44 protein-coding genes and 1 pseudogene (1 of these 45 cut by a window edge) are annotated in these 47,113 nt (G+C 63.2%); 23 read left to right on the forward strand and 22 right to left on the reverse strand.

The features are described 5' to 3' along the window. The 4 genes from HNQ60_RS26260 to HNQ60_RS26275 form a co-directional block, all read left to right on the forward strand. Positions 1-253 carry the 3' portion of a nuclear transport factor 2 family protein gene (locus HNQ60_RS26260; RefSeq protein ID WP_184335771.1) on the forward strand. 152 nt of this gene lie to the left of the window's left edge, so 253 of the gene's 405 nt are visible here — the last part of the coding sequence; the start codon falls outside the window, past its left edge; its stop codon occupies positions 251-253. Between the two features lie 158 nt (positions 254-411). Then, complete coding sequence (locus tag HNQ60_RS26265) at positions 412-714, forward strand: hypothetical protein (protein WP_184335772.1); 303 nt, start codon at positions 412-414, stop codon at positions 712-714. Positions 715-795: 81 nt separating this feature from the next. Further along, positions 796-1,605: an arylamine N-acetyltransferase family protein gene (locus HNQ60_RS26270; RefSeq protein ID WP_184335773.1), complete on the forward strand. Its 810-nt coding sequence runs from the start codon at positions 796-798 to the stop codon at positions 1,603-1,605. A 160-nt stretch (positions 1,606-1,765) separates the two neighbouring features. Then, positions 1,766-2,116: a hypothetical protein gene (locus tag HNQ60_RS26275; RefSeq protein ID WP_184335774.1), complete on the forward strand. Its 351-nt coding sequence runs from the start codon at positions 1,766-1,768 to the stop codon at positions 2,114-2,116. A 120-nt stretch (positions 2,117-2,236) separates the two neighbouring features. On the opposite strand, the gene HNQ60_RS26280 is transcribed toward HNQ60_RS26275, so the two are convergent. From HNQ60_RS26280 to HNQ60_RS26290, 3 genes are all read right to left on the reverse strand, one after another. Beyond that, positions 2,237-3,031 (reverse strand): SDR family oxidoreductase, encoded by a 795-nt coding sequence (locus tag HNQ60_RS26280; protein ID WP_184335775.1) that lies wholly within the window; start codon positions 3,029-3,031, stop codon positions 2,237-2,239. Positions 3,032-3,172: 141 nt separating this feature from the next. Then, complete coding sequence (locus tag HNQ60_RS26285; RefSeq protein ID WP_184335776.1) at positions 3,173-4,453, reverse strand: autotransporter outer membrane beta-barrel domain-containing protein; 1,281 nt, start codon at positions 4,451-4,453, stop codon at positions 3,173-3,175. Positions 4,454-4,601: 148 nt separating this feature from the next. After that, positions 4,602-5,018 (reverse strand): hypothetical protein, encoded by a 417-nt coding sequence (locus HNQ60_RS26290; protein WP_184335777.1) that lies wholly within the window; start codon positions 5,016-5,018, stop codon positions 4,602-4,604. A 152-nt stretch (positions 5,019-5,170) separates the two neighbouring features. On the opposite strand from HNQ60_RS26290, the gene HNQ60_RS26295 reads away from it, so the two are divergent. After that, a complete protein-coding gene (locus HNQ60_RS26295) occupies positions 5,171-5,629 on the forward strand; it encodes a DUF5658 family protein (protein WP_184335778.1) in 459 nt (152 codons plus the stop codon). An 8-nt stretch (positions 5,630-5,637) separates the two neighbouring features. Here the strand turns inward: HNQ60_RS26295 and HNQ60_RS26300 are convergent, their stop codons facing one another. Beyond that, positions 5,638-6,504: an alpha/beta fold hydrolase gene (locus HNQ60_RS26300; RefSeq protein WP_184335779.1), complete on the reverse strand. Its 867-nt coding sequence runs from the start codon at positions 6,502-6,504 to the stop codon at positions 5,638-5,640. A 152-nt stretch (positions 6,505-6,656) separates the two neighbouring features. Then, positions 6,657-7,133 (reverse strand): hypothetical protein, encoded by a 477-nt coding sequence (locus HNQ60_RS26305; protein ID WP_184335780.1) that lies wholly within the window; start codon positions 7,131-7,133, stop codon positions 6,657-6,659. Positions 7,134-7,336: 203 nt separating this feature from the next. On the opposite strand from HNQ60_RS26305, the pseudogene HNQ60_RS27755 reads away from it, so the two are divergent. Further along, positions 7,337-7,444, forward strand: a pseudogene (locus HNQ60_RS27755) ((2Fe-2S)-binding protein); the annotation flags it as partial. A 301-nt stretch (positions 7,445-7,745) separates the two neighbouring features. Next, positions 7,746-9,014 (forward strand): S41 family peptidase, encoded by a 1,269-nt coding sequence (locus HNQ60_RS26315; protein WP_184335782.1) that lies wholly within the window; start codon positions 7,746-7,748, stop codon positions 9,012-9,014. A 53-nt stretch (positions 9,015-9,067) separates the two neighbouring features. Here HNQ60_RS26315 and HNQ60_RS26320 read toward each other — a convergent pair whose 3' ends face one another. Continuing rightward, positions 9,068-10,468 (reverse strand): alpha/beta fold hydrolase, encoded by a 1,401-nt coding sequence (locus HNQ60_RS26320; protein ID WP_184335783.1) that lies wholly within the window; start codon positions 10,466-10,468, stop codon positions 9,068-9,070. Between the two features lie 49 nt (positions 10,469-10,517). On the opposite strand from HNQ60_RS26320, the gene HNQ60_RS26325 reads away from it, so the two are divergent. Both HNQ60_RS26325 and HNQ60_RS26330 read left to right on the forward strand, forming a co-directional pair. Beyond that, complete coding sequence (locus HNQ60_RS26325) at positions 10,518-12,101, forward strand: nuclear transport factor 2 family protein (protein ID WP_184335784.1); 1,584 nt, start codon at positions 10,518-10,520, stop codon at positions 12,099-12,101. A 259-nt stretch (positions 12,102-12,360) separates the two neighbouring features. After that, entirely contained in the window at positions 12,361-12,999 is a 639-nt protein-coding gene (locus HNQ60_RS26330) for a DUF2799 domain-containing protein (protein WP_184335785.1), read from the forward strand. Between the two features lie 23 nt (positions 13,000-13,022). Here HNQ60_RS26330 and HNQ60_RS26335 read toward each other — a convergent pair whose 3' ends face one another. After that, positions 13,023-13,502 carry a chemotaxis protein CheW gene (locus HNQ60_RS26335; RefSeq protein ID WP_184335786.1) on the reverse strand — a complete coding sequence of 160 codons (480 nt, stop codon included), beginning with the start codon at positions 13,500-13,502 and terminating at the stop codon, positions 13,023-13,025. A gap of 1 nt (position 13,503) precedes the next feature. Continuing rightward, on the reverse strand, positions 13,504-15,207 hold the full coding sequence (locus tag HNQ60_RS27990) for a methyl-accepting chemotaxis protein (protein ID WP_221304472.1): 1,704 nt from the start codon (positions 15,205-15,207) through the stop codon (positions 13,504-13,506). Positions 15,208-15,460: 253 nt separating this feature from the next. On the opposite strand from HNQ60_RS27990, the gene HNQ60_RS26345 reads away from it, so the two are divergent. Next, positions 15,461-16,558 carry a sialidase family protein gene (locus tag HNQ60_RS26345; protein WP_184335787.1) on the forward strand — a complete coding sequence of 366 codons (1,098 nt, stop codon included), beginning with the start codon at positions 15,461-15,463 and terminating at the stop codon, positions 16,556-16,558. A gap of 240 nt (positions 16,559-16,798) precedes the next feature. Then, positions 16,799-17,551 carry a hypothetical protein gene (locus HNQ60_RS26350; RefSeq protein WP_184335788.1) on the forward strand — a complete coding sequence of 251 codons (753 nt, stop codon included), beginning with the start codon at positions 16,799-16,801 and terminating at the stop codon, positions 17,549-17,551. Positions 17,552-17,666: 115 nt separating this feature from the next. Here HNQ60_RS26350 and HNQ60_RS26355 read toward each other — a convergent pair whose 3' ends face one another. The 5 genes from HNQ60_RS26355 to HNQ60_RS26375 all read right to left on the reverse strand — a co-directional run bounded on the left by HNQ60_RS26355 (position 17,667) and on the right by HNQ60_RS26375 (position 24,223). Beyond that, positions 17,667-17,918, reverse strand: coding sequence for a hypothetical protein (locus HNQ60_RS26355; RefSeq protein WP_184335789.1), 252 nt, complete (start codon positions 17,916-17,918; stop codon positions 17,667-17,669). A gap of 135 nt (positions 17,919-18,053) precedes the next feature. Then, positions 18,054-19,328 (reverse strand): glycoside hydrolase family 5 protein, encoded by a 1,275-nt coding sequence (locus tag HNQ60_RS26360; RefSeq protein ID WP_184335790.1) that lies wholly within the window; start codon positions 19,326-19,328, stop codon positions 18,054-18,056. A gap of 1 nt (position 19,329) precedes the next feature. Next, complete coding sequence (locus HNQ60_RS26365; protein WP_184335791.1) at positions 19,330-22,026, reverse strand: TonB-dependent receptor; 2,697 nt, start codon at positions 22,024-22,026, stop codon at positions 19,330-19,332. 137 nt (positions 22,027-22,163) lie between these two features. Then, the gene (locus HNQ60_RS26370; protein ID WP_184335828.1) at positions 22,164-23,693 is read right to left on the reverse strand and encodes a GH39 family glycosyl hydrolase; all 1,530 of its coding nucleotides are present in this window, start codon (positions 23,691-23,693) and stop codon (positions 22,164-22,166) included. A gap of 62 nt (positions 23,694-23,755) precedes the next feature. After that, the gene (locus HNQ60_RS26375; protein WP_184335792.1) at positions 23,756-24,223 is read right to left on the reverse strand and encodes a hypothetical protein; all 468 of its coding nucleotides are present in this window, start codon (positions 24,221-24,223) and stop codon (positions 23,756-23,758) included. Positions 24,224-24,472: 249 nt separating this feature from the next. Here HNQ60_RS26375 and HNQ60_RS26380 point away from each other — a divergent pair, with 249 nt between their 5' ends. Continuing rightward, a complete protein-coding gene (locus tag HNQ60_RS26380; protein ID WP_184335793.1) occupies positions 24,473-24,976 on the forward strand; it encodes a cupin domain-containing protein in 504 nt (167 codons plus the stop codon). A gap of 18 nt (positions 24,977-24,994) precedes the next feature. Here HNQ60_RS26380 and HNQ60_RS26385 read toward each other — a convergent pair whose 3' ends face one another. The 3 genes from HNQ60_RS26385 to HNQ60_RS26395 form a co-directional block, all read right to left on the reverse strand. Next, positions 24,995-25,366, reverse strand: a complete 372-nt coding sequence (locus tag HNQ60_RS26385; protein WP_184335794.1) for an STAS domain-containing protein — start codon at positions 25,364-25,366, stop codon at positions 24,995-24,997. A 9-nt stretch (positions 25,367-25,375) separates the two neighbouring features. Beyond that, positions 25,376-27,772 (reverse strand): SpoIIE family protein phosphatase, encoded by a 2,397-nt coding sequence (locus HNQ60_RS28205; protein ID WP_184335795.1) that lies wholly within the window; start codon positions 27,770-27,772, stop codon positions 25,376-25,378. A gap of 146 nt (positions 27,773-27,918) precedes the next feature. Further along, positions 27,919-28,407 (reverse strand): DUF3224 domain-containing protein, encoded by a 489-nt coding sequence (locus HNQ60_RS26395; RefSeq protein ID WP_221304474.1) that lies wholly within the window; start codon positions 28,405-28,407, stop codon positions 27,919-27,921. A gap of 82 nt (positions 28,408-28,489) precedes the next feature. Between HNQ60_RS26395 and HNQ60_RS28210 the strand changes: the two genes are divergently transcribed. From HNQ60_RS28210 to HNQ60_RS26415, 4 genes are all read left to right on the forward strand, one after another. Next, positions 28,490-29,281: a DUF6597 domain-containing transcriptional factor gene (locus HNQ60_RS28210; protein ID WP_221304475.1), complete on the forward strand. Its 792-nt coding sequence runs from the start codon at positions 28,490-28,492 to the stop codon at positions 29,279-29,281. 217 nt (positions 29,282-29,498) lie between these two features. Beyond that, positions 29,499-30,434, forward strand: coding sequence for a DUF3617 domain-containing protein (locus HNQ60_RS26405; protein WP_184335797.1), 936 nt, complete (start codon positions 29,499-29,501; stop codon positions 30,432-30,434). A 32-nt stretch (positions 30,435-30,466) separates the two neighbouring features. Then, positions 30,467-31,273 (forward strand): D-alanyl-D-alanine carboxypeptidase family protein, encoded by an 807-nt coding sequence (locus HNQ60_RS26410; RefSeq protein ID WP_184335798.1) that lies wholly within the window; start codon positions 30,467-30,469, stop codon positions 31,271-31,273. Next, the gene (locus HNQ60_RS26415; protein ID WP_184335799.1) at positions 31,245-32,726 is read left to right on the forward strand and encodes a hypothetical protein; all 1,482 of its coding nucleotides are present in this window, start codon (positions 31,245-31,247) and stop codon (positions 32,724-32,726) included. Before HNQ60_RS26410 ends, HNQ60_RS26415 begins: the two co-directional genes overlap by 29 nt. A 6-nt stretch (positions 32,727-32,732) precedes the next feature. On the opposite strand, the gene HNQ60_RS26420 is transcribed toward HNQ60_RS26415, so the two are convergent. Further along, positions 32,733-33,641: a LysR family transcriptional regulator gene (locus HNQ60_RS26420; protein WP_184335800.1), complete on the reverse strand. Its 909-nt coding sequence runs from the start codon at positions 33,639-33,641 to the stop codon at positions 32,733-32,735. A gap of 140 nt (positions 33,642-33,781) precedes the next feature. On the opposite strand from HNQ60_RS26420, the gene HNQ60_RS26425 reads away from it, so the two are divergent. Beyond that, positions 33,782-34,261 carry an anthrone oxygenase family protein gene (locus tag HNQ60_RS26425; protein ID WP_184335801.1) on the forward strand — a complete coding sequence of 160 codons (480 nt, stop codon included), beginning with the start codon at positions 33,782-33,784 and terminating at the stop codon, positions 34,259-34,261. 3 nt (positions 34,262-34,264) lie between these two features. Here the strand turns inward: HNQ60_RS26425 and HNQ60_RS26430 are convergent, their stop codons facing one another. After that, positions 34,265-34,630, reverse strand: a complete 366-nt coding sequence (locus tag HNQ60_RS26430; protein ID WP_184335802.1) for a hypothetical protein — start codon at positions 34,628-34,630, stop codon at positions 34,265-34,267. A gap of 194 nt (positions 34,631-34,824) precedes the next feature. Beyond that, positions 34,825-36,354, reverse strand: a complete 1,530-nt coding sequence (locus HNQ60_RS26435; protein ID WP_184335803.1) for a PAS domain S-box protein — start codon at positions 36,352-36,354, stop codon at positions 34,825-34,827. A gap of 349 nt (positions 36,355-36,703) precedes the next feature. Here HNQ60_RS26435 and HNQ60_RS26440 point away from each other — a divergent pair, with 349 nt between their 5' ends. Further along, positions 36,704-37,087, forward strand: a complete 384-nt coding sequence (locus HNQ60_RS26440) for a PA2779 family protein (protein ID WP_184335804.1) — start codon at positions 36,704-36,706, stop codon at positions 37,085-37,087. 53 nt (positions 37,088-37,140) lie between these two features. Continuing rightward, positions 37,141-38,112 (forward strand): PA2778 family cysteine peptidase, encoded by a 972-nt coding sequence (locus tag HNQ60_RS26445; RefSeq protein ID WP_184335805.1) that lies wholly within the window; start codon positions 37,141-37,143, stop codon positions 38,110-38,112. 142 nt (positions 38,113-38,254) lie between these two features. Here the strand turns inward: HNQ60_RS26445 and HNQ60_RS26450 are convergent, their stop codons facing one another. Beyond that, positions 38,255-38,692 carry a phage tail protein gene (locus HNQ60_RS26450; RefSeq protein ID WP_184335806.1) on the reverse strand — a complete coding sequence of 146 codons (438 nt, stop codon included), beginning with the start codon at positions 38,690-38,692 and terminating at the stop codon, positions 38,255-38,257. A 150-nt stretch (positions 38,693-38,842) separates the two neighbouring features. Here HNQ60_RS26450 and HNQ60_RS26455 point away from each other — a divergent pair, with 150 nt between their 5' ends. Beyond that, positions 38,843-40,012, forward strand: a complete 1,170-nt coding sequence (locus HNQ60_RS26455) for a serine hydrolase domain-containing protein (protein ID WP_184335807.1) — start codon at positions 38,843-38,845, stop codon at positions 40,010-40,012. Between the two features lie 83 nt (positions 40,013-40,095). Here the strand turns inward: HNQ60_RS26455 and HNQ60_RS26460 are convergent, their stop codons facing one another. Beyond that, positions 40,096-42,060 (reverse strand): methyl-accepting chemotaxis protein, encoded by a 1,965-nt coding sequence (locus tag HNQ60_RS26460; RefSeq protein WP_184335808.1) that lies wholly within the window; start codon positions 42,058-42,060, stop codon positions 40,096-40,098. 266 nt (positions 42,061-42,326) lie between these two features. Here HNQ60_RS26460 and HNQ60_RS26465 point away from each other — a divergent pair, with 266 nt between their 5' ends. Beyond that, positions 42,327-42,779, forward strand: a complete 453-nt coding sequence (locus HNQ60_RS26465; protein ID WP_184335809.1) for an SRPBCC family protein — start codon at positions 42,327-42,329, stop codon at positions 42,777-42,779. A 3-nt stretch (positions 42,780-42,782) separates the two neighbouring features. Here HNQ60_RS26465 and HNQ60_RS26470 read toward each other — a convergent pair whose 3' ends face one another. Then, positions 42,783-43,448 (reverse strand): CBS domain-containing protein, encoded by a 666-nt coding sequence (locus tag HNQ60_RS26470; protein ID WP_184335810.1) that lies wholly within the window; start codon positions 43,446-43,448, stop codon positions 42,783-42,785. A 347-nt stretch (positions 43,449-43,795) separates the two neighbouring features. Between HNQ60_RS26470 and HNQ60_RS26475 the strand changes: the two genes are divergently transcribed. Next, complete coding sequence (locus HNQ60_RS26475) at positions 43,796-44,281, forward strand: prepilin-type N-terminal cleavage/methylation domain-containing protein (RefSeq protein WP_184335811.1); 486 nt, start codon at positions 43,796-43,798, stop codon at positions 44,279-44,281. A gap of 6 nt (positions 44,282-44,287) precedes the next feature. Then, entirely contained in the window at positions 44,288-46,951 is a 2,664-nt protein-coding gene (locus tag HNQ60_RS26480) for a putative bifunctional diguanylate cyclase/phosphodiesterase (RefSeq protein ID WP_184335812.1), read from the forward strand. The last annotated feature ends 162 nt before the right edge of the window (positions 46,952-47,113 follow it).

Below are 47,113 nucleotides of genomic sequence, written 5' to 3' on the forward strand. Positions count from 1 at the left end.
CGAGGGACAGTTCTGCATGAATCGGCAGGAGGGCATTCGTTGCTCGTCATTCGCAGCGGTGCTTCCGTCATGGATCGAGAAACCGGATGCGCAAGCGGCCGGCAGAGTACGGTCGCGGGAAGTCATCGGTTCGATGGCCAGAGTGACCTACCAGCTCGACTTCAACGGCACGTCGTACCTGGATCATCTGCTCCTGTACGAGAGCGCCGGCCGGTGGCGGGTGGTCGCCAAGACGACCTGGGTCGAAAAATAGCCTTCCTGCCGCGACCCCGCCCGACTCTGCGTATGACATTCCCTTAGCGATCCATCCGCCCAACCCTGCCTGTGGTCGATGTGCGAGCGGCTTCGCGTCGGCACTCCAGCCGCGCAAGCACACTCTGTGCTGATTTTCAGGATCACCAGAGCCCTGTCGTGTTTCGTTCGCTTACTTTCTTTCCGCTGCCTTACCTGCTTGCGTCCATGGCGCGCCTGCGGCCGCTGCGGGATTTCGTCGTGCAGCGGGCAAGCACAGTGCTTTCGGCGTCCGGCGCCCTCTGCGGCATGACGGGTACTGCATTGCTTTCGGCGCACCCCGGACAGACAACGGCCGTGTTTGCGCTCTACTCGGGGTCGGCTGCCGCATGGATGACGGTCGGCTACCTGACGCGGCAGCGCTGGCTTCTCGCATCGAATATTGCCTACTTGATGCTCGCATTGAAGGGTCTGATGTTCTGAGTCGGTTACCGTCGAGGTAAACCTGGACCCCGTCGACAGCCGCGTATGGCTCGTGCGCGTCGATGCTTCTATGCTGGGCGAATGAAGCTCTCCGACTATCTCTCGCGCATCGGCTATAGCGGTTCTCCGCAGCCCGATCTGCCGACGCTGCGTGCGCTTCATGTCGCGCATGCCCAGGCTGTTCCGTTCGAGAATCTCGATGTCCAGTTGCGGCGTCCCGTCTCCATGGATCCGTCGGCAATCTACGAAAAGCTCGTGACGCGCCGGCGCGGCGGCTGGTGCTATGAGCAGAACGGTCTGATGGGATGGGCACTGCGTGAAATTGGCTTCGACGTGTCACGCCTCTGCGCGGGCGTGATGCGGGAAGCGGCGGGAGACGGTCAGCTCGGCAATCATCTGTGCCTGCGCGTGAATCTCGATCGGCCCTATCTGGTCGATGTCGGTTTCGGCGGCAGTCTGCTGGAGCCGTTGCCGCTCGCTATCGACGGACGCGTCGATGCTCCCTATCGAATCGAGCTCAGTCGGATCGACGGCGGCTACTGGCGGTTCACGGAGCAAGCGCACAGCGATCCGTTCAGCTTCGATTTCAAGGACGCGTCCGCCGATGAAGCGCTGCTCGCCGCCAAGTGCGAATGGCTGCAGGTCCATGCGGAATCGCCGTTCGTCAGGAATCTCGTCGTACAGCGTCGTCGCGGCGATACGCATGTGACTGTGCGTGGGCGCGTACTGACGACCATGAATGCAGTGGGGACGGACAAAAGGCTGCTGGCGAGCGCCGATGAGCTCGTCGACGCGCTGCGCGAGAACTTCCAGCTGGAAGTCCCCGATGTACGGTCTTTGTGGCCCGCGATCTGCGAACGTCACGAAGCACTGTTCGGAGAGCGTGCCTGAGATCGCCAGTCATGGCGTTCCTGTACTGAAGTTCATCCGTGAGCCGGTTGTGGCCGGCACCCCGTCCTTTCTCATGCCCGGGCGCAACTGCTTCGGGTGCACGAGAGGAGCGGTGTCGATCACCGCGTCGTGCGACGTCCCTTCAATTCAGGAGATGACCATGCACGCAAGGAAATCGATTGTTGCCACTGCGGTCCTGGCCTCGACACTCGCGGCTCTCTGGGCCGGTGGTGCCGCCGCGGGACAATGTACGATCTGCCTGCCCGATCCGCTGACCGGGAAAATCCATTGCTTCGAGAACATGTGCGCTCACATCAAGACGTGGCTGCACTTCCCACCCGATGCGCAGGTCAAGACGCCCATCGACATCACTTCCATCGCGCGTGAACTGCAGACCGTAGTCGCTGATCCCGTGCCGCTGCCGTGGGTTCTGGTCAACCCGACGACCAAGCGCCAGTTCATCGTCGACCTGCAGAAGGGGACAATGACCGAGATCGTGGCGGCCAAGTAGCAGATTGGCTGTGAGCGGTGAGCTGTGAGCGATGAGCCCGAGGGGCGGTGGCCGGCGATCTTGAATACTCTGGCTCGCAGCTCGCAGCTCGCGGCTCGCAGCTCATCCCTCATCGCGCGCTCAGTGCCTCTGGCGGATTGCCTTCTCGGCGATGCGATCGATGACGGAGGGTGCGAGCAGCTTCAACCAGCGGCCGAGCTTGCCACGCGTCGACATGAGCACCAGTCGCTCGCGGCGGTCGATGGCGCGGACGATCCTGGCGGCACAGTCTCTGGCTGTCATGATCTTCGACTGCATCATCGGCGACGTCCCGAGCGGCTTCCCATCGGCGCCGATGGCGCGCTTGTGAATCTCGCTCACGACGAAATCCGGCGCGATCACGCTCACATCGACGCCGGTGCCGGAAAGCTCGATGCGCAGGGAATCGAAGAAGCCGATCATCGCGTGCTTGCTGGCCGCGTAACCGGAGCGTTCGGGAACGCCTGTAAGTCCCGCGAGGCTGGCGACCGCGACCAGCAATCCCTTCGATTGCTTCAGGTGCGGCAGCGCCAGCGCCGTGAGCCTTGCAGGCGCGAGATAGTTCACGTCCATCAGCCGCGACAGGATGGAGAGATCTCCCAGTGCATCGAAGCGACTCCACATCGTGATGCCCGCGTTGTGGATGAAGACATCGATGCCGCCGAAGACCGCGACGGTCTCGTCGACCAGGCGTTCGCAATCCTGTGGATTCGTGACATCCGTCGGAACGACATGCGCTTCTGCCCCAAGAGCGCGGCATTCCTGCGCAAGGGTTTCCAGTCGCGAGCGATCCCGTGCAGCCAGCGAGAGATGAGTCCCCCGCGCAGCGAGTTCGAGCGCAAGGGCGCGACCGATGCCTTCAGACGCACCGGTCAGAATGATTCTGCTTGCTTTCATGCGGGTTCCCCTTGGCCGGCGGCAGCACCGGTGGCGCAAGTTTCCCGCGTTACTGAGGGGCGAGCTAGTGGCGCGGCCATCTTGTCGTGGCTCTTGTTGTGGGTCCGGCTAAAGCCCGGACCCACAACTGGACCAAGCCCTCTAGAACTCCCGGCGCAGTCCCAGCGTTGCGCCGTACCGGTCGATGTAGTCGTGCCCGAGGAGGCCTTCGATGTTCGCGAATGCGCTGAAGCCGTGAGCAAAGACGGCGACGAGACTCAATCGTCCGGCATAGACATCGCGATCCGGTGGCGCATCGAGGAAGGCGAGCTGCGTCGGGTCGGGGCGCAGGTCCTCCGCGAACCGCGCGGTGATGATGCGCTGGTCGTCCTCGAACTCGTGGATCCAGTCCGCGTTGAACTGCACCACCCAGACTGCCGTGCTCCGGTTGAAGGCGCGGGTCGCTTGAAAGCCGACAGCCGTGCGCAGCGAATCCTCGGTCTGCGCATCGAATGCCAGTGTCATGGGAGTATCGCCGGATTCGGTGAAGGCATCCGTTTCCGTGCGGCGCGAAGTCAGTGCCACTCGGGGTCCCCATGTGAACACGCCAGCGGAAAAGTCCGCGCCAGAGCGCAGCTCGAGGTTCCATTCAGTACTGTCAGAGTCGGCATCGACGGCCGCCGGCGGCGGATCGTAGACGATGTTCGGCGGGAACATCGGATTGCCAAACACCTCCTTCCGCACCGTCACGATGCGCTGCACTTCCAGCTTGCGGCGATCGATCGTTGCGTTCGCGTCGATGAATACACTGGGGCGTGGAAACCAGGAGCCGTAAAGCACTGCGCCGTTCGCACGAATACGAAAGTCGCCGGTGTCGTTGTCGAAATCACCGGAGCGCTCGTTCAGTCGCAGCCCGAGACCGATGAGTCCGGTCGTTCCGAATCGATAGTCGGAGCCGAGCAGCAGGCCGGCGAGATTGGAACGTCGGCCCGTTTCGTAGCGCGTCGCGTGCTGATGCTCGCGCTGATAGTCCACGGACAAAAACGCGCTCAGCCGTCCCACCTCGACGATGCTCGTTTCATCCGCCGCCGGTTGTTCCTCTCCGCGCGCACGGTCGCGTCTTCGGCGCAACGTGGCGTCCGAGACTGCGCTGCCTTGTCCCGATGAAGCGCCTGCGCCACCGCCGGATGCAGTAGTGGACCCGCCGCCGCCCGTGGGGGGCAGGCCCGAACAATACGACTCCAGCCGCGGCCCCGCCTGACCGGGAAGCAGCACGCCGTCTCCTTCGCGTTCGAAATTCATCTCGTCGCACTTGGCGTCAAGATAGAAAGCGTACTGTTCATCGAGCGTCTGCGCGGCGACAGGAAGCGTCAGCAGCGTGGAGATGACGATGCAGAACGAAAGCGTCGCGCGGCGACGTCGTTCAAAGGCATTCATTTTCATTCAGTCCCGCGTTATCCATCCCTGGTCGCGATTGCAGACGAAAGCCCGCGGACATGCAACAAACGAGCGCGGATTCTGTGCCTTCCGTCATCCCCGCGCTCGTCGTCTAAATCGAAAGACCTAGGCCTCGAGCTCGATCCAATGCCTCTCAATCCGGCCCGGCGAGCGCAGCCCAGAAGCTGTCGTAGTTCTTCAGTACACCCGGATCCTCCCTGACGATGCCCACGACCTGACGAGGGATGAGCTTGAGGTGATCGATCATGCCTTCCTCATTCATGCCGTTGGCCCGTGCAAACTCACGGAAGATCGCGAAGGAGCGTACTTCGTACGCGTCGACGTCGATGTCGGCCCCGTTCGCGAAGGTGGCGACCGTCTCCTCGTAGTACGCGCGCATGTGCGGCGACTTCTTCCATTCGCTGGCGCCCTGGATGTCGACGGTCGTTGGACTGGACGTGGCCGCCGAAGCGGACTGCTGCGGCTTCGCATGCGGATGACCGGGCCCGTGCGAGCAGCCCGTGATGATCGCGACAATGAACAAAGGGGCGAGGAGCGTACGGGATGCCATCTTGCTCTCCAGGTTTCGATTGCGCGGTGTCCGAAAACTACCCTCGTCATGGACTTCGTGTCGATTGTTCCCTGTGTCGCTCACAAATATTGTTTCCGGCATTCCGTTAAGTCGCGCGCAGCTGAGCTGCGCGTCAAAGCATAGTGCGAGGCATGCAGACGACTCTCGTCGAACGTCGTTCCGGGAACGAGCGCAGACGCCGCACACTGGCGGCTTACTGGCATGGAGCGCGCAATCCGCGCCGCCGGGCGGGCCGCCGTCTTGCCGATACCCTCTATCCGATCATCGACTGGCATTCGCCCCGCGTCTTTGCGCTGGTCCTGTCGATCCTGCTCTTGTGCGTATCCGACGGCGTCCTGACCGTCCTGCTGATCTCGAAGGGTGCGGTCGAGGTGAATCCCGTCATGGCAAAGTTCGTCCCGCACGCGCTGGGATGGTTTGCTGCAGCGAAGCTCACGCTAACGGGCCTGGGCGCAATGGCGCTCGTAGCCTGCAGCCGGATGAGGCTGTTTCGCGGGGCGATTCGCGGCGAGACACTGCTCGCCGCGATTGCCGTCGGCTATATCGCGCTGGTGGTTTACGAGCTGAGAATGCTCGACCGCCTGCACTGACGAGTGCTTTACTGGAAGATGCCTTTCGGCACCTCTCCTCGCAGGAAGGGCTCCACGAAACCGTGCAGCAGATCGAGCTGATCGATGACAGCCGTGTGCGACGTTGCCGGCATCACTGCCAGTCGTGAAGCGGGCAACGGCTTCCCCATGTCCCCCATGACGCCGCCCCCGAGCAGGCGGAACAGGGCGACGGAATGCTCGAGCGTCGCGACATCGGCATCGCCGGTGATGATCAGTACGGGCGTCTTGAGCGACTTCACGCCGGCTTCCCACGCCATCGGTTCCTTCTCCAGTGCGATCAGTTTCGCAACCAGGGCAGGGAAGCCGTTCGGATTCGCGGCGAGTTTCTTGTAGTCCTCGGCGAACGGCATGTCGAGCATCATCTCGACCTTCATCTGCGGAATGAACGCCTTGAACTCCGGTTGCCAGCCTTCCGCGTCGTAAGCGACGGAGGCGGCAGCCAGCTTGTTCACCTTCTGCGGATGGCGAATGGCGAGCTGCAGTCCAGCGGCTGCGCCCATCGAATAGCCGAACACATCAGCCTTCTTGAGCCCCACGGCGTCCATGAAGGCAGCAACATCGTCCGCGAGATTCGGATACGTGATCGGCCGATCGATATCCGTCGTGCGGCCGTGGCCCTGGAATTCCAGCGCGTACACGGTGTGGGTCTGGGCAAGCTTCGGAATGATCGCGCCCATCGCCGGAATGTTCATATAGGCGCCGTGCAGCACGATCAGCGGATCGCCTTTGCCGGAGACCTCGTAGTACATCTCCATCGAGTTGACGCGGACCCGCTGTCCCGCGGGCTCGGCGTGAACGAGGGCAGGGCCGGCCAGGATCAGAAGGCCGGTTATCAGGGCAGCGCGAGTCGACATCGATCTCTCCCAGTGTTCAGCAATTGCAGGATGCTTGCCGAGGACGCACGGGGCAGGGGAAATCCGACGCGCCGGGAAAAAAACATCGGTCCGACGCGCAACGCCGCAACGAGAGGCAATGCTCTCGCCGCGGCTGTTGCGGAACGACTCGCTCAGCCGGCGTAGCTGGAGAAGAACGTCGTCTTCACGCCCGGCAACATGACGAACTGGGGATTCCAGATGAGCTTGAGCCATCCCTTCGGCTGGAAGGGTCCGTACGGCGGGTCGTGCGTGAAATCGCACTGCAATTCGATGCGCGGCGGCAGGCGTTGATAGAACGCGGTGGTCGCCGTGAGCGCCGCATTGTCGACGCCTTTGAACACTACGCCGGAGTCCGCCTGCCACTGACCCATTCGCCAGCGCGAGCCGCTCGGCGACACCTTGTCGGGCGTTGGTCCCCGCAGGATCGTGATCTTGTCGGAGGCAGCACCGCCGCCTGAATAGATGAGGCCCTCGCTGGCGAAGTGCCAGGCATCGATCTTGTAGCTGATCCCGCTGGTCTGCAGCGTGGCGTCGCTCTCGACGATCACGTGTCCGAGGATGGGCTTGTTCTCGACCGTGATGCCGACGGCGGAATACGCAACTTTCATGACGCTGCTCCCTGTGACTGCGAGGACTGCCAGTCCCGAATTTACGCGAGCGGCATTGCACTCGGCACTGACCGAAGGGACACGTCGCGAGTCCGCGGATTCGTCACCGGAACGTGCCGTTTGTCCCTGCCGCCGCGCAATTCTTCGTGCGCCATGGTCTTTCTGCACCTGTTCTGCACCGGCGAACGACGTGCGGGGGTTCCATGCGTGCCTTTCAACTCAATGTGAACGATCAAGTCCGGACCGTGACGGTCCATCACACCGACACGCCGCTGCTCTGGGCGCTTCGGGATGGACTGCGGATGACGGGCACGAAGTACGGGTGCGGCATGGGTATGTGCGGCGCATGCACGGTGCTCCTCGACGGCAATCCCGTCCCGATGGGGTCGGCGAAGCCGGCGTGCCTCCGACTGCGCCCGCTGTCGCCAATGCAATCTTCGCGGCGACGGGGCAGCGCTTGCGGAAACTGCCGCTGCGGCCGACCGGCTGACGTCGTCATCACTGCGTACGCGGGGACCCATCTCAGGCGTTGATTGCGAAAAAGCACTTCGTTGCTGCGACGTTTGCGGTCGCTGGTGCATCCTATGCTGATCACCCGGCCGAGGATCGAGCATGAGTCGCTATGCCCTGTTCGCGCTGATCGTCACAGGCCTGCCGTTGATCGCAAACGCTGAGCCGCGTCAGGACGTCGAGTCGGTCGCGGCTCTGATCGAATCGAAGTACTTCGACCCGAGGCGCGCGGAAGAGATCGCGACGGGTTTGCGAAAGTCCGCCGCTGCGGGAGACTTCGATCGATTCGACGATCAGCGTGACCTCGCGGTCGAGTTGACCCGGCGGCTGAAGCCGCTCGACGGACATTTCGACGTGCGCTGGAACTCGCGGGAAGCGCCGCGCAGCCAGACATCGAGGCCCGGCAGCGCACTGCCGGAGAGCCGCACGAACTACGGCTTCGCGAGGATTGAGCGCCTGCACGGCAATGTCGCGTACATGGAGCTCACCTACGCGGCGCACATAGATTTCGCCGATGTCGATTCGCCATCGAAGCGGAGCGCCGACTCGGCGCTGGCGATGAGTCGCGACGCCGATGCCGTGATCATCGATCTTCGTCGCAACGGGGGCGGCTCGCCTGCGATGGTCGGCTACCTCGTCAGTGCATTCGTTGACGAGAAGGCCGACGTGTACAACACTTTCCACTCGCGGCAGGGCACCACGAGCGAACGTCCTGCCCGGACGTATGCGAAACCGATGTTGTCGGTGCCCGTTTACGTCCTCACCAGCGGTCGCACCGGGTCGGCTGCGGAAGCGATCGCGTTTACGCTGCAGTCGGCGCAGCGTGCCGCGATCGTAGGTGCGAGAAGCGGCGGCGCCGCCAATCCGGGGGCGCAGTTCACGACGCCGCAGGGCTACACCCTGTTCATATCGACCGGATCGCCGCGCAATCCGGTGAACGGCCGCAACTGGGAAGGCGATGGCGTGAAGCCGGATGTGGAGGTGGCTGCAGAGCGCGCGCTGGTACGCGCTCACGAGTTGGCGCTGCAAAAGATACTAGGCGGTTCGATAGCCGGTGCAGCACGTACCGATGCGCAGTGGGCGTTGGATGCTCTCAGCGCCAAGGCGCAACCGAAGGCGCTCGCGTCAGCGGATGAGGTCGCAGGCCAGTTCGGGCCTTACAAGCTCGAAACGATCGCTGGAGTGCTCGTGGCAAACCGCGCCCGCTGGCCGACGATCACACTGTCCCCGCTCGGAAAGGATCTCTACTACTTTGACCATGACCCATCGCGGCGCGTGAGGATAGAGCGCGAGAACAGCGCGGTCGTCGCGATCACTGTTCATTCCTCTGATGGGAGCGAACAGCGGTTGCGGCGGAGTGCGGCCGACTGAGCGCATCGAACATATACACATATATATGTGTGGCGCCGCCGAGCGGATTTTCCCTACGGCACGCGCCAGACCGGGGCCTTCATGTTCCTGAGACAGGATGCGTCGATGTTCGCCGTCGGCTGCTCGAGAAAGGCGAGCACCAGCGGATCGAAGCACGTGTCGAGGTTCGAAAGGCCATCGACGATGTGAGCGCCCTCGTGGATGACGAAGTGACGACTGTTGCGATAGATCTTCGTCATGCTCTCCGCCCAGTCCGGTGGACTCACGGGGTCGAGTCGGCCGGAGATCATGAGGACCGGCCCGTCGAAGCTCGGCGTCGTGAACGCGTCGGGATCCTTTCTGGCGGGCGCCCATTCGCGACACGCCTCTTGCTGACGACGCAATCGATAGGCCCCGAAGCGTGTCGGCGCCGACGCGGTGATCGCAGCGCTCGTATCGATCGCGGCGAACGTTTCGGCGCATGTCATGGAGAGATATAGCCCTTCCGCGAAGTGTGGCCCCTGCGTTGGTCTGGTCGCTTCGAGAAACGGCTGCAGATCGCCTTGCGCGGCGCGATTCACGACGAACGGAACGCGTCGGGCGCCGCCCGGCGAGTACATCAGTGTGCGCAACTTCTCCATGAATACTTCGCTGCTTACCGGCGCGTCTGGCGCATTCAGTCGCTCGAGGGCCTGCTCCAGGTCTGCATCCGGAGTCTTGAACGCGACCGAGCAAGCATCATCCCGGCGGCAGTCGCCGAAGAGTTGCCCGAGTGCGGAGTCGGCGACCAGCGCGTGGAATCTGGGCGGGGTCCGGTCGGCCGGAACTGTGCCGAGCAGCACGGCGGAGCGCACGGACTTGGGGAAGTCCTTGATGTAGCGCATGGCCAGCATCGTTCCATACGAGATCCCGAACAGATCGAGTTGCTCATAGCCGAGCGCGCGTCGAACTTCATCGATGTCTCGTGCCGCATTGCGCGTCGAGTAGCTCGCGAGATCCGCGGTCTCTTCCAGTTGCTGCCGACACTCGCTCACGAGCGCGGGCGGATACATCGGAGCGTACGGCGACGCGTTCTGCTCAGCGTCGATCCGAGGGCAATACAGGCCATGCGACTTGCCGGTGCCACGCATGTCAGCCAGCACGATCGTTCGATGGGCGCGATAAGACGCGCCGTCGCGGGCGTAGAAATCCACGAAAGTAGCGCTGCTCCCACCAGGTCCACCCTCGAGGTCGTATTGAGCAGTCTTCGTAGTCGAGCCATCCAGCGGATCGAGCACGAGCACATGCAGATCGATCTGGCGATCCTTTGGACGATCGTAGTTCTCCGGCACACGAACGGTCCCGCACCGTACGCGTTCGAGCGAAATCTCTCTTGGGCAGTTGGCGGTCGTGAACCGAGCGTTCGATGCGTGGACGGCCGACGCGAGGCTCGTCGCCATCAGCGATGCAATCAGGAGAAGGCGAGCCCGATTCATATCCACTCCCTGTTTGAAGCTGTGGGATTCTAGGCACAATGACGCAGCCATGGGCAGCCAGCGTGCATCGATCGATGCCCGAAAGGGCAATCACCCGGATCAGCTCATCGACTCGCAGCACACCGACCTCGTCTCGTCGCATCGGTCGCAATTTTCGCCACGCTGCTGCATCTACAAGCCGCCCGTTTCGCACAGGAAGAAAGTTGTGAAAGTCCGGTTCCCGATGCTCGTGTCTTTGGTGCTATTGCTGGTCGTGTCGCCCCATGCGTGGACGAAGGAATCAGCCAACGCTTGTGCCGCGCCGCCTGCGACGATGCGCGCGGCTCGTATTCATGCAGCCGGTGGTCCCGAGTCGCTTCGTGTGGAGTCAGTGCCGGTGCCTGCGCCAGCCGCGGGAGAAGTGCTCGTGCGTGTTCACTACGCCAGCATCAATCCGGTCGACTGGAAGCTGCAGGAAGCAGGGCGATTCAAGTTTCCGGCGACTCCCGGCGGGGACTTCTCGGGAGAAGTCATCGCACTCGGCAGTGGTGTGACCGAGTTCAAGTGCGGCGACCTCGTCGCGGGCATCGTCAACCAGCGCGAGCGCAGCGGCAGCTACGCCGAGTACGTTACGGTGCCGGTCACGGAGATCGTGCCGAAGCCATTCGCATTCTCCATGGCGGAAGCCGCGGCTTATCCCACGGTATCTGTCGCAGCATGGCGCTTCCTGGTGAAGGGCGCCGATGTAAAAGCCGGCGAGCGCGTACTCGTGCCGGGCGCCGCCGGCGGCGTCGGTTCGGTCGTCGTGCAACTGGCAAAGGCGAAGGGCGCCTACGTGATCGCGACGGCGTCGGCCCGCAATCATGAATACCTGAAGTCGATCGGTGCCGACGAAGTCATCGATTACAAAGCTGTGCAGTTCGAAGAAGTCGTGCGCAACGTCGACATCGTCATCGATACCGTCGGCGGCGATACGCTCGCACGCGCCGATCGCGTTCTGCGCGATGGCGGTCGCCTGATCAGCATGGCCGGCGCCGTAGCACCGTCGGTTTGCGCGGCGGGCCGCATCGTCTGTCTCGCGACACCACCCTGGAACGTAAAGGAAGCACTCGAAGGTCTTGCGCCGCTGATCGCGGCAAACAAGATCCGGATCAACATCGACGGCAACTATCCGCTCGATGCCGTGGTCGATGCGCAGCGCCACAATCGCAACGGCAACACCCGCGGCAAAGTCGTCATCGACATGGGCGTTGCGCTGCGCAGCGCCGACGTGAGCGCATCGGGCGCAGACGTCCACGCAGTAACGATTCCGCTGCAGGCCTATCTCGACGGTCACGCCACCGGCCAGGAACATCACTTCCGCCGCGCTTTCGCTACGGACGGGATGCTCGTCGGCGTGAAGGACGGCAAGTACGGTCAGCGTCCGGCAAGCGTCTATATCGCGCAATCTTCCAGCGGCCGCGCCCCGCGTGATGAGAATCTGCGTCGGCGCTGGATACGCTCAGTGACCGTAACCGGCAACGTCGCCACCGCGGTGATCGAGCTCGACTATCCCGACATGAAAGCACTCGATCACATGAGCCTGCTGAAATTCGAAGATGGCTGGCGCATCGTCGTGAAGGCCTACGAGGCGAGCACGCCGACGTCGACCTGAAAGGTGATCCCCGCGAAAGCGGGGATCAGAGCGATGAGCGATGAGCAGCGAGCCGGATGAGGCATCAACTGCTCCCTTTCCGAAGGTGCACGCGGGGTCGGGAGCTGTGGGACACGGATTCCCGCTATCGCGGGAATGACGAGGGTGAAGCTGAACGGCACCGCAACAAGCCGGATTCCCCGCGACCTGTGAAACTCTTCACATCCGGTTCACGCGCCCGTGGCTAACGTCCGCTCAGGTTCTCAGCGGGGCGGCCTTCATGCAAGGGTTTCATTCGAAGTTGCTGGCGATTGGTCTCGCCTGCGTCACGGCTACGGTTGCGGGGTGCTCGTCGATGAGCGCCAACGAATGCATGGCGACGGACTGGCGGACGGTGGGCTACGAAGATGGCGTGGTCGGCTATTCCGGCAATCGCATCGGTCAGTACCGCAAGTCCTGCGGCAAGCATGGCATCTCGCCGGATCTGGCGGAGTATCAGGCCGGTCGAGAGCAGGGGCTACGTGAGTTCTGCAAGCCGCTGAACGGATTTCGCATCGGCTCCCGCGGCAACGGATACAACGGTGTTTGTCCGGCGGATCTCGATGCCGATTTCGTCGACGCGTATCAGACCGGCAGGCAGCTCCATACGCTGCGTTCGCGTGTCGGCTCGACGGCGGCGGAGATCGATTCGATGCGCGCCGAGATGGACAGCATCGATGCCGGGCTCGTCAGCGTCGCGGCGCAGATCCTGGACACGACGATCACGAACGAGCAGCGCGCCCAGTTGCTGGTCGACAGCAAGCACATGGCGGAGCGCAAAGGCGAAATCAGAGCCCGCATTCCGCAGCTCGAAGACGATCTCCTGATCTATCGGCGCGAGCTCGACGACTATCGCGCAACGCTACCCTACGTCGAGTAGCGTGGCGCTGCCGCTGGCTGCGGTCAGGCCGCCGCAGCGACTTCGACTGTCTCGCCACCGAGCATGCGGTCGATGTCGAGCAGAAGGACCATGCGGTCGTTGACCTGTGCCAGGCCGTTCACGAGCTCTTCGCCGTGAGTGTTGACGACATCCGGAGCCGGACGGATGTTCTCGCCCGGGATATCGAGTACGTCAGAGACGCCGTCGACGACCAGTCCGAAGTCACGCCGGCCACGGTTGCTTTCCACCGAGAGAACGACGACGACCGTCAGTGCCGATGGCTCGACGGCTTCGATCCCGATGCGACGACGCATGTCGATGGTGGGGACGATGTTGCCGCGAAGGTTGAGCACGCCGAGCATGTGATGCGGCGTTTCGGGAATGCGCGTGACGGGCGAATAGCCGCGAATCTCGACGACTCGCAGGATATCCACGGCGTAGGTCTCTCCTCCCAGCTGGAAGGACAGGACCTGGCGGGCACCGGTCGAATTGATCTGGCTCATCTTAGAACTCCTTCCATGCGACATCGCTGCCGCTGACCTTTGCTGCGGGAGCCGGCCTCGCGGGGCGAGATGCGGCTTTGCGCGGCGCCATCTTCACGACTCTCGTCGGCTGAGCGTGGGCGACCGGTGCGACGCGTGTTTCCGCGACCGCGCCCGTCTTGAACTGGGACATCAGCGACACGAGTGACTGCGCGCGTTCCTCGAGCGACTTGCTCGCGGCCGACGCTTCTTCGACCAGCGCGGCGTTCTGTTGCGTGGTCTCGTCCATCTGCGAAACGGCGTTGTTGACCTGCTCGATGCCGGTCGCCTGCTCTTCGCTGGCGGCGGCAATCTCGGCCACGATGTCGCTGACCTTCTTCACCGCGTCCATGATGTCATCCAGCGTCTTGCCGGATTCGTCGACGAGCTCCGAACCGACCTTGACCTTCTGCACCGAGTCGCTGATGAGATCCTTGATCTCCTTGGCGGCGGTGGCGCTGCGCTGCGCGAGGCTGCGGACTTCCGTCGCGACCACTGCAAAGCCGCGGCCCTGTTCGCCGGCACGCGCTGCCTCGACCGCAGCGTTGAGAGCGAGGAGATTCGTCTGGAAGGCGATCTCGTCGATGACGCCGATGATGTCCGCGATCTTGCGGCTGGAGCCGTTGATCTCGTCCATCGCGCCGACGACGCGCTGCATGACCGAACCGCCTTTCTCGGCATGGGTGCGTGCATTGCTCGACAGCTGGTTCGCCTGACGCGCGTTGTCCGCGTTCTGCTTCACCGTGGCGGTCATCTCTTCCATGCTCGAAGCCGTTTCTTCGAGTGCAGCCGCCTGTTCCTGCGTGCGCTGGCTCAGGTCGTCATTGCCGCGGGCGATCTGCATGACGCCCGAAGACATGTTCGCCGTCGCGTCCTTGCTGCCGGAGATGATGGTCTGGAGCTTCTCCATGAAGCCGTTCATCGAGTTGGAGATCTCACCGAACTCCGCGCCCATCGCGGGGAGGCGATACGTCAGGTCGCCTTCGCCAGAGCGAAGGTCTTCAGTTGCACGGAGCACCTGGCGCAGCGGCGTCACGATGCTGCGGCCGATTGCGATCGCCAGGATGATGGCCAGCGCAACTGCGGCACCGCCGCCGCCGATCAGGACGAAGTTTGCGGAAGCGCGGGCCGCGGCCGCTTCGGCGATGCGCTCACCGAGCAGGTCGTCTTCCGCATCCTTGATCTCCGCGAGCTGCTTGCGCATCTGGTCCATGCCGGACTTGCCGCGCGCTTCGCGTTCGTATGCGACGATCGCGTCCATGCTCTTCGCGCCCGACGCGACTTCGCGGCGCAGCGCGAGGCCGGGTTCGACGGCCTGCGTATTCCACGAAGACATCGTGCTCTTCAAATCATCGAGGCGGCGCTGCTGGGTCGGGTTGTCCGCGGTCAGCGTCTTCGCCTGCGTCCAGCTCGTCTGAAAGGCGTCGCGGCCGGAGTTGAGCGGTTCGAGGAAGCCTTCCACGCCGGTGAGCATGAAGCCGCGCGCGCCGGTCTCCATGTTGATCAGACTCGCGAGGATCTCATCGGCTTCACCCAGGACCTCGTAGGTGTGGATGTTCATTTCCTGCGCGGCGACCTGTTTGTTCTGGCTGATCTTGGCCGTGATGATCAGAACGACGAGGATCGCGACGATGATGCCGAACGCGCCGATCAGGCGTGAATTGATACTGAGCTTGGAGAGATCCACTGCAACGCTCCTGGAAAGAGAGGCTTCTCGCCGGATGGGCGATGCCTCTGTAGCGGCCTTGCCACTCGGAGGCATTAGCTCGATATTCCGAATCAGCGGATGCCTTAGGGGCGTGCGGGGAGGCGGCCGAGCTGCAGGGCGTTCGTTCCGAAGGCGGATGAGTGGGGCGTCAGGGTTCGTCTGATGCGGCGCCGATGCGCCGCGTGGGTGCGGCTGTGGCACGCTTGTCAGGTCCCGGTACAGCGTGAGTCTCATGAGCTGGAAGATCGCAGCGCTCGGTTTCGTCCTTGCATTCACCTCGCTGCTGGCGATCCCGCATCCCGCGGTCGTGAGCGAGGAGTTCATCTACGACTCGGGTCCCTATCCAAGTGTTCATGCGTCGACGATCGTCGAGACTCGCGGCGGAGCATTGCTCGCGGCCTGGTTCGGTGGGACGAACGAGAAGAATCCGGACGTCTGCATCTACGTGTCGCGACGTGTGAACGGAAAATGGATGCCCGGTGTACAGGTCGCGGACGGAGTAGCGGGCGCTGACCGCTATCCGACCTGGAACCCCGTGCTCTTCCAGCCCGGCAAAGGTCCGCTCATGCTTTTTTACAAAGTGGGCCCGTCCCCGCAGGCATGGTGGGGGATGCTGATCACGTCCAAGGATGGTGGGCGCACGTGGAGCAAGCCGCGTCGCTTGCCCGACGGCATTTTCGGACCGATCAAGAACAAGCCAGTGCAGTTCGCCGACGGCACGATCCTCGCGCCGTCGAGCACGGAAGACGATCACGGCTGGCACATTCATGTCGAACGCACCCGGGACCTCGGCAAGACCTGGGAGCGCAGCGAAGCGCTCAACGATGCGGACCAGTTCAACGCGATTCAGCCGAGCGTCCTCATTCACAAGGACGGCCGGCTGCAGCTTCTCTCGCGCACGAAGGAAATGGTCGTCGTGACGAACTGGTCGTCGGACCAGGGGCGGACCTGGAGCAAGTCGACGTCGACCGGACTCTTCATGCCCAACTCCGGCAGCGATGCTGTGACGCTCGCCGATGGACGACAGCTCCTCGTCTACAACTGGCGCGATCGGCCAGCGCCCGCAGTCGCACCGGTCGTGGAGAACGAGGAGAGCGGACCGGCAGCGACGGGCACTCGCGCCGACTACGGTGTGCGATACCCGCTGAACCTCTCGCTGTCGGAGGATGGCGTTGCTTGGTCGATGGTCGCCACGCTCGAGGATCAACCGTTGCCGCACGGATACGCGTACCCGGCTGTGATCCAGACGCGTGACGGACGGGTGCACGTCACGTACACGTGGAATCGCGAGAAGATCAAGCACGTCGTGCTGGACCCGAAGCGTCTTTGAACGAAGCCGATGCATGTCCGGCCCGGAGACACGTCCCTGCGCGCATCGGTTTCCACTTCGGTGTGGGTACCCAGCGCGCGATGACGCAAGCTTCGCCGAAGGCAGAGCCTGTCGCGCTGCCAACCGGTATCGGTGCTCATAGCTGCGAAGCAGGCGTTCATGGACGACCGTACAAGTGTGCCGCGCTGATCGATCTGCTACGTTCGACACTGTCGGCACTGCCCGTCGGGGAGATCGGTCATGGCGATCAGCGTGGCGCAGGCTCAGTTGCTGAGCGATCGACGGTTTTTCGTCAGCATGGCGTTCGCCCTGGCGATGGTGACGCTCGTTGGCTTCGGTCCCACTTATTTCTTTGTCGCGCTGAACAGTGCACCCACACCGGTGCTCACTCCGGCCGTCCATATTCATGGAGGCCTTTGCACCGCGTGGGTGTTCCTGCTGATCGTTCAGACCGCGCTGATTGCGGCAGGGCGACGCGACGTTCATCGCAAGATGGGGATTGCGGGGGGTGCCATCGCCGCAGCCATCGTCGTTTCGGGGCTTTACGTGGCGCTTCACAGTCATCGTCGCATCCACACCGATGCCACGGCCGATACGCTCGCGGATCCCTTCGTCTTCCTGATCTTCCCGATGTCCAGCGTCACGCTCTTTGCGGTGTTCGCGACGCTTGGCATCCTGAAGCGCCGTCAGATGGACAGCCACAAGCGATTCATTGTGCTCGCGACGTCGAGCCTGATCATTCCCGCGCTCGCCCGGATCGTGATGCAGGCGAATGCAATGCTGGGCGTCACGATCGTGCCCGGTGTCGTCGGAGCGGTCGTGCTGGTGAACGGATTCCTGATCGCGATGGCCGTGCACGATTTCCATACTCGTGGCCGGCTGCATCCGGTGACGCTCTGGGGCGGCGGGTTCGTGCTGCTTTCGGAGCCGCTGAGGTTTCTGATCGGCTTCAGTGCGCCGTGGCAGGAGTTTGCACGGTCGGTGATGGGCTAATCGTCGTCATTCCCGCGAAAGCGGGAATCCATCCGGAACCAAGGCATGGACTCCCGCTTTCGCGGGAGTGACGGAGAGAAGGTCTCCCGCTTTCGCGGCAATGACGGCAGTGGTCTCAGGACAGGGAGCCGTCGCTGAGTCCATGCTCCTGCAGGATGGCCAGGCTCTTCATGTACAGGAGCACGAATGCCGCGGCGGCGATGTTCGCCGGCAGGTCCATCCCTTCGAGCGCAAACATCAGGTGGAAGAGGGCAGTGCCCATCATCGCGTGACCGAACAGCGGCATGCGCGCCCGGAAGCGCACATACGAGAAATAGAGCGCAAGCGCTGTGCTGACGAGATAGAAGGCGGTGTCGAGGAAGTCCATGGCGGCGGATGGCTGAGCTGACTATTCCGAGGATCTTGCTCTCGCGCGGCTACTGTGGCCGCGGAATACGTCTCATGTTCGAGCAATCGCCGGCCGATTGGAATCGGCCGATCGATACGCATGTCGATGAAACGCCTACCGTGCCGGTGTCGAAGCAGCCTTCGCCGTGGACACCGGTCTAACGGCTTCGAGAAATCCTGGAACGGCCGTCACATTGCTGCTGTCGTTGCGGACAGCGTCAGCGAAGTCCATCAGCACCCCGAAAGCATCGGCGGGCGGCTTGCGGCCCGGTTTCTTCGGGTAAGTCGCACTCTTGATGTAGTCGATGACTCGCTGGTAGCCGTCGGTCTTGCGGATCGACCACAGCGCACGATCGGTTTCGATGCGTTTGAAGGACCACGGCGCGTAGCCGACGTTGTTCGCGAGCGACCAGTCAGCGATGCCCCGCAGCACGGGGTAACTGTTCTCCCCGAATTCGCCGAGCCACAGTGGAATCCCCAGCTTCCGCGCATGCCGGAGGCGATCCCCCAGGCCGCCGCGCATCGTGTCGTGCGCCTGCAGTTCATCCTGCTTCGGATAGTGATGGGTCTGGAAGACGAGCTTGTCGTCCCACTTGTTCGTCAGGGGGCTGAAATCGGAGCCCCACCAGTCGCCCTGGACGCTGATGAGATGGTTGCGATCGACGCTTCGGATCGCCGTGGTGATGACCCGATAGGAGGCTTCGAGCCGCCCCTTCTCGGCATCGTTGCGCGTGACGGGTTCGTTGAGAAGATCCCATGACCAGATGACAGGCTCGTCGGCGTAGCGGCGAGCGACGTGCTGCCAGATCTTCGCCGCCAGTTCGACGTTGCTCCAGTCGGCCCAGAAGCGGACCGATTCGCGGACTTCCTCGCTCGGGTTGTCGCTGTGATGGCCGGGGTTCTGGTATCCCGGCGCGGCGTGCATGTCGAACTGCACGTACAGGCCGAGCTCGCGGCAGAACCCGATGATCCGATCGAAGTGACGGAACCCTTCGTCGGTCAGTCGTTTTCCATCCCAGAAGAGCCGATAGGAGAACGGCACACGGATGCTGTTGAAGCCTTGGGACTTGATCTGCCCGAGCGTGTTGCGATCGACGTAGTTCTCGCGCCAGCGATCGACGAAGCGATCTGCCTGCTGTTGGTTGCCGCCAAGCGCGTGCGTGACGCCGAGCTCGAACCCCGTCGGCGTGCTCCAGCCCTGCACGTCGATGTCGAGCATGTAGCCCTCGAACACCAGCCAGTTGCCGAGATTCGGCCCAACGAGCAGCAGCGACCTGCCTTCCGCATCGACGATGCCGGCGTTCCTGGTGTGAACGAACTGGGCGTTCGCACCCGCGTGCAGTGCGAACGCAAGCAGCAGGAGCCACCAACGGAAGCGGACGGCATTCATCTCACTGGAGGCTGTAGCGGAAGCCGAGCAGGTACTGCGTGCCGTACTCCGTGTACTCCTCCGGGAACGTCATCCCCAGGCTGTTCGAATCGCTGACCGTCGTCCGGAACGGCGAATCATTCAGGTTGTACACCTGGAACAGCAGCGACAGGCCTTCGAACCGCGTTCCGCCCTGGAAATCGTAGCCGAGCTGCAGGTCGACCTGGGTTTCGCTGAGCGTGTAGCGATACGTCCGTTGTCCGAAGAGCGCGCCGTATTCGCCTCGATACTGATCGCGATAGCGTCCGCTGACTCGTGCCGAGAAGCCGTTGCGCTCGAAGAACAACGTGCCGTTGGCCACGACCTTCGAAAGGCCCGGGATCGTATCGGTCGTCGAGCCGCCATCGGGACCATCGGGATCGATCGACGATTCTGTGTACGACGCATTCAACTGGATGCCGAATCCGGCCAGTGCGTCCGTGATGAGATCGCCCGTCAATGTGGTCGCACCCTCTATGCCGCGCATGTAGCCGCCCGTGCCGTTCGCCCAGGTGCTGAACGTTCCCATGTTCGAGATCGGCGTGATCCCGTTGTCGTCGTAGCCGGTGAAGTCCCACGGGATATTCTGCTGATAGATGTAGCTTTCGAGGTCCTTGTAGAAAATCGCCACGCTCACGTAGCTCGCATCGGCGATGTACTTCTCGAGCGATAGGTCGTACGCAGTGGCCCGGTAGGGCTCCAGCAGCGGATTGCCGCCACTACCGCCCCATTCGCGCGTCGTGGTGTTTACGCTCGCATCGCTGTCGGCGCTCAGGTAGTTGATCGGCGGCCGCATCAGCGTCTTCGCGGCGCCGGTGCGTGCGATCCATCCGCTGCCGAAGTCCGCGACGAGATTGAGACTCGGCAGCGTGTCGGTGTAGTCGGTGCCGAGCGTCTGGGCGCCGACCACGGCGCCGCCGTTCGCATTGAATCCCGTCGACGACTGGTCCGAAAGGATGTATTGGACACCCAGGTTTCCCCGCAGGCTGAAATTGCCGGACGTCTCGAGGCCGATGTCCATCTGCGCGTAGTACGTGTCGACGTCTTCATCGACTGTGTAGTCCTTACGCAGATCGTCGTTGCTCTCGCTGATGGTCACGTCGTAGTAGCCATCGCGGATGAGCGCGTTGGGATCGAATGAGATGACGCGTCCCATGCCGACGAATCCGAGCGATGTCGGTGCATAGAGAAGCGATGGATCGACGAGCGTCGGTGCGCGTCCGTCCGGCAGATCCGCGAAGTACACCGTCGCGCGCTTCTCCTTCGTGCGGCGATTGAAGTTCGCGCCAACGTCAAAGCCGCTCACGAAGGGCATCTCGAAACTGCGACCCAGATTGATGCGGCCGGCCTTGATCCGGTCTTCCTGGATCGAATCTTCCTGGCGCCCGTCGTGACCCCATTGCTGCGGATCCCAGAGATAGACGGCGGTAGAGGAGGAGAGATCAGGCAACGAGTAATCGCCGAAGCGGGACGACAGCGGGATGTCGAACCCGATGCTCTGCGGGCCCAGCAGTCCCGCGTAAGTCTCCAGCGTCGTCTGCTCGCGCTCAGCCTTCGAATAGTTCAGGTCGACATCGAGCGCCCACGCACCCATGGTGAACGTGTTCGCCCAGCCGCCCGAGTACAGCTTGTCGTCGCGGTCGTTGTCGTCGTTGCGGACGACGGGTTGCACGCCGTTGAGTGCGCCGTCGGTGACGATGGGCAGGCCATCCTTGTCGGTGAGGCCGGCGTTTGCATAGCTCACGGCGCCGCCGTTCCACCACGGATCGTTGGTCCACATGGCGCCGTGCATGACCTCTTCCTGGCTGAACTTCGAATAGTAGAGATCGACCTCGCTGTGGAAGACTTCGTTGGGCTTGTACTCGAGGACCGCCATGGCGCCATCGCGTATCAGGTCGCGCGACTTCACCCATCCCTCCGAGCCCTGCAGCGCGATCGCGTCATCCGGCTTCCCCGCCTGCGGTGTGCCGTAGAGATTCGTGTTCGCCCACCACCATTCCTTGTAATGCTCCTCCTGGAATGGCGAGCTCAGCCGCGCGATGCCGAATGCAACACCGAGCGTGTTGTCAGCGAACTGATCCACGTACGAGAAGCTCGCCCGATAACCGAGATCCTCGCTGTCGGCGCTGACGTCGCCGAGCGAGTTGTACTCGCCGGATGCGCCGAACACGACGCGGCGCTCGTCCAGGCTCAATGGATGGATCGTCTGCAGATTCACAGTGCCCGACAGGCCTTGCCCAATGAGCGAGGCATCCGGCGTCTTGTAGACAGTGACTGCATTGATGAGCTCGGCCGGATACTGGTCGAACTCCACGCCTCGGCTGTCGCCGGTGCTGACCTGCTCACGCCCGTTCAGCGTCGTACCTACGAACTGTTCCGACATGCCGCGCACGTTGATGACCTGCGAGCGTCCATCCACGCGTTGCGTGGCGAGTCCGGGCAAGCGCGCGATCGAGTCGGCGATGCTGACGTCCGGCAGTTTGCCGATGTCCTCGGCCGAGATCGTTTCGACGATCGAGTTCGATTCCAGTTTTACGTCGACCGACGTCGCTATGCTGTGACGGATGCCGGTGACGATGACTTCTTCCGGTGTCTCTGCCGGTGGTGTGGTCTGCGCCTGTGCGGCGCTGGCCGCGAAGAGCGCTGAACACATCGCAAGCTGCATGGCATGTCTGTTCACGATATCCCCCTGTTCGCGTTGTCGGGCAACGCCTATCGCTGCGCGTCGCGGCAGCCTTCGTAGAGGAATTTGAGCTGCAGCGCACGATGGCCGCAGTAGCGGAACCCACGTAAGTAGATTCCCGGTCGAACAGACCGTTATTGCCGGCTCTTTTCAGCGCTCAACGTGACGAGCACGACATCGTTCACGCGCATGGGAACGGTGAACCGGAGCAGTCCATCGTGAGCCACCTTCACTTGCCGATTCGTCTCGGCGTTGTCGACGGTCAACTCGTTCAGTTGCTGGAGTTGAGAGCGAGTCAGGTCCTTGGGGGAGCCGATCTCCAGATACGCGGTGTAAGCATCGTTCGCGCGGTAGCCCGTGCGCCGGACCTCGAGCCGATAGCTGCCCGGCGGCAATGCCCGAAATACGAGATCCGCCGACGGCGCCGGCCGCGTCGGCGTGGCTTTTGTGTAGAAGGAACGATTGCTCACGTTCTGGTCGGGGTGTTCCCAGTCCCAGAGCACGATCGCCGTCCGCGACGGACTCGTCGAGATGAAGCTCTCGGTGTCCGCCGCGGGCACCGCATTTCCCTCGAGTGCATGCAGGTACTTGTAAGCGAAGAAGGCGGGCTTGCGGATGCCTTCACGGGTCATTAGACCGAAGCCGCCATGAAACGGCGAGGGCGGCGGCCCCGGCTCTTCGAACAGATCGGTGAAGGTCCAGTAGCTCATCGCCTGGACCATTCCCTGCGTCGCCTTGAGCTTCGAGAGGATGTATGGCGCGCTGATGTAGGAGTCGTGCACCGAGTCGCGAGGCGTGTAACTCGTGCTCCATTCCGTGAAGTAGAGCGGCAGATTGGGGAATGCGGATCGCGATATCTGTTCGCGCACGTGACGGACGTCGCCGACGATCGCATCGGGTGAGGCGGATAGTTTCGTGTCGCTTTCGCCCTTCTCGTCGAGGAAGCCGCCATCGACGCCGTACGTATGTGTCGTGACGAAGTCGACGGCGACACCGTTCTTCGCGGCGAAGTCCAGGAACTCCGGAACCCACGCGGCGCCCGCCGTCGACGGCCCGCCGACTCGCAGGGACGGATCGATCGCCTTGATCGTCTTGGCCGTCAGCGCGTACAGATCGAAGTAGGCTTTCTGGTCCGCTCGTTCCCAGAAGCCGTCGAGGTTCGGTTCGTTCCAGACTTCGAAGTACCACTGGCGGACTTCATCCGCGCCATAGCGTTCGAACAGATGGCGAACGAACGCGTCGATGAGCGCGCGCCAGGCGTCGTGCTTCGGATGCGACGTATTGCCCTTCCAGTAGAAGATCGTCTGCCCGGATGTGGCCATGGCCTGCGGCGTGAAGCCAAGCTCGATGAACGGCCGGATATTCTTCGCGAGCAACTGGTCATAGAGCTGGTCGATCTTCGTCCAGTCGTGGACGATGCGGTCGCCTTCCGTGCGAACGGTGCCGAGCACATCGTGGAAGATGTCGTGGAAGCGGACGTAGCGAAAGCCGAGCTCATCGACCGCCGTCTTCAGGTGCGCCTGCGTGTCCGGGCGAATCAGCGTGCCCGGAAAGTCCGATCCGATCGCCAGGTCGAAGAAACGATCGACCGGCGCTTGCGCTTTCGACACATCGATATCGATCACCCGTCGCGGCGGGGCATCCGTTGCGGCGAGGCTCGCCATCGAGCCGGCAGCGCAAAGGCAGAGTACGGCAAGCGATCGAAGGGCGATCAAGCAGGCTGCTCTCAGGGTTTCTTGTCCGCGGCGGCGCCGCCAAGCACGCTGATGAGCTTGTCTTCGTTCAGGTACTTGGTGAACTCGCCGAGTCCTTCATTGACGCTGCGATCCGAGAACATCTCCGTCATGGCGGCTTCGCCCAGGATGCCGAAACTTGCCTCGATGGTGCCGGCTCCTTCGTAGCGAACGGCTTCGACGGTCTGGGCGCGACAGCGTTCAGTCAGCAGCGATTCGAACAGGCCCGCGACCTTCTTGTTGAGCTCGACACGCTGGGCCTCGGTAATGGCCGATACGTTCGACACTTGCGGATGCAGGGCGGCGATGCCGAAGATCCATCGGACGAGCGTGCCCTTGTCGTCGGCCGTGGTGGATTTCACGAGGCACTTCGCAAGATCGTCCGAGTACGGGCCGGCGTGGGCTGCGCCTGCCGCGAGCGACATTGCAGCGACGAGACTCCAGGCGGGGTTCCTGTTCATGAATCGCTCTCCCTCGACGTCTTGTTATAGGGGTCGCGTGCGATCGTAAGCTGTTCCCGTTCCACCGTCACGTCGGCCGCGTGGAATCGCCACCGGCCGGATCAAGGCATGGACTCCCGCTTTCGCGGGAGTGACGCGAAACAGCCGTCATTCCCGCGAAAGCGGGAATCCATCCGGTTGTGATTGCGCGCAGGTCGCGCTGCGTGTCCAATCCCGACCGCTACGCACGGCAAACACGGGAGACGGGTGATGAAGCCGATCATGAATCTCGACGCAGTGGAGTTCGACGACGTGGAGGAGAACGGTTTCTATACATCCAGTCGGGGCCAGATCGGTGCGCACATCGGAGCGCGGAAGCTCGGTTACAACCTGACGGTCGTGCCGCCGGGCAAGGCCCAGTGTCCGTTCCATTCCCATCATGGGGAGGAAGAGATGTTCTTCATCCTAGAAGGCGAAGGAGAGCTGCGCTTCGGCGACCAGCGTTATCCGATCCGCAAACACGATGTCATTGCGTGTCCGACGGGCGGACCGGAAGTCGCGCATCAGATCATCAACACCGGCAAGACGACGATGCGCTACCTCTCGCTGTCGACGCTCGCCGAACTGGATGCCTGCGAATATCCCGATTCGCGGAAGGTGCTGATCGTCGCGGGGCAGGGCAACGACCTGAAACTGCGCAAGATGGTCCGTGCGGAGAACACGGTCGAGTACTACGACCGCGAACGCACGGACGAGCCGGAGAGGGCAGGCTAGAGTCGGCGGGATCCCGGTCTATTCATTGTCCTGGACTTGTCGCTGGATGTCATCGAGATAGGCATCGAGCTCCGCGACGTTCTTGAAGATGCCGCCCGAGGGAATCGCTTTCACGATATCGAGAACCTTGCGGACCCCGGGCTGGGGGTTGACGACGGCAACCCTGCCGCCGCGCGGTTCGATGATCTTGCGCGCGCGGACGAAGCAACGGATCCCGGCGCTGCTCAGATACTCGAGATGACTGAGATCGAAGACGAGTCTCAGCATTGGCGTGCCCGCGAGTAACCGATCGAGTGCCTCATCGAGCCGCGGCGCCGTGTTGCTGTCCAGTCGACCCGTCAGTGAGATCGTCGGCGTGGCGGTTTGATCGATCGCGATGTTGAGCGACATGGGACCCTCTCAGCGCGGACGTGCGCGCGGCAAGCGGACTTCCAGAATATTGTAGTCGTCGACGCGGGAGTAACGACACTGGTCGGAGAGCTGGCGGACGAGCTCGATGCCGAGCCCGCCGATCTCCCGGTCGGCGATATCGGCGTCGAGATCCGGGCGAGCGTGCGCGAGGGGATCGAAGGGCTCCCCATCATCACGCAGCGTCAGAACGACTTCTTCCACGGTCAAGGTGCAGTGGATCGACACCCGTGCTTCCGCGCGACTGCCCACGGCACGGAATACGTTCGTCAAGAGTTCTTCCGCGATCAGTTCGACATCGCCGCAGATTTCCTGCGCGATGTCGCGGGAAAGCAGAATGGCGCGCAGCCAGACCTTGGCGTGTTCGACACCGGTTGCGGAGATCTCGGGTTCGATCAGCCAGTGCGGGCCCAGTGCGTTCCAGCCGGCTGTGATGCGCGGCGGTTTCAGCGCGAGAGCGAGCACCGTCAGATCGTCACTGGCGTGGATGTCGCCAGTATGTTCGGCGACCGTGTTCAGGATCTGCTGGACCAGGGTTGCCGGTTCGCCATCCGGGCTGTTCTGCATGAGCGCAGTCAGGCGGTCGAGGCCGAACAGCGATTGATCCCTGGCCTCCGCTTCAGTGACGCCGTCGGTGAACAGGATCAGCGTGTCGCCAGGCGCCAGGTATCGTTCGATCGTCGGGTACTCGACCGATGCATCGATGCCGATCGCGGGCCCGTTGTCAGCGGCCAGCGCAGCGACCGTTCCTTCGAGTCGGCGCACCAGCGGCGCATCGTGTCCGGCACTCGCGTAGCGGATCTGGCCCGTATGGATGTTCAACAGGCCGCAGCCGAGCGTGACGAACATGCACGCATCGTTGCCGTCGACGAGTCTTTCGTTGATGCCGCAGAGCAGGCGATCGGGGACTTCGCCCGATGCGCCCAGCACACGCAACAGCGCTGAAAGGCGTGCCATGAAAAGAGCGGCGGGGATGCCTTTGTCGGAGACATCGCCGATCGCGAACAGGACGTTCCCGTCGACGACATGAAAGTAGTCGTAGAGATCGCCGCCGACTTGCCTTGCCGGCAAGAGTGCGGCAGCTACTTGAGCCGTGGCCGGGAACGTCCTGGGGTCGTGCCGTGGCAACATCGATTGCTGAATGCTGGCGGCAATCTGCAGCTCATGTTCGACGCGGGCCTGCTCGGCGAGCGTCTCTGCGCGCAACTGAATGTGCTTGCGCAACGAATCCCGCATCCGGCGCAACGCTTGCGTGAGAACGCCGATCTCATCACGACGCGGATCCTCCGGGAGCCGGAAATCCGGATCGTCCTCGGACGCGGTTCCCACCGACTCGGCAAGGTTGTGCAGCGGCCGGGAAATCCCGGCGGCGACCACTGATATCGCGGCGACGAGCAGGAGCAGCCCGCCAGCGCCGAGCCAGAGCTGGCGATTCAGCAGCGCTCGTGCCTCCGCGAGCAGATGCGAACGGGGAATGACGAACATCACCCGCCAGTCGAGCGTCTCCAGTTTTCGAACGGCGAGGTATGCGGGTTGCGACACGACGCCGTCAGGCAGCGGCTCGAAACTGGATTTCCGCGCGAGCATTTTTTCCGCGATGTCGCGCACGAGATCTGCGTTGAGCGTCGGCGTGAACTGAGGCAGTCGATCCGGTGTGGCGCCGATCGGTGCTGTGAACGGCTGTGTGCCGGCTGGCGAGCTCAGCCAGCCAACGCCGGACGAACCCAGCGTGACATCGTGTGCGACGCGCTTCATCCAATTGAGATCCAGGTCCGCGGTGACGACGCCGGCGAATACGCGACCGCGGTCAGCCCGGTTGCGATAAAACGGCACCGAGTAAGTCACCATCCACGTTTCGCCGCCGCCGGCGTCGAAGTATGGCAATGACCAGACGGGCTGCTGCTCATCCGCAGCGCGGCGGTACCAGGCGAGATCCTGGTACGCGTAACTGTCGAGCGCGAGATCGGAGTATGCGATCGCACCCTCGCGACGAAAGAGATAGGGCGCGAACGGTTTCTCGCTGGGGCCCGCATCGCCGATTTCCACTGCAATCGTCGACCCGTAGACATCGGGCCAGGCAGCCAGGATGCCGCGAATGCGTGCGGGATATTGCTCAGGGGGCGGATCGACTTCTTCCAGTTGCCCCGCCACCGTGCGGATGCCGCCTTCGATGGGACGGATGACGGAGTCGAGTCCGATCGCGAGCTGTGCAACGAGTTCTTTGACGTCGCGCTCGGCGCCCGCTTCGAGCTGCCGAGCAGTCGCCTGATACGACATGTACAGCGCGAACGCGTAGATCGGCACCGTGACGGCTAGCGTCCAGAAGAGCATCCGGCCGCGAACCGTGCGGAACACACCACCCTGCAGGGATTGAGAGGCGACGCTCACAGCGGGCAATGCTGCACTGGCGCGCGAAAAGTATCCACCGCCAGGGCAGCGCCGGGCTCACTATGGTGAGGCGCTGTGACAGCGCAGGCTCGCTGGTATGGGCTCGATGTCCCCTTATCGTCGATTCGCCGTCGAAGGCGGCTGCTTCACTCGGCGAGGGTGTAGTCGAACTCGTAGAAATGCTGGCCCTTGTCGATGATGATCTTGAACGAACCCTTCAGGCCCTGAAGCTCATCCGTACCCGAATCGGGCACGACCGTGATGATCCAGTTCTCCGGCGTGCCGCGATTCATCAGGGAGTGGTGCACGAGCATGAAGCTGCCCTTGCGCCCGTGCAGCGAACCGCTGACGCGCTCGATCGCCACATAGGAGCCAGAAGTGCTGCCGTCGCCCGAGTAGAGCATCTCGCCGGTGCTCGAGGCTGCGAGATCGCCTTTGTATTGCTTCTCGAGTGACATGCGTCCTACATTCGCGGCTCGCGCCGGCTCGTTGTCCGGCTGCAGTACCTTGATCTTGACGTCGAACGCACCGGCGACATGCTTCACGGAAGACTCCCTCTGTTCGTTCGCATCGGAAATGCCCACGGCGAAGTACAGGCCGAGCATTGCGAGCGCGATGGTGTTGCTGGGTTTCATAAGGTGATCGTATTGAGCCATGGCCGTGTCGTCGCGGGCTAGGAAAAACGCGCCAGCTTCAGCCGAGGTCCGGCTCGTTGGCGTGGGGCCGCCTCGCGGCCTGCTCAAACACGCGGAAGGTCCGGGGCAGTTCTATCACGCGCGGATCGCGCCGGCACCCGACGTCGCGAGTCTCGTTCAGCACTTCTGGATCGTGCGCTGGGATCTTCGCGGCCTCGAGTCGCAGCGCCCGGAAACGCTGCCGCATCCGAACGTGCATCTCGTCATCGATCGCAGCGAGGCGCTCGTTCACGGAATCCACACGGGCCGCTTCACTCGCGAGCTGACGGGCAAGGGCGGTGTGCTCGGCGTGAAGTTCAGGCCGGGCGGATTCCGGCCGTTCCTGGGCGGATCCGTTTCGCGAATGCGTAATCGCACGGCGACGCTCGCATCGATCTTCGACGAATCTTCCGATGCGCTGTGCAAAGCGGTGGAGGAGGCGGGAGAGAACGACGAGCGCGCGATCGCAGTCGTCCAGCAGTTCCTGGTGCGTCGCTGGCCTGATGCAGATCCGCTGGTTGATCGCGTCGCGAAGATCGCCACGGACATCGAGCAGGATCGTTCGGTGACACGCGTCGAGGATCTGCTCGAGCGGCATGCGATCACCAAGCGCTCGATCCAGCGGCTGTTCAACGAATATGTCGGCATCGGCCCCAAATGGGTGATCAATCGCTATCGCATGCATGAAGTCGTCGAGCGATTGAACGCCGGCGGTCAGGTCGACTGGCTGGCGCTCGCGCTGGAGCTCGGCTACTTCGACCAGGCGCATTTCAATCGCGACTTCAAGGCGCTCATTGGGAGATCGCCTTCGGAGTACGCGGCGCTTCGCCGATAGAGATCCGGCTGCTTCCTGTGGGTCCGGCTTCAGCCGGACGTCATCGCCGAAGGCGAGAGCCGGCTGCGCCGGCTAACGTCCGGCTAAAGCCGGACCCACAGCAAGAGTGGCCCCGCATGAGCCGATTTCCCCCTGCTTTACGCGTAAATAACGTGGCCCCGGTGCAGCCTGCGGCAGGCCGTGCCCCCGCCACGTCTATCGCGTACAGGATTTCCATATGAAACAGTTAATTAGCGCATTCGTGCTGGTGTGCGCGGGTCTGGCGCTGACGGCTGCGGTGGCAGCGCCGACCGGCGAAAAGTGGAAGATCACGAACCAGATGCAGATGGGCGGCATGTCGATGCCGGGGCAGTCGAACGAGATCTGCAAGCAGCCGGGCGACGACTCCGTCCCGATGAAGACGGAAGAGAACTGTGAGCTCTACGACGTGAAGCGCGTCGGCAACACGCAGAGTTTCAAGATGCGCTGCACCGGTAAGGATGCGGCGCAAGGTGAGGGCGAGTTCACGTACCTGGGCCCGGATCATTACAAGGGCAAGATGCTCGTCGCCGTCGACGGCGAGTCGATGACCATGGCAGTCGAGGGCAAGAAGATCGGTGCCTGCGATGGCGGCGAGATGAACCTGAAGGCCAAGGAATATGAAGACCTGGCGAAGCAGCAGATGGCGCTGGGCGCCCAGGCGCAGAAAGAGCAGTGCCACAAGTTCGCGGCCGAAGCGACCTCACCTGGTGTCATGAAGCAGTACTGCACCGATCCGGCGGATCGCCAGACGTTCTGCGCGGCCGTTCAGACGCACGACAAGTTCCTGGCGCTCTCCGAAATGGAAAAGCGCGGCACCGGCGCCGAGAAGCCTCTCACGGAGTCCGCTGGCCTGTGTGGCTTCGGGATCGACGCAAAGCGCCAGGACCTGTGCAAGAGCGCCTATGCATACGGCAACATCAAGTTCATCGGCAGCCAGTGCCCGGCCGAAGCGGAAGCGCTCGCCAAGGCGCAGTGCGCAGGCCGTCGCTACACGGCGATCGCCGACCAGTACCGCGATTTCTGCGCTTCGTACGCGCAGGCTGAAGCGGAGCGTGAAGCGAACTCGCCGGCCGGCAAGACGAAGAGCATGTTCAACATGGGCAAGAAGGCGCTCGGCCTCTTCAATAACTGATCCTGCCCGGTTTTCGAATCGTGCGCCGAACGATGAGGTGGTCGCATGCCGCGTTGTTCGGCGCACTCTTGCTCGCAACGGGATTGGTGCGGGCTGAAGCGCCGGGCGCGTTTGCGGACACGGCGCGCAGCTATATCGTCGTGCGTGACGGCCAGGTTGTGTGGTCGCGCGAGCCTGGACTCCAACTGCAGCCTGCTTCACTGACGAAACTGCTGACCGCGCTCGTCGTGCTCGATGCGAACCCCGACATGGAGCGCTGGCTTCCTGTGAGTGCACCAGCTGCGCAAGTCGCGCCGACGAAGCTCGGCCTGCGGGCGGGCGAGGAGATCACGGCCGGTGCAGCGATGGCAGCGATGCTCGTCCGGTCAGCGAACGATGCGTGTCTCGTGCTGGTCGAGAGCGTCTCGAAGGATAGGGACGCATTCGCGAAGCGGATGAACGAGCGGGCTCGGCAACTCGGCATGTCACAGTCGCGGTTCGTCGATCCGTGTGGCTTTGATGCAGTCGGTCAGCACAGCACAGTGACTGATCTCTTGAAGCTTGCCCAGGCGGCGCGGCGCGTGCCGATGATCGCGCATCTGGTAGCACTGCCGCGTGCCGAGCTCACCACCCGAACGGGGCGGACGAAATCCTTCGCGAACACGAATCAACTGCTCGGCCGGCTCGAAGGTGCCGCGGGAATGAAGACGGGCTACACCTCGCAAGCGGGCCAGTGCCTGATCGCCTACGCCAGGCGCGGCGAGAGCGAGGTCTGGCTCGTGATGCTGGGCGGTACGCAGAGGTGGTGGCAGGCGCACGGAATGATCGATCATGCGTTCAGTTCTTCCCTTGCGCACTGATCCGATCGCGGCGTCGACGCCGACCGCCACGAGCTGGCTGTGGGTCGGCTTGTGGCTGCTGCCAGCGCTCGTCGTCGTCCTGGTCTGGTTGCCTTCGTTGTCCGCGGGTTTCCAGTTCGACGACTGGAATGTGATCGTTCATGAGCCGAAGGTTCATTCGCTCGCGGCTTGGTGGGCGTCGATGCCCGGCATCCGGCCGCTGCTGAAACTGAGCTACGCCGCCCACTACGCGATGGGACCGGATCCCATCGTGTTCCGCGTCTTCAACATGGGTATCCACGCGCTCTCGGCGATGCTCGTGTTCTGGCTATTGCAGGTGCGTGGAGTCCGCGCGGGACTGACACCTTCCCACGCGATGCTCGCCGGGCTGCTCGCGGCGCTGATCTTTGCGATCCATCCTGTGCAGACAGAAGCGGTCACTTACATCTCCGGCCGCTCGAGTTCGCTGTCTGCGTTCTTCTGCCTGGTTGCGCTGTGGTGCTGGGTGCGCGGCGATTCGTCAGGGCAGGGTTCGTCACTCCCGCGAAAGCGGGAGTCCATTCTTTGGTCGTTCGCGTCCTGCGCCGCGTTCATCGCCGCAGTGGCCTGCAAAGAAACTGCGCTCATCCTCCCGCTCGCACTCTGGCTCTACTCCGCGGACGGACATGCGTTCCGGCGCTTGATGCCCCTGTTCGCACTCGTCGCAGTGTTGCTGCTGCTCGCCGCCAGTCTCCCGAGATATCGCGATCTGCTGGACGTCAGCCTGCAGACGCGTTCGATCACGGAGAACCTGCTCACACAATCCCGCGCCGTGCTGTACCTCGCGGGGCAACTGATCCGTCCGTGGAACATGAATGCGGATCCGGAGTTGACCGTGATCACGCAGGTCGATGCGACGAGCCTGTTGCTGTGCAGCGGATGGAGCGTGGCGTTGGGTGCGGCGCTGTGGAACGTGCGGCGCAAACCGATCGGTGCTTTCGCGGTGCTGTGGTTCCTGTTGTGGCTGGCGCCGACCAATTCGTTGCTGCCGCGGCTCGATCCCGCGAACGATCGCCAGTTGTACCTGGCAATGATCGGCCCGGCCTGGTGGCTGTCGGTGCAGCTCATTCGTTGGGCACAGACCCGCAGGCCGTTGCTTGCGATGCTCACGATCGCACTCGTACTCGGTTCGCTGTGCGCGGCGACGATCGAACGCAACAGGATCTACGAAACCGAAGTTACGTTCTGGGAAGACACGGCGGCACGCAATCCCGCGAACGCGCGCGCGGCCAACAATCTTGCGATGGCGTATGCAATGGCCTGCCGTCGCGAGGATGCGTTGCGCGAATTCGATCGCGCGATCTCGCTGGACCCTTCGGACTTTCGCGCCCGCATCAATCGCAAGTTTCTGAGAGAGGGTGAATTGCCCGGCGTTGACGAGGCGCGCTGCGGGAACTCCGTCATTCCCGCGGGACACCCGCTTTCGCGGGTGTGACGGTTTCTATGCCGCCGGCGCCGCCGACGTGGCCGCGTAGTCAGCAACCCCTCGATAGATCTCATCGAAGACCGTCTTGATGTGCCGCGCCTTGCGCTGATCGGCGTGCATCACGATCCAGGTCTCGAGGTTCATCCGGAACAGATCCGGCACGACATTGATGAGATCCGGGTCGCGGCGGGCGAGGCCATACTGGCAGACCCCAATGCCGACACCCGCACGGATAGCGGCGAGCTGCGCCGTATCGTTGTCCGTGCGGAACGCGAACCGCTCGCGCCTCAGGTCGACGCCTACTTTGTAGCGCTGAAGGAATTGCGGCGGATGGTCGAAGCCGATCAGGGAATGCCGATCCAGATCTTCGTCCGTCCTCGGAACGCCGTGGACTTCGAGATAGCGGCGATGCGCATGCATGCCCAATGCGATCGTGCCGGCGCGCCTTGCCATCAGTGACTTCTGCTGCGGCCGGGCCAGGCGAATTGCGATATCGGCGTCCCGCCGCAAGAGATCGGCCATCGCATTGCTCAGTACGAGCTCGATCTCGAGTCCGCGATAGCGATTGCGCAGCTTCGCAAGAATCGGCGGCAGGACTTCGATACCTGTTACCTCGCTGGCAGTCACGCGAACGACGCCCGCGACCTGGTTCGGTTCGCCCGTGGCCGCACGTTGGAACGCGGCGACCGCGGCAGCCATCGATTCGGCGTGCGGGCGCAACTCGTGTGCAGCGGCGGTGGGGGTCAGCCCCGTCGCTGATCGAGTGAAGAGCGGCTTGCCGTCCAGCAGGACCTGCAGTTCGGCGATGTGGCGGCCGACCGTCGGCTGAGTGAGGTCGAGCATGCGCGCAGCAGCCGAAAAGCTGCCGTGTTGGATCACCGCAAGGAAGGACCGGTAGAGGTCCCAGCTGGCTTGGCCCGGCATGTGCTCACCCTTCGGCCTCCCCGGATGGCCTATGCATAAATGTATAGCAGCCATGCAGGACTGCTCAATTCTTTTTACCACGCCGCTGGGGAACACTCGTGTCCAGGCAATCGGCCCTGACTCACTACCGGAGCACGCTCATGAATACCGGACATCTGCAGATCGCCAGCATCCTGGGAGCCGTAGGCACCGGCCTGATCGGCGGCGTGTTCTTCGCCTTCTCGACGTTCGTGATGCAGGCGCTGGCGCGGATGCCGGCGGCGCAAGGCATCGCAGCGATGCAGCACATCAATGTGACTGTGCTGAATCCCTGGTTCCTCGGGGTGTTCATGGGCACCGGGCTGGTATCGATCGGAGTGCTCGTGCTCGCGCTCATGCAGGCCAGGTCGGGCGCGGCGCTGCTGATCGTCGCTGCGACGCTCTATTTCGTGGGCACGTTCCTGGTGACGATGGTTTTCAACGTGCCGCGGAACGACGCGCTCGCCGCAGCGACACCGGATGCTGCGCAAAGCGCGGTGCTATGGGCGAAGTATCTGCGGGAATGGACGTTCTGGAATCACGTCAGGACCGTCGCGGCGCTGGCGGCCTGCGCGACCTTCTGCGTGGCGCTGACGCGCTGAGCGCTACTCGGAGAACCAGTGCAAGGCTTCGTCCATGCTCTTGACGAGACGAACCTGCAGGAAGGGATTGTCGTTCAGGGACTGGAACATGCGCGCATAGCCGATGTGCAGCGGCTTGTGCGCGAGCAGGGCGGACTTGACCGGCCGGGCGAAATGCCTCGATCGACGCCGGTCGGCAAGGGTCTGCACTTCAGGAAACGCGACGTTCAGCAGCTCGATGCCCGTGAGGTCGGTGACCCGATTCAGGAGCGGACCGGCATCCTCGAGCTCCTGCACGGCGCGGGCGACGTTTTCCAGGTCCTCGCCGACCAGGGTGCCGGTCAGTCTCAGGACGAAATAATCAGGATGTTGGGAGATATCGAACGGCATGGGCTCAGGTGGGTCCGCCACCCGAGTCGATGCTCGCGTGCTTTTCGTTCAGGTATCGCATCGGTTGTATGCACTGCGCCGGCAGAATGCCGTGCGGTGCACAGTGTACCGTGAGAGGAAGGCGATGAGCGATCAGCTGCGAGCGATGAGCTACGAGCGGCGAGCCAGAAGCGGAAGATTTTTCGGCTCGCCGCTCACCGCTCGTTGCTGGCCTCCCGCAGCCCCTCGATGAGCTGATGCAACCGGTCCGCGTCTCGCTGAGCAACCCTTGCCAGCTCGTGCACGTTGCATGCGAGCTGGCCTGCGGCGCCGGAGGCCAGGCGACCGACCGAGTGGCGCAGTGCCGTCGCGGGAACGCGCAGCTCCTGGCTCAGTCGGGAGAGAAGCGCCTGCCGCACATCGTCGCTGCGCTTGCGTTCCGTGATGTCGACGACTTGCGAGATGAAGTGCAGCGGCCGATCGGCCTCGTCGCGAACCATCGAGACGCTCAGCAACGCCCAGACCTCCTGGCCATTGCGATGGATGTAGCGCTTCTCCATCTCGTAGCTGCGGATCGTACCGTCGAGCATCTGGTGCACCAGCCCGAGATCCTTGTCGAGATCGTCGGGGTGGGTCACTGCCTGGAAATCGAGCCTCAGCAGCTGGTCAGGCGTATACCCGAGCAGATCGCAGATCGCGCGATTGACGCGCAGCCAGTGACCATTGAGCGATACGAGTGCGATGCCGATGGCGGCATTCTCATATGCTTCGCGGAAGAGCAGCTCACTGCGCGCGAGATCCGCATCGGCCGCCCGCTGGGCCACGGTCGCGTCTTCTAGCTGCTTACGGAGTTTGCGTTGCTCGAGCAGCACGCCTACCTGGCGCGACAACGCCCGCAAGGCTTCGCAAGCCGCTGCATCCAGGGTACGCGGTGTGCGATCGAGGACGCAGACCGTTGCAAGCGCGTGTCCGCCCGCGGAGACGACCGGCGCACCGGCATAGAAGCGGATATGAGGATCTTCCGTGACCAGCGGATTGCTCGCGAAGCGGGCATCCAGCGCCACGTCCGCGACGATCATCAGTTCGTCCGGACGCTGGATGGCATGGGCGCAGAAAGCTTGCGCGCGATGAGTCTCACGCACGGGCAGGCCGATGCGCGACTTGAACCATTGGCGCTCGCCGTCGACCAGCGAGATGAGCGCGATCGGTGTCCGGCAGATCGTGGATGCGAGGAGAGCGATGTCGTCGAAGGCGCCTTCCGGTGCGCTGTCGAGGATGTCGTATTCCTCGAGTGATCGCAGGCTTTCGCTTTCCGCGTTGCCGGAGCGTCGGACCGCTTTGCGCATGACGGTGGCATAGAGCTGCCGGATGCGCGAGACCAGCAGACGATCCGATTGGCTCTTGCTCAGGTATTCGTCCGCGCCGGCGGCGAGCGCCAGCCTGGAATCCTCGGCGGATTCGCCATCGGCGAGCATCAGGATGCGGGTGCGACGCCCAGCCACGCTGGCACGGTGCTCGCGACACAAGTCGGTGCTGTCGCCATCGGGCAGGAAGCGATCGACGACGATCAGGGGAAAGTAGATGGCGCGGATCGCCTCGCGCGCGGCTTCGAGACTGTGCACGCAGACCGAACGGATCTTGTGGGACGCCAGCAGGGATTCCAGCTGCTCGCACTCGGATGCATCGCCATCGACGATGAGGACTTCGAGCAGGCTCTGCCCCTGTGCGGCGGGATTCTCGGTCATTCAGGCGCTTCCTTGGCGCAACAATCCTGCGCAGCATCGGTTGAATGACGCGCTCGCAGCATCGCGGTGACGCTCGTTTGTGCATAGGACGTCCCCTGAACGAGGGCGCACCGTGCGCTGTGCCCGCTTCGCTGCAAGCGCAATGCTCCTGGCTGCAGGGAACGAACCTACGCGCCGGACGTTTCTCCGATCGGTGTCGCCGCGGACGGGGCCTGCGAGGAAGCCGCCGGCGACGGGTGGCGTGTTGCGATTGAGTCTCGACGGGGCCGTCGGCACTTGCCGACGCTTTTTTCCGCGGCCGCACGGTCAAGGCTAGAATCGCCGCGCGTTTGTCATATGAGGTTGCTGCATGAAAAGTCTTCTACAAAGAGCACTCGTCTACGTACTGGCGTTGTCCGTGCTGGGGCTCAGCTCGCCGGTCGTCGTTGAGGCGCAGATCATCGGGACGCTGGCCGCCGTCGAGGCACAGCAGCGCGACAAGGATCTGGCCACCGTCAACGGCGCATTGGCCCGCGAGGAAGTTCGCCAGAAGATGACCGAAATGGGCGTGGACGCGCAGCAACTCGATGCGCGCATCGCTGCGATGACCGATTCCGAGCTTCGTTCGCTGGCCACGGACATCGAGTCGATGCCTGCCGGCGGTGACGCGCTCGCCGTCATCGGCATCGTGTTCCTGGTGCTCCTGATCCTGGAAGCCGTCGGTGTCATCGACATCTTCAAGAAGTTTCCCTGACCGATCTGTCCAGCTGATCTCGTGAAGTCATGCTGCGGCGATGCTGCCGCAGCATGACTCCCGATGATCCGCCGATGCTGTACCGGTTCATTCCCTTCCTGTTTCTCGCGCTCGCGGGCTGCGTTTCGCATGGCCCCGCGCTGAACGCGATCGACCGCTCCTTGCCGGAGCGGGTCGAGCTCACCGAGACACCGTTTTTTCCTCAAGAGGACTACCAGTGCGGTCCTGCTGCGCTGGCAACCGTGCTGCGTGCATCGGGGGTGGATACGACGTCGGAAGCGCTGGTGCCAGAGGTCTATCTGCCTGGGCGACAAGGCTCCTTGCAGACGGAACTGATCGCATCGACTCGTACCCACGGACGCCTGCCTTATCTGCTCGCGCCGGGCATCGAGGACATCGCTGCGGAACTGGCAGCTGGGCGTCCTGTCCTTGTGCTGCAGAACTTGTTGTTGCGAAGCCTGCCGCAGTGGCACTACGCCGTCGTGGTCGGCTATGACCGGGACGAGGAGCAGGTCATTCTCCGCTCCGGCACCACTCAGCGGCTCGTCATGAGCACGCGCAAATTCCAGAAGACCTGGGCGCTGGCCGATCGCTGGGCGCTGTTGCCGCTTCAGCCCGGCGATGCACCGGCACGGCCAGATCTCGATCGCTACATGGCAGCGGCGGCGGGACTCGAAGCAACCGGAAGGGTCGACGCCGCGACGGCTTCGTACACGCGGGCGCAGTCGCTGTGGCCGCAGGCAGCTCTGCCGTGGCTCGGGCTCGCTAATCTGGCGTACGCCCGCGGCGACTTTCCCGTGGCCGAGAACGCCTATGTCGCCGCGATCGAAAGAGACCCCACCAATGCGGCGGCACGCAACAATCTGGCGGAGACGCTGGCGCGGCGGGGTTGCGTGAACGATGCGAAGCGAGAGATCGTCCGCGCGCTGGAATTTGCACAAGGCACGTCGCTCGAGAAGGACGTGATGGCGACAGCCACGCGACTGCAGGGCCTGAGGGATGAGGGCACCTGTCCAGCGTCGTGAAATCTCAGAGCGGAGAGCGGAGTTTCACACGGAGTTCACGGAGTACACGGAGGTCGGACAAGAAAAATAGAACTCTATTTCTCTGTCTCTTTACTCCGTGTACTCCGTGTACTCCGTGTGAAACTCTTTCTCTGCTCCGCTTTCACGTCTCGCGCTCGAACCCTTCATGAGTCAGCTCGAGCGTTTCGATCGCCACTTCGTTGCCGCAGGCGCTGAGTGACGGCCCTTCGTACTTGACCGGCCACGCGTTACGCAGGATGAAGCGAGCGACGTCGTTGCGGGCTTCGTCGCTCAGTACGACGACCACATTGCGGCGCGCATCTGTCGTGCGACCTTCGGCGATCATCCGATGCCATTGATACAGCTCGAGCGAGTGTGTGATGCCTCGCTTGAGGATGACGTTGGAGTAGTGCGTCAGGCCCGGTAGTTTGCGTACACCACTCTTGTCGCTGCCGTCGCGATACTCGACGATGTCGGTGATCGCCGCGCCTAGGATGACTTCGCTGAAGCCGCTGATCGTCAGGCCATCGATCTCGAGGCGGAAATTGAACTGACGATAAGGGTCGGGGCGGGCGGTCATGGGCAGTTCCTCCGGGTGCGGCCAGAAGTGCGACGAGAGGGCCACGATCCCTCGCGCGCAGGATGCGGGTCAACGCACTTTCGGGCACGCGAGCGCCCACCGGAGCGCCTAGAATGGCGCTATCAGCAAACAAGAAGTCCGGGGGAAAGAATGTTGCGCACGATCGTCCTTGGCGTCGTCACACTGCTGGCTGCCTGTTCCAGTGCCCCCACCCAGCAGGCGCCGGCAGGCAATCCGCCGTCGCTGCTCACGCTGACGCCCGAACAGCAGCTCGATATCTACAGGAACATCGAGGCGACGTACTCGGTCCGGACGGCAAAGCGTGGCACGAAGGTGCATCCGTTGCCGCTCGCGCAGAAGCAGATCGCGCCCGTCATCACCTGGCAGGGGAAGACCTATTCCGAAGTCGAGGCCTTCATGGTCGACGCGAGGATCTCGGGCCTGCTGATCCTGAAGAACGGACAAATCGTCCTCGAACGATATGCGCTCGGCCGCAAGCCCGAAGATCGCTGGACGTCGTTCTCCGTCGGCAAGTCGGTGACCTCCATCCTGCTCGGCGCCGCGATCGAGGATGGCTATGTCAAGTCGCTCGACGACCCGGTCACGAAGTACATCCCGCAACTGAAGGGCAGCGGCTACGACGGCGTGAACGTGCGACAGCTCGTCACGATGACGTCAGGCGTGAAGTGGAACGAGGACTACACCGACCCGAACTCCGACGTCGCAAGAGCGTCCTTCTGGCCCGGGGAGCCCGGCATGAATCCGCTGGTGAGCTACATGCGTCGCCTGCCGCGCGAAGCGGAGCCCGGCACGAAGTTCGTCTACAAGACCGGCGAAACGGACATGGCGGGCATCCTCATCGCGAATGCGACCGGCAAAGGGCTTGCGGAATACATGTCGGAGAAGCTCTGGAAGCCCTACGGCATGGAGCGCGATGCGATCTGGATGGTGGATCGCGGCGGCATGGAGCGCGGAGGGTGCTGCATCAGCATGACGCTTCGTGACTACGGACGAGTCGGACTGTTCATGCTCGAAGGCGGAAAAGCGCAGGGCAGGCAAGTCGTGCCCGAATGGTATGTCCGCGAGTCGACGACTGATCAGGTCCACGAGCCCGCGAAGGGCGACTATGGTTATTTCTGGTGGATGCAGGGCGGCGGCTATTCCGCCCGGGGCATCTTCGGCCAGCAGGTCCAGGTGTCGCCGTCCGACGGCCTCGTCATCGCGATCAACTCCGCATTCCCGAAGCCGGTCGATCGGGCTGTGGGCGAAGGCTTCGCGGCCGTGCTCGAAGCGACGCGAACGGCGCTGCGGAGTAACTGAGGAAGGTATGGATTCCCGCGTACGCGGGAATGGCGGATGCATGGCCGTCATCCCAGCGCAAGCGGGGATCCATCTTCCCGAGATCAGGCGGCAGCGCGATGCGCTTCCTCTTCGACGGACGCGGCGGACGCCCCGGAGACTCCCGCGATCGCATCGGATTCGCCCGTGCGGAAGTACGCTACTTCGCGGATCAGTTGCTGTGACTGCTGCTCCATGGTCTTCGCGGCTGCTGCTGCTTCCTCGACGAGCGCGGCGTTCTGCTGTGTCGACTGATCCATCTGCGTGATGGCTTTGTTGACCTGCTCGATGCCGCTGGCCTGCTCTTCGCTGGCGTCCGCGATCTGCGCAACGATGTCGCTGACGTTGCGAACGCCGTCCATGATTTCGTGGAGCGCCTTGCCGGATTCCTGGACCAGTGCACTGCCGGCGCGAACCTTCTCCAGCGAGTTGCCGATCAGATCCTTGATCTCCTTCGCGGCAGTCGCGCTGCGCTGTGCGAGTGAACGCACCTCGGCTGCGACGACGGCGAAGCCGCGACCTTGTTCGCCCGCACGCGCTGCTTCCACTGCGGCGTTGAGCGCCAGAAGATTCGTCTGGAAGGCGATTTCATCGATGACGCCGATGATGTCGCTGACCTTGCGGCTCGCGACATCGATCTCCGACATTGCTTCGACGGTGCGGGTAACCACGGCGGTGCTGCGACCAGCGTGATCCCGAACCGCTGCAGCGCGCTGATTGGCGCGTCTCGCACTCTCCGAATTCTGGCGCACCGTCGCGGTCATCTCTTCCATGCTCGACGCCGTCTCTTCGAGGGCGGCAGCCTGCTGCTGAGTGCGCTCGGAGAGGTCGTCGTTGCCTTGCGAGATCTGCCGGGCCGCGACACCGACCGATTCGGATGCGCGACGCACGCTGCCGACGATGTCGGCGAGCTTGGCGCTCATTCGTGCGCATTCGCCGATGACGCTGTTGCCGGCTTCGATCCTGTTGTCGATGGCGAGCTCGCCGTGCGCGATGCGGGTCATCATCGTCATCGCGACCCGCGGTTCGCCGCCGATCGGTTTCAGCACCAGGCGCTGGATCAGGGAAAGCAGCACGAAGAGCAGTACGCCACCGACCACGAGTGCTCCGCTCATGATGCCGATGCCAGCATTGCGCGCGAGCGAAGCAACTTCCGCGGCCGGATAGGCGGCCACGACCTTGAAGTTCCACGCGTCGAAAGTCTTGTCGAGCCGGACCCAGCCGGATTGAGGTGGGTCGATCGCCGTCAGCGCGACATCCTCGTCGATGCCGTTGGAACGAAAGCGGAGTTTGCCCTTGTCGTCGACGACAGCGATGACGCCGCCGGTGAGCAGGCGTGCGCGACCCACAGTCTGCTCGAGCGGCTGGAGATCGACTTTGAAGCCGACGTACCAGATGCCGATGACGTCCCCGCGCACATCGCGAATGGGCTCGTAGCCTGTGATGTAGGGATTGCCGAGAATGTCGACCTGGCCGTAGAACGCACGACCCTCGCGGATCGCGGCCATGGCGCGTCCCGAAGGATCGAGCACAGTGCCGATGGCGCGCTGCTGATCGACCATGACGTTGGTCGCGACACGTACGAACTGATCGCCGGATTTCGAGAAGAGGGTGACGGTGCCGCCGTTGATTTCCGCGACGCCATCCACGAGCGAATAGTGCTGTGCCTGTGGCTGACCGCCGAAAACCAGGTCCGGCGCCGACTTGTCCTTGACGGTGACGACGGGCCCGGCACTCGCAGCGCCCAGCGCCTGGCTGCGTGCCTGCAACAACTTCATACCCGATTGCACGCGCGCCTGGAGCTGCTGGTCCGTCAATGTCAGCAGATCGAGCAGCCCCGCCAGTTCACGCTCTGCCTGCGCGCTGGCCTGCGTGCGGATACGTGTGTCTTCCTGGCGCCAGAAATAGAACGCCAGCAGGAGCGAAAGGGGCAACAGGACGGCACTGACGATGATCGCGATGCGAGTCCGCAATGAACGTGAAGGCGCCGCCTCGGGAGCGCGGGACAGCTGCAGGATTCCGTGTGACAAAGTGCGCCTCGCAGGAGAAGTTCTCCCGCGGCCGCGGGATATCTCCTGTATCGACGCCGTGGGGTGCGCCTTGATCGCCGGGGTGTCGGAAAATTCGGGGATGCCGGATGGGACGATCCCTGTATCGTGCACCGCCGTGTGATCCAGGTATCACGCAGCCCGGGAATTCATCCAGACCCTGTTCCGTGGCGGTCCATGTCGGGTTCGCGGGTACCCGATCGTCCTTGAATCGAAGCCTCCAACTGCAAGCCCAAGGAACTCTTCCGATGCCCACCAACACTGTCCGATTCCATCGCGTGCTGCGCGGCAAAGCAGAGCGCATCTACCGTGCGTTCCTCGATCCAGACGCAATGTCCAAGTGGCTGCCGCCCAACGGATTCACCGGGAAGGTGCATCAGATGGACGCGCGGCAGGGCGGCTCGTATCGCATGTCGTTCACGAATTTTTCCACGGGCAGCAGCCACTCGTTCGGCGGCACGTTCATCGAGCTCGTGCCGAACAAGCGCATCCGTCACACCGACCGGTTCGATGATCCGAACCTGCCGGGCGAGATGACGACGACGATCGAGCTGAAGGAAGTTTCCGTCGGCGTGGAAGTGAACATCACGCAGGAAGGCATTCCCGACGTGATTCCACCCGATGGCTGCTATCTCGGCTGGCAGGAATCCCTCACGTTGCTCGCGCTGCTCGTGGAGCCGGAGATCCCTGACGGGGCGTGACGACTACTCGTGCCGGTGCACATGCTCGACGCGATGATGGGACTTCCACACGTCTTCGAGCATGGCATCGATGTTCTCGCCGGCGACATTGACGACGCACATCGGCGGATCATGCCGATGCAGCGTGATCAGGCTGTCGACACGCAGCTCGTGCTTCTGCACGAGCTCGGAGATCAGGGGGAACACGTCTTCACCTTCCGAGATGTCGAACGTGATGCGCGCGCCGCCACTGCTTCCCTGCAGGACACTGGCGAACGCCCTGAACACGTCGGATTCGGTGATGAGTCCCAGGAGCTCGTCCCTGCGAACGACCGGGAAGGCGCCGATCTTCCGGTCGCGCATCAATGCCGCGACAGCTTCGATCGCCATGTCCGGCGTCACCGTCAGGGGATTGCGGGTCATCACGTCGCCGACGGTGATCGCGTCGGAGCGCAGATGCTCGGTTGCGACGAGGCCATCGGCAGCCGTCGAGAACGGATTGAGCTTGGCAGGCGATGCGTGCAGCACGTCGGTCGCCGAAACGATGCCTACCAGAGTCGGATCGTTGGGGGATTGCATGACGGGCAGGCGGCGGATCTTCCGGCTCGCCATCAGCGCAGCGGCATCGGCGAGCAGTGCCTGCGGGTACGTCGTCATGACGTCGGTCGTCATCCACATGCTGACAAACATGGCGGGGATACCTCGAAGTTTGCGGCGCCTGTCAGCGTGCGCGGACGTGGGCTGTCGTAGAGTCTGTCCAGCATCCGCCAACGCAACCGGGCCTTCCAGTCCGCAGTTCTCGAAATCCCTGCCGAGGGAGCGCCCGACCGCCGATAAGGCATCTCCTTAAGCGACTGTTGCAAAGCCAACGGGCTCACACCGCGATCCTCCGAAACATCGCGACTGGAACACAGTTTTCACCGATTTTTTCAGGGTTCCGCGCTTTCCGTGACCTGCCTGCGAGGGTGGGCGCGAGGGCTCTGGTACGGTTGCGTTTAACCGAATGTGGGGTACCGGTAACCCAAGCGTCCAAGACAATGTCGTCCCGTCGTTTGCACTACAAAGATCGATATCGCTCGAGAGCGTTCACGCTCCTCGAGCTGATGACGACGCTGACCATCTGCGGGTTGCTGGCGGGCGTGGCGGTTCCGGCTTATCGACAGTTCCTGGGACACCAGAAGGAGCAGGCCGCGGCACGCGATCTCATGCTCATCGCGATGAAGATCCAGAGCGCCTACGAGAAGGACTTCCGGTACCCGGCTTCGCTCGACGACATCGGCATGGCGGGCATGCGCGATCCCTGGGGCAATCCGTACCGCTACCTCAGCTTCGATTCCGACATCCCGGGCATCAAGGGCCAGATCCGCAAGGATCACAACCTCCACCCGATCAACAGCTCCTTCGATCTGTACAGCATGGGCCCGGACGGCGACTCGAAATCTCCTCTGACGGCAAAAGCGAGCCGGGACGATATTCTCTGGGCCCGCGATGGCGCGTTCATCGGCCCGGCCTCCGACTTCTGACCGGTCGTGTCGCGGCGCCGCACCCGAATCGAGACCCGCACCCTGGCGCTCTTCGTAGCGTGCGCCCTCGTTCCGGTTGTCGCGTTCGCGCTCTTCGGTTCGGTGATCGTCGACCGCCAGCTTCGCACGTTCACGGATGAACAGATCGATGCGGCGGCGAAGAGCTACGGACTCGCCATCTATGACCGACTGACGAACGTCGACCGGCAACTCACGGTTCTCACCGAACGATACCTGGCCGGAGAGATTCAGCCCGCGGGCATCGAGGCGTTCAGCGACGAGCGTGCGCGAATCCGTGTGCTCGATACGGTGCGCCCCTCCTCAGCGGCGGCAGGCATCGAACGCCGACTGAAAGTTTCCAATCAGGCCGAGCCCACGGTCTTCCTGGAGATCCAGGCGCGCAACGCCGACAGGGCCCTTCACGTCATCGCGACCTTCTCCGGCGACTACCTCTGGAATACGGACGCCGTCCTGGTGTCGGACGCCGTGCTCTGCGTGCGCAACAACTTCGGCGTCCTGCTGCATTGCTCGGCCAGTGAGACACAGGCAGGGCTCGATGGCAAAGCCCTCGCGGAGGGCGATTGGACGCTCTTCCTGAACGGCACTTACGGATCGCATCCCTGGACGATCGATGTCAGAACCCCGCGCGCGTCGGGTGCGATCGCGTGGTTCCGTTGGGTCTCTCCCGTCATCGCGGCCCTCGCCGTTGCGGTCGCTCTGCTCGCGGGGTCGATCTTCATCCGCCGCAGCCATGAACCATTGCGAACGCTGATCGACGCCGCCCGGCGCATTGGACGCCGGCGAGCCGGCCAGGCGCTGCGAGTCACCTCCCGCGACGAGTACGGTCGTCTTGCGCGCTCCTTCAATCGAATGGCGAGCCGGCTGGATGACCAGTTCGATCTGCTGACGCTGCTGGCGCAGCTCGATCAGACGATCCTCGAGCGCTCCGGCATGAAACCCGCGATGCAGGGGCTGATCCTCAAACTGCCGCAGCTGCTGAAGTGCCGGCTCGCGGCCGTCGTGTTGCCGCAGAACGATGTCGAGCTGCATCTCGTTCGTCGCGGCTCGCCGACGCTGGAGCGGGTCGCATTGCCCGCGGATGCGATGGCCGAGTTCGAAGGTGGTGATGCGAGCCTGCGGCGCTTCGCGTGCAATGAGCATTCTCCAGGCGTGCTGGCCGAACTCTCGCGCCGTGGCATCGATGCCGCGATCTCGCAGACGATCCGGGTGGCGGGCAAGGTGAGGGCGGTCCTGCTGATCAGCGACGAGAATGCGAAGTCGAGCTTCGTCGCCCGGCGGCTCCACGACGTTGCGCATCGGCTCGCTGTCGCGTTCGCCAACGAAGATCACGAGCAGGCGCTCTGGCGGCAGGCGTACTCGGACTCGCTCACGGGACTGGCGAATCGCGCGATGCTGCGCGAATGGCTTGCCTCCAACATCCTGCGCAACGGTGATCGCATCGCCGAGGGCGCCATCGTCTTCGTCGATCTCGACCGCTTCAAGTCGGTGAACGATTCGCTCGGGCATTCGATGGGCGATTCGCTCTTGCAGCAGGTGGCCGGCCGACTGCAGCAGCAACTCCCGGTGACGGCTCTGCTGGCCCGGTTCGGCGGCGACGAATTCGTGATCGTCCTGCCGCAGACGAGCCGCGCCGGCGCGCGCGAGACGACGCGAGCGATGCTCGATTCGTTGCGTGAGCCTTGCGAGCTCGAACACATCCACTACGTGGCGCAGGCATCGGCCGGCATCGCGATGTTCCCGACCGACGGTACGACCGTCGACGAACTGCTGAAGCATGCCGATATCGCGCTCTATCGCGCGAAGGCGGACGGCCGCGGTCAGCTCTGCTTCTTCGACGAATCCATGAGCCGCATGGCGAAGGATCGGCTGCTGCTTGAAGATCAACTGCGCAACGCGATCCGCGACGGCGAGATCGTTGCTCACTACCAGCCCAAGGTGGACAGGGACGGTATCGTCGTAGGTGTCGAGGCGCTGGCGCGATGGTTGCCCTCAGGCGGTGAGGCTGTGCCTCCGGCGCGCTTCGTGCCGCTCGCGGAAGAGACAGGCCTGATCGTCCCGATGGGTGACATGCTGCTGCGCGAAGTCTGCCGATCGATTCGTGGATGGCGGCAGCGCGGGCTCCACGTCGGCCGCGTCGCCGTGAACATTTCGATGGTCCAGATGCGCGATGCCGGATTCGCCGAGGCGCTGCTGGAATGTCTGGCCGAGCACGATCTGAAGGGACACGACCTGGAGATCGAGCTCACCGAATCCGTCTTCGCCGAAGATCGCAACGCCATCGCTGCGCAGCTCTTCCGCTTGCAGGATGCCGGCGTGCACATTGCGATCGACGACTTCGGCACCGGCTTCTCCTCGATGTCTCTGCTGCGGCACTTCCCGATTCACGCGCTCAAGATCGACCGGTCGTTCGTCATCGACGCGGTGAGCTCGGAGGAGTCCCGCCTGCTGCTCCACGGCCTGATCGAGATCGGGCATGCGATGAAACTGGAAGTGGTGTCGGAAGGTGTCGAGTCCGGCGCGCAGTTCCAGTTGCTGCGCGAACTGCGATGCGATGTGTTCCAGGGGTATCTGTTCTCGAAGGCGCTGGCGCCCCGGGAGCTGGAAGCGTTCCTTGAAGCGCAGTCGACGGGGCTGCGAGAGGCGTCGTGAGAGAAGTCGCTAGCCTGCTAGCAGGCTAGCCAGCTAGCCAGAGGCGGAAGAAGCGTGCCTCCTCATATTGTGGGTCCGGCTTCACCGGAGTCAAACGGTCGATGCAACACTGCGAGCCAGTGTATCTGCTGGAGTCTCGAAGCCTAAGGTTTGTCGTGGCCT

The sequence above is a fragment of the Povalibacter uvarum genome (assembly GCF_014202975.1).
GTDB classification, from domain to species: Bacteria; Pseudomonadota; Gammaproteobacteria; order Steroidobacterales; family Steroidobacteraceae; genus Steroidobacter; species Steroidobacter uvarum.

Bases quoted from the DNA above. Each gene is read 5' to 3' on its own strand.
- HNQ60_RS26270 (WP_184335773.1), top strand. From the start codon at position 796: ATGAAGCTCTCCGACTATCTCTCGCGCATCGGCTATAGCGGTTCTCCG.
- HNQ60_RS26275 (WP_184335774.1), top strand. From the start codon at position 1,766: ATGCACGCAAGGAAATCGATTGTTGCCACTGCGGTCCTGGCCTCGACA.
- HNQ60_RS26280 (WP_184335775.1), bottom strand. From the start codon at position 3,031: ATGAAAGCAAGCAGAATCATTCTGACCGGTGCGTCTGAAGGCATCGGT.
- HNQ60_RS26285 (WP_184335776.1), bottom strand. From the start codon at position 4,453: ATGAAAATGAATGCCTTTGAACGACGTCGCCGCGCGACGCTTTCGTTC.
- HNQ60_RS26290 (WP_184335777.1), bottom strand. From the start codon at position 5,018: ATGGCATCCCGTACGCTCCTCGCCCCTTTGTTCATTGTCGCGATCATC.
- HNQ60_RS26295 (WP_184335778.1), top strand. From the start codon at position 5,171: ATGCAGACGACTCTCGTCGAACGTCGTTCCGGGAACGAGCGCAGACGC.
- HNQ60_RS26300 (WP_184335779.1), bottom strand. From the start codon at position 6,504: ATGTCGACTCGCGCTGCCCTGATAACCGGCCTTCTGATCCTGGCCGGC.
- HNQ60_RS26305 (WP_184335780.1), bottom strand. From the start codon at position 7,133: ATGAAAGTTGCGTATTCCGCCGTCGGCATCACGGTCGAGAACAAGCCC.
- HNQ60_RS26315 (WP_184335782.1), top strand. From the start codon at position 7,746: ATGAGTCGCTATGCCCTGTTCGCGCTGATCGTCACAGGCCTGCCGTTG.
- HNQ60_RS26320 (WP_184335783.1), bottom strand. From the start codon at position 10,468: ATGAATCGGGCTCGCCTTCTCCTGATTGCATCGCTGATGGCGACGAGC.
- HNQ60_RS26325 (WP_184335784.1), top strand. From the start codon at position 10,518: ATGGGCAGCCAGCGTGCATCGATCGATGCCCGAAAGGGCAATCACCCG.
- HNQ60_RS26330 (WP_184335785.1), top strand. From the start codon at position 12,361: ATGCAAGGGTTTCATTCGAAGTTGCTGGCGATTGGTCTCGCCTGCGTC.
- HNQ60_RS26335 (WP_184335786.1), bottom strand. From the start codon at position 13,502: ATGAGCCAGATCAATTCGACCGGTGCCCGCCAGGTCCTGTCCTTCCAG.
- HNQ60_RS26345 (WP_184335787.1), top strand. From the start codon at position 15,461: ATGAGCTGGAAGATCGCAGCGCTCGGTTTCGTCCTTGCATTCACCTCG.
- HNQ60_RS26350 (WP_184335788.1), top strand. From the start codon at position 16,799: ATGGCGATCAGCGTGGCGCAGGCTCAGTTGCTGAGCGATCGACGGTTT.
- HNQ60_RS26355 (WP_184335789.1), bottom strand. From the start codon at position 17,918: ATGGACTTCCTCGACACCGCCTTCTATCTCGTCAGCACAGCGCTTGCG.
- HNQ60_RS26360 (WP_184335790.1), bottom strand. From the start codon at position 19,328: ATGAATGCCGTCCGCTTCCGTTGGTGGCTCCTGCTGCTTGCGTTCGCA.
- HNQ60_RS26370 (WP_184335828.1), bottom strand. From the start codon at position 23,693: ATGGCGAGCCTCGCCGCAACGGATGCCCCGCCGCGACGGGTGATCGAT.
- HNQ60_RS26375 (WP_184335792.1), bottom strand. From the start codon at position 24,223: ATGAACAGGAACCCCGCCTGGAGTCTCGTCGCTGCAATGTCGCTCGCG.
- HNQ60_RS26380 (WP_184335793.1), top strand. From the start codon at position 24,473: ATGAAGCCGATCATGAATCTCGACGCAGTGGAGTTCGACGACGTGGAG.
- HNQ60_RS26385 (WP_184335794.1), bottom strand. From the start codon at position 25,366: ATGTCGCTCAACATCGCGATCGATCAAACCGCCACGCCGACGATCTCA.
- HNQ60_RS26395 (WP_221304474.1), bottom strand. From the start codon at position 28,407: ATGAAACCCAGCAACACCATCGCGCTCGCAATGCTCGGCCTGTACTTC.
- HNQ60_RS26405 (WP_184335797.1), top strand. From the start codon at position 29,499: ATGAAACAGTTAATTAGCGCATTCGTGCTGGTGTGCGCGGGTCTGGCG.
- HNQ60_RS26410 (WP_184335798.1), top strand. From the start codon at position 30,467: ATGAGGTGGTCGCATGCCGCGTTGTTCGGCGCACTCTTGCTCGCAACG.
- HNQ60_RS26415 (WP_184335799.1), top strand. From the start codon at position 31,245: ATGCGTTCAGTTCTTCCCTTGCGCACTGATCCGATCGCGGCGTCGACG.
- HNQ60_RS26420 (WP_184335800.1), bottom strand. From the start codon at position 33,641: ATGCCGGGCCAAGCCAGCTGGGACCTCTACCGGTCCTTCCTTGCGGTG.
- HNQ60_RS26425 (WP_184335801.1), top strand. From the start codon at position 33,782: ATGAATACCGGACATCTGCAGATCGCCAGCATCCTGGGAGCCGTAGGC.
- HNQ60_RS26430 (WP_184335802.1), bottom strand. From the start codon at position 34,630: ATGCCGTTCGATATCTCCCAACATCCTGATTATTTCGTCCTGAGACTG.
- HNQ60_RS26435 (WP_184335803.1), bottom strand. From the start codon at position 36,354: ATGACCGAGAATCCCGCCGCACAGGGGCAGAGCCTGCTCGAAGTCCTC.
- HNQ60_RS26440 (WP_184335804.1), top strand. From the start codon at position 36,704: ATGAAAAGTCTTCTACAAAGAGCACTCGTCTACGTACTGGCGTTGTCC.
- HNQ60_RS26445 (WP_184335805.1), top strand. From the start codon at position 37,141: ATGACTCCCGATGATCCGCCGATGCTGTACCGGTTCATTCCCTTCCTG.
- HNQ60_RS26450 (WP_184335806.1), bottom strand. From the start codon at position 38,692: ATGACCGCCCGCCCCGACCCTTATCGTCAGTTCAATTTCCGCCTCGAG.
- HNQ60_RS26455 (WP_184335807.1), top strand. From the start codon at position 38,843: ATGTTGCGCACGATCGTCCTTGGCGTCGTCACACTGCTGGCTGCCTGT.
- HNQ60_RS26465 (WP_184335809.1), top strand. From the start codon at position 42,327: ATGCCCACCAACACTGTCCGATTCCATCGCGTGCTGCGCGGCAAAGCA.
- HNQ60_RS26470 (WP_184335810.1), bottom strand. From the start codon at position 43,448: ATGTTTGTCAGCATGTGGATGACGACCGACGTCATGACGACGTACCCG.
- HNQ60_RS26475 (WP_184335811.1), top strand. From the start codon at position 43,796: ATGTCGTCCCGTCGTTTGCACTACAAAGATCGATATCGCTCGAGAGCG.